The organism is Constrictibacter sp. MBR-5, assembly GCF_040549485.1.
Lineage (GTDB): Bacteria > Pseudomonadota > Alphaproteobacteria > JAJUGE01 > JAJUGE01 > Constrictibacter.
On record NZ_JBEPTK010000022.1, the window covers coordinates 1 to 51,055 of the forward strand.

At 62.6% G+C, this 51,055-nt stretch carries 34 protein-coding genes and 7 pseudogenes; 12 read left to right on the top strand and 29 right to left on the bottom strand.

The features are described 5' to 3' along the window. From ABIE65_RS25555 to ABIE65_RS27915, 22 genes and pseudogenes are all read right to left on the bottom strand, one after another. Positions 1 to 1,660, bottom strand: a 1,660-nt coding sequence (locus ABIE65_RS25555; RefSeq protein WP_354081613.1) for a DUF3363 domain-containing protein, incomplete at its 3' end; no start/stop codon positions are given. A 366-nt stretch (positions 1,661 to 2,026) separates the two neighbouring features. Then, positions 2,027 to 2,674 (bottom strand): lytic transglycosylase domain-containing protein, encoded by a 648-nt coding sequence (locus ABIE65_RS25560; protein ID WP_185926882.1) that lies wholly within the window; start codon positions 2,672 to 2,674, stop codon positions 2,027 to 2,029. After that, positions 2,662 to 3,165 carry a conjugative transfer signal peptidase TraF gene (traF, locus tag ABIE65_RS25565; RefSeq protein WP_185926881.1) on the bottom strand — a complete coding sequence of 168 codons (504 nt, stop codon included), beginning with the start codon at positions 3,163 to 3,165 and terminating at the stop codon, positions 2,662 to 2,664. Before traF ends, ABIE65_RS25560 begins: the two co-directional genes overlap by 13 nt. Continuing rightward, on the bottom strand, positions 3,162 to 3,401 hold the full coding sequence (locus ABIE65_RS25570) for a helix-turn-helix transcriptional regulator (protein WP_021225996.1): 240 nt from the start codon (positions 3,399 to 3,401) through the stop codon (positions 3,162 to 3,164). Before ABIE65_RS25570 ends, traF begins: the two co-directional genes overlap by 4 nt. 164 nt (positions 3,402 to 3,565) lie before the next feature. Beyond that, complete coding sequence (locus ABIE65_RS25575; protein WP_185926880.1) at positions 3,566 to 3,778, bottom strand: hypothetical protein; 213 nt, start codon at positions 3,776 to 3,778, stop codon at positions 3,566 to 3,568. Positions 3,779 to 4,111: 333 nt separating this feature from the next. Then, positions 4,112 to 4,273 (bottom strand): annotated as a pseudogene (locus tag ABIE65_RS25580) (DUF736 domain-containing protein); the annotation flags it as partial. 364 nt (positions 4,274 to 4,637) lie between these two features. Further along, positions 4,638 to 5,243, bottom strand: coding sequence for a hypothetical protein (locus tag ABIE65_RS25585; protein WP_354081614.1), 606 nt, complete (start codon positions 5,241 to 5,243; stop codon positions 4,638 to 4,640). 168 nt (positions 5,244 to 5,411) lie between these two features. Further along, positions 5,412 to 7,505 carry an ATP-binding protein gene (locus tag ABIE65_RS25590; RefSeq protein WP_185926879.1) on the bottom strand — a complete coding sequence of 698 codons (2,094 nt, stop codon included), beginning with the start codon at positions 7,503 to 7,505 and terminating at the stop codon, positions 5,412 to 5,414. Then, positions 7,505 to 8,926 carry an SIR2 family protein gene (locus ABIE65_RS25595; RefSeq protein WP_354081615.1) on the bottom strand — a complete coding sequence of 474 codons (1,422 nt, stop codon included), beginning with the start codon at positions 8,924 to 8,926 and terminating at the stop codon, positions 7,505 to 7,507. The genes ABIE65_RS25590 and ABIE65_RS25595 overlap by 1 nt, the downstream gene beginning before the upstream one ends. A 12-nt stretch (positions 8,927 to 8,938) precedes the next feature. Continuing rightward, entirely contained in the window at positions 8,939 to 9,148 is a 210-nt protein-coding gene (locus ABIE65_RS25600; protein ID WP_185926877.1) for a ribbon-helix-helix domain-containing protein, read from the bottom strand. A gap of 106 nt (positions 9,149 to 9,254) precedes the next feature. Then, positions 9,255 to 10,196, bottom strand: coding sequence for a DUF2493 domain-containing protein (locus ABIE65_RS25605; protein WP_185926876.1), 942 nt, complete (start codon positions 10,194 to 10,196; stop codon positions 9,255 to 9,257). A gap of 238 nt (positions 10,197 to 10,434) precedes the next feature. Further along, positions 10,435 to 11,448, bottom strand: a complete 1,014-nt coding sequence (locus ABIE65_RS25610) for a DUF7146 domain-containing protein (RefSeq protein ID WP_354081616.1) — start codon at positions 11,446 to 11,448, stop codon at positions 10,435 to 10,437. 3 nt (positions 11,449 to 11,451) lie between these two features. Beyond that, positions 11,452 to 15,708 carry a strawberry notch-like NTP hydrolase domain-containing protein gene (locus ABIE65_RS25615; RefSeq protein WP_354081617.1) on the bottom strand — a complete coding sequence of 1,419 codons (4,257 nt, stop codon included), beginning with the start codon at positions 15,706 to 15,708 and terminating at the stop codon, positions 11,452 to 11,454. Positions 15,709 to 15,796: 88 nt separating this feature from the next. Continuing rightward, positions 15,797 to 16,015, bottom strand: a complete 219-nt coding sequence (locus tag ABIE65_RS25620; RefSeq protein ID WP_185926874.1) for a DUF6117 family protein — start codon at positions 16,013 to 16,015, stop codon at positions 15,797 to 15,799. A gap of 3 nt (positions 16,016 to 16,018) precedes the next feature. Continuing rightward, entirely contained in the window at positions 16,019 to 16,372 is a 354-nt protein-coding gene (locus tag ABIE65_RS25625; protein WP_185926873.1) for a hypothetical protein, read from the bottom strand. Continuing rightward, positions 16,369 to 16,968 carry a DUF7007 domain-containing protein gene (locus tag ABIE65_RS25630; RefSeq protein ID WP_354081618.1) on the bottom strand — a complete coding sequence of 200 codons (600 nt, stop codon included), beginning with the start codon at positions 16,966 to 16,968 and terminating at the stop codon, positions 16,369 to 16,371. The genes ABIE65_RS25625 and ABIE65_RS25630 overlap by 4 nt, the downstream gene beginning before the upstream one ends. Positions 16,969 to 17,062: 94 nt before the next feature. Further along, on the bottom strand, positions 17,063 to 19,171 hold the full coding sequence (locus ABIE65_RS25635) for a ParB/RepB/Spo0J family partition protein (RefSeq protein ID WP_354081619.1): 2,109 nt from the start codon (positions 19,169 to 19,171) through the stop codon (positions 17,063 to 17,065). An 83-nt stretch (positions 19,172 to 19,254) separates the two neighbouring features. Continuing rightward, entirely contained in the window at positions 19,255 to 19,641 is a 387-nt protein-coding gene (locus ABIE65_RS25640) for a hypothetical protein (RefSeq protein WP_185926870.1), read from the bottom strand. Positions 19,642 to 19,755: 114 nt separating this feature from the next. Beyond that, positions 19,756 to 20,598, bottom strand: a complete 843-nt coding sequence (locus tag ABIE65_RS25645; RefSeq protein ID WP_354081620.1) for a hypothetical protein — start codon at positions 20,596 to 20,598, stop codon at positions 19,756 to 19,758. After that, positions 20,595 to 21,116, bottom strand: a complete 522-nt coding sequence (locus ABIE65_RS25650) for a thermonuclease family protein (protein WP_185926868.1) — start codon at positions 21,114 to 21,116, stop codon at positions 20,595 to 20,597. Before ABIE65_RS25650 ends, ABIE65_RS25645 begins: the two co-directional genes overlap by 4 nt. Before the next feature lie 64 nt (positions 21,117 to 21,180). Continuing rightward, the gene (locus tag ABIE65_RS25655) at positions 21,181 to 21,699 is read right to left on the bottom strand and encodes a DUF2285 domain-containing protein (RefSeq protein WP_354081621.1); all 519 of its coding nucleotides are present in this window, start codon (positions 21,697 to 21,699) and stop codon (positions 21,181 to 21,183) included. 193 nt (positions 21,700 to 21,892) lie between these two features. Beyond that, positions 21,893 to 22,066 (bottom strand): annotated as a pseudogene (locus tag ABIE65_RS27915) (transcriptional regulator domain-containing protein); the annotation flags it as partial. Between the two features lie 415 nt (positions 22,067 to 22,481). Between ABIE65_RS27915 and ABIE65_RS25660 the strand changes: the two are divergent. The 6 genes and pseudogenes from ABIE65_RS25660 to ABIE65_RS27920 form a co-directional block, all read left to right on the top strand. After that, positions 22,482 to 23,363 (top strand): helix-turn-helix domain-containing protein, encoded by an 882-nt coding sequence (locus ABIE65_RS25660; protein WP_185926866.1) that lies wholly within the window; start codon positions 22,482 to 22,484, stop codon positions 23,361 to 23,363. Between the two features lie 140 nt (positions 23,364 to 23,503). After that, positions 23,504 to 23,776, top strand: a complete 273-nt coding sequence (locus tag ABIE65_RS25665; protein WP_354081622.1) for a DNA -binding domain-containing protein — start codon at positions 23,504 to 23,506, stop codon at positions 23,774 to 23,776. Between the two features lie 273 nt (positions 23,777 to 24,049). Further along, positions 24,050 to 24,943: a BrxR family helix-turn-helix transcriptional regulator gene (locus tag ABIE65_RS25670; protein ID WP_185926864.1), complete on the top strand. Its 894-nt coding sequence runs from the start codon at positions 24,050 to 24,052 to the stop codon at positions 24,941 to 24,943. After that, positions 24,943 to 29,334: a DEAD/DEAH box helicase family protein gene (locus tag ABIE65_RS25675; protein ID WP_354081623.1), complete on the top strand. Its 4,392-nt coding sequence runs from the start codon at positions 24,943 to 24,945 to the stop codon at positions 29,332 to 29,334. The genes ABIE65_RS25670 and ABIE65_RS25675 overlap by 1 nt, the downstream gene beginning before the upstream one ends. Positions 29,335 to 29,337: 3 nt before the next feature. Further along, positions 29,338 to 30,555, top strand: a complete 1,218-nt coding sequence (locus ABIE65_RS25680) for a PD-(D/E)XK nuclease domain-containing protein (RefSeq protein WP_185926912.1) — start codon at positions 29,338 to 29,340, stop codon at positions 30,553 to 30,555. Positions 30,556 to 30,857: 302 nt separating this feature from the next. Next, a pseudogene (locus ABIE65_RS27920) lies at positions 30,858 to 31,025 on the top strand (hypothetical protein); the annotation flags it as partial. On the opposite strand, the gene ABIE65_RS25685 reads toward ABIE65_RS27920, so the two are convergent. Beyond that, a complete protein-coding gene (locus tag ABIE65_RS25685) occupies positions 30,971 to 31,195 on the bottom strand; it encodes a transposase (RefSeq protein ID WP_354081624.1) in 225 nt (74 codons plus the stop codon). The pseudogene ABIE65_RS27920 and the gene ABIE65_RS25685 overlap by 55 nt on opposite strands. A 328-nt stretch (positions 31,196 to 31,523) precedes the next feature. After that, positions 31,524 to 33,434, bottom strand: coding sequence for a DUF4231 domain-containing protein (locus ABIE65_RS25690; protein WP_354081625.1), 1,911 nt, complete (start codon positions 33,432 to 33,434; stop codon positions 31,524 to 31,526). Between the two features lie 213 nt (positions 33,435 to 33,647). Between ABIE65_RS25690 and ABIE65_RS25695 the strand changes: the two are divergent. Further along, a pseudogene (locus tag ABIE65_RS25695) lies at positions 33,648 to 34,768 on the top strand (IS630 family transposase); the annotation flags it as partial. Positions 34,769 to 35,125: 357 nt separating this feature from the next. Here the strand turns inward: ABIE65_RS25695 and ABIE65_RS25700 are convergent. Next, positions 35,126 to 35,809 (bottom strand): annotated as a pseudogene (locus tag ABIE65_RS25700) (IS110 family RNA-guided transposase); the annotation flags it as partial. A 315-nt stretch (positions 35,810 to 36,124) separates the two neighbouring features. Here ABIE65_RS25700 and ABIE65_RS25705 point away from each other — a divergent pair. The 3 genes from ABIE65_RS25705 (at position 36,125) to ABIE65_RS25715 (ending at position 39,802) form a co-directional block, all read left to right on the top strand. Further along, positions 36,125 to 38,308 carry a peptidoglycan-binding protein gene (locus tag ABIE65_RS25705; protein WP_354081626.1) on the top strand — a complete coding sequence of 728 codons (2,184 nt, stop codon included), beginning with the start codon at positions 36,125 to 36,127 and terminating at the stop codon, positions 38,306 to 38,308. A 79-nt stretch (positions 38,309 to 38,387) separates the two neighbouring features. Beyond that, entirely contained in the window at positions 38,388 to 39,413 is a 1,026-nt protein-coding gene (locus tag ABIE65_RS25710; protein WP_354081627.1) for an IS5 family transposase, read from the top strand. Positions 39,414 to 39,436: 23 nt separating this feature from the next. Next, positions 39,437 to 39,802: a hypothetical protein gene (locus tag ABIE65_RS25715; RefSeq protein WP_354081628.1), complete on the top strand. Its 366-nt coding sequence runs from the start codon at positions 39,437 to 39,439 to the stop codon at positions 39,800 to 39,802. Here the strand turns inward: ABIE65_RS25715 and pbpC are convergent. Then, positions 39,771 to 41,807 carry a penicillin-binding protein 1C gene (pbpC, locus tag ABIE65_RS25720; protein ID WP_354081629.1) on the bottom strand — a complete coding sequence of 679 codons (2,037 nt, stop codon included), beginning with the start codon at positions 41,805 to 41,807 and terminating at the stop codon, positions 39,771 to 39,773. The genes ABIE65_RS25715 and pbpC overlap by 32 nt on opposite strands. A gap of 3 nt (positions 41,808 to 41,810) precedes the next feature. Beyond that, entirely contained in the window at positions 41,811 to 47,249 is a 5,439-nt protein-coding gene (locus tag ABIE65_RS25725) for an MG2 domain-containing protein (RefSeq protein ID WP_354081630.1), read from the bottom strand. A 77-nt stretch (positions 47,250 to 47,326) separates the two neighbouring features. On the opposite strand from ABIE65_RS25725, the gene ABIE65_RS25730 reads away from it, so the two are divergent. Continuing rightward, positions 47,327 to 48,268 (top strand): toll/interleukin-1 receptor domain-containing protein, encoded by a 942-nt coding sequence (locus tag ABIE65_RS25730; protein ID WP_354081631.1) that lies wholly within the window; start codon positions 47,327 to 47,329, stop codon positions 48,266 to 48,268. Between the two features lie 3 nt (positions 48,269 to 48,271). Here the strand turns inward: ABIE65_RS25730 and ABIE65_RS25735 are convergent. Next, positions 48,272 to 48,514, bottom strand: a pseudogene (locus ABIE65_RS25735) (integrase core domain-containing protein); the annotation flags it as partial. A 269-nt stretch (positions 48,515 to 48,783) separates the two neighbouring features. Between ABIE65_RS25735 and ABIE65_RS25740 the strand changes: the two are divergent. Further along, positions 48,784 to 49,998, top strand: a complete 1,215-nt coding sequence (locus ABIE65_RS25740) for an IS110 family RNA-guided transposase (RefSeq protein ID WP_502918578.1) — start codon at positions 48,784 to 48,786, stop codon at positions 49,996 to 49,998. Between the two features lie 112 nt (positions 49,999 to 50,110). On the opposite strand, the pseudogene ABIE65_RS25745 reads toward ABIE65_RS25740, so the two are convergent. Continuing rightward, positions 50,111 to 50,832, bottom strand: a pseudogene (locus ABIE65_RS25745) (DDE-type integrase/transposase/recombinase); the annotation flags it as partial. Positions 50,833 to 51,055 lie beyond the last annotated feature (223 nt).

Here is a 51,055-nt window from a genome sequence, read left to right on the forward strand (position 1 = left end):
GGCCGGTGGGCAGTCTGATCAACGTCACCAGCAGGGGGTCATTTTTGAACGCCGATACCCCCGCCAAGGGGGTCAAACTTGCACGCCGAAACACAACGAGCTCGCGGTCGAGCCAGGTGGCGCCGTCGGTGCCCACCTGCCGGTCGAGCGTGAGATGGGAAAGCTTCTCGACGATGACCGGCGCTGCGCGAGCCATGCTCCGCTCGTATTCCACCACCCGGTCGAGATGGTCGGGCTCGACGATCCAGGTCCCGTCGGGCTCACGGGCAACGCCACCGGTGGCGCGGCGGATGGCCTCGAGCCGCCGCACATGGGTCTCGGCGTATTCCTCGGTGGCGCGAGGATCATGCTTGAGATGCAGGTCGATGGTGTAGCGCCCGTCGTTGGCAGCGGCGACCTCGGCGACGGTTCGATCCACTCGCCGAGGCTCGATAGTCTTCGGCGTCACACGCACGATATTGCCGTCCGGTGTCGGCTCGGTCGCCTCGCCCCTGCCGATGTCGACATAATGGGTGCGCCCATCCACCCCGTCGACGATCAGATAGTGGCGGTCCTTGAGTTCGTCGGATAGCCCACGCGCCACCACGCGCCCGATGACGGGGTTCGCGGTCGGGTCTCCGGGGTCGAGGATCGCGTAATCGCCGGGACTGCGGGCGATGTTTTTCCCGGCCATTTCGCGGTGCATGGTCTTGACGATGTCGCCGCGCTCGCCCATGCGGCGGAGCGTATCCTCCAGCCCCACCTCCAGCCGCCATTGGCCGGGGCGAAGTTCCTCGGCCAGGCCCAGCCGCCTCAGCTTGTGCAGCCGGCCCGCGCGCAGGCTCTGCTGGAAGGCGTCGCGGTCAGTCGCGGCGACGAGACCCGCCTCGTCCATATCGCGGATGAGGCGGCGGTCTACGCTCGTCAGACGCTCCTGCTCGATCTCATGACGCAGCCGGTTCTCGATCTCGAAATCCGACCGCGGCCCGAAATCCAGGCTGACGATCTCGGCAGCGCGCTCGCGCATGCCGGTGGTGATGTAGTCGCGGGCGATGATGAGGTCCTTGCCGCCCTCGTCGCGGCCACGCAGCAGGATATGCGTGTGCGGATGGCCGGTGTTGTAGTGATCGACCGCCACCCAATCGAGCTTCGTGCCGAGGTCTTCCTCCATGCGGGCCATCAGGCGGCGGGTGAGCGGCTTGAGATTGTCGTATTCCGCGCCGTCCTCGGCCGAGACGATGAAGCGGAACTGGTGGCGGTCGCCCTCCGAGCGCTCCAGGAAGGCTTTTCCGTCCGCTCGGTCCTGCTCGGCGCCGTAAAGCTCGCCGCGCTCCGCGCCCCCCTCGCGGGTCACACCGTCGCGCTGGATATACCGCAGGTGCGCCCGCGCATTTTCCATTCCCTTGGCCATCCCCTTGCCGGCCAGCTTGACGATGCGGGATTTGATGATGACGCGGCGCTGGCGGAAGGCGGCATAGCGGTCGCGATTGGCAAGCACACGTCCGACGCCCGCGCCGCGCCCGATGCGGCTGCCGGTGAAGCGGGACTTGCGTGTGCCGCCCGCCCCGCCGCGCGCGAGGTTCGATGCAGCCAATACCTGATGCAGGAATTTGCGTCCGACCTTCGAGCCGCGCGAGCGGATCTTGCCGGGCTTGAGTTTGAAATCGTCGTCGTCGAACACGGTCTGCTCCTCATAGACCCCAATAGAATGGGCACGAAACGAGCCTCTGGAAATTGGTGCCAACCGACCCCAGGAAAACCGGGGAGTTGCGGCCCACATGGCACCACGGCGGGGGTGCATAGCACCACCCACCAACAGAAAAATCGATGTGCAGACACAGGCTTACAGCCCGCGACACCGCGGATGGTGCCGGAGCTTCATCTTGCCTTACGCGGCTCCCATCAGCCTGTCTGCGACCATCCACGATCATCTGCGATCACATCGACTGATGGCGAGAAAGCCCGGCAGCGGCGAAGCCGCGCCGCCGGGCGAAGAAAGGAACGAGAAGCGCATGGGGAAGCGGACTCTGGCGCCGCATTTCTCGCCTCATTTTTCATCCGATTTTCGCGTCGAAAGCGGCACGAAAAGCTCGCCATTCGGGACGGAATTTTCGTCACTTGCGGCCTCGTTTTTCGTCGGCGAGAGCGAGAAAAAAAGCCGCTGGCCGGAGGCGATTTGATCGGGATTCGGCGTGCCGGTCGGCGGAGAAATCGCTTCGTGCCGAGCGAATCCGCCCGCGTCCGCGAGCATCTTTTCGATGCGTGCGACATAAGCACGGGTCTCGGCGGGAAGCGGCTTTCTGTCACGGAGATATGTCTCGTAGCGGCCCGGCCCGGCATTATAGGCCGCGAAGAGCGCCGGATGACCGAAGCGGTCATGCATGGCCTTGAGATAGGCGGTCCCGGCGAGAATGTTGGCGCGCGGATCGAAGGGATCGGCGCCGAGATCATGCTGATCGCGCAACTTGGCCCAGGTCTCCGGCATGAGCTGCATCAGGCCCATGGCGCCCTTGGGTGAGACGGCGCGCACATCGCCGTTGCTCTCGGCCATGATGACCGCCTCGATCCATCTGGCGGGGATGCCAAAACGCTGCGACGCTTCGACAATGTGCGCCTGAAACTGGTCGACAGCGGCGGCCTCGGCGTGCGTGACGATGACAGCCGCCGCGAAGATAAGGGGGCTCAGTCGATCCATAGCGCGGCGAGCCTCCCGATCACGCGGGCGCTCGTCACCGGCCCGAAATAGCGGCTGTCGAAGGAGTCCGGGGCCTTCGTCAGGAGGAAGAATTCGCCCGGGACAAGTTCCCGGCATCCATTCCAGCGCGGCAGGGAACGTCCTGCCCGATCCACCTTGCGCTGGCGGGCAACGATTTCGCCATTGACGATGATGGCCCCGTCGAAGGCGCAAACATCATCCCCGGCGACGGCGGCAATGCGCTTGATGAGCGGCACGCCGGCGGGCAGATAGCCGCGGATGGCGGCCAGCTTTTCGATGGATTTCGGGATGCGGACCAGGACGAAATCGCCGCGTTCCGGCGCGCCGGAAACGACGCGATAGAGACCGATCGGCGCGCTGGCGGAGGCGTTCCAGACAAGGCGCGGCTGGGGGTGCGCGATGGCGGAGAAGCCGACGAGCGCGATGCCCGCAAGCGTGGCGACGAGAGGAAGAACAGCGGGCCTTTTCATCCGCGTTCTCCCTCGTCAGATGTGGAGGAATGCCGTCGTCCTTCCGACCAGGCATCGAGGTCGGCGATGTGATAGCGGACAAAGCGGCCATGCTTGCGGAAGCGCGGGCCGTTCCCCGTCAGGCGCATCTTTTCAAGGGTGCGGAAGGAGAGGCCGAGATAGAATGCGGCCTCCCGCGTGGAGAGGAACGGCGAGCCTTTGCGGGCCTCGGCCGCCCTCGATGTGTGATCGGTCATCCTTTGGCTCCTTTCGGCGAAGATCGACGCGAATGGGCGAAGGATGTCGGCGGGGAGCGCGCTTGCTCAGGATCGAAAAACGGGGGGTGCCAAAAACGATCCCCCCTCGCGATGAATGGACGAGAGACCGGCGTCCGGCTCGAAAACGCCGCGAAAAGCGGGGCTCAACGCCCCGCTCTCGCGGTGTTCAGCAGCGCCTCGAGCGCTGCTTCCATCTCCGCGATCTGCTGCTTGGCCTCGATGCGCTCGCGCCTCGGCAGGCCGTTGCGCAGCTCCATATTGACGAGCCAGATGCTCTCGCGCAGCTCGTCCTCGGCGTAGAAATGGCCGCGATATTCAACGCGGATGTCGTGGGAGAAATTGATCTGGATGGACATGGGAACCTCCTTGATTGAGCCGTTCTCCCGTCGAGAACGGGGTCCCCGGTCATCCGGATAGAGCCTGTCAAGGACGGCAAAGCCGCCGCGAAGCGGGCGCGGGAGGAGCCAAAATGCGGAGTGGAGCGCGAGCGGAACGGAGCATTTTGGAGGGTGCCCGCGATCCTTTACAGGCTCGTCGCGCCGGATGGCAGACTGGGAAGATCGAGACGGAAAGCCCGTCGGCGCGACCAGCGCCGACACCGCTTGGATTGCGGCGGTCGGGCAGGGCGGAATGCATGAAGATAAGCCCCGCCGGATGCGCTCCGGCGGGGTCCTCGGGAGTGGGCGGGATCAGCGCTCGCGCGGCTCCCACAGGGCGAGGTGCGAGGTGCCGTCCTCCATCGGCGTCTCCAGCTTGACGAGGCGGGCGCGCACCCAGTTGGGGCCGAATTCCGGCGCGGCGATCTTGAGGTTCAGGTAGGTCTCGCCGCTCGACTTGGCGACCTGGCTCCAGCCGGCGCCGACCTCGTAGCGCTGGCCGTTGCCGGCATAGACGCGATAGTCGGGCGTTTTCGGACATCTTGTCTACGGGGACGACGACGAGGTTAGCGGTGACGTTGAGGGTTTTGAGGGTCCCGGTGAAGCTGCCGTCGTTCTGCTTGGTGAACGTGCCGAGGGTGATGGCCATGGTGATGATCCTTTCGCTGTTCGTCGCAGAGACCATCCCTGCGATGGCTCCAGCGAAAAGACCGCATAGGCGGGCCGGTTCACCCGTAGCGTGAGCGGAGGGCCGGAACGAAGTGGAGGACCCACCGGGAGGGAAAATTTGGAGCGAAGCGGGCGCGAGGAATGCCGGGAAAAGTTGACGGCTTCGCCGTCACCCGAAGGGGCGCAGCGTCAGCGGAGCACTTTTCGCGGCAGGGGAAATTTTCCCGGACGGCGGGTTGAACGGTCCGGCGCGGGATTTACGCGATGAGAGACATGCAGGGATGGTGACTGCCTCGATGAACAGTCGGCGAAGGAGCGCCATGGCCTTCCCCGTCACCGAGTTCACCGCATCGGACGACGGCTTGACCGGGGTTGCAACGACACGAAAATCGCCAACCACTCGGCCTTCGACCGCGCGCCGGGCATGTCCAAAGCTCCCGCTGCGCGCCGTTGACGGCATCGCCGCGGCGATGAAACTGGCGCCGCTGCGCCACCGTAGCCGCAGGCGGCGAGACCAATCCGACCGCCTGCGTGCCGCGCCCCTTTCGACCTCATGCGCACGCCCATCGGAGCCGGAGATGCAGGAAGGATGGCGTTCGAACCTGGCCTTGGGAGCCATGGCCCACGCCGCATTCTCCCCTCCAGGCCCCGTCACCATCGCGTCCAGCGGGGCGCGTCTTGGCCGGCGCCGTTGGACCGCCACCCGCCCGCGCAGCGGGCGTTCGCGCCAGGGATCGAAGCCGAAGGCCGAAACGCCGAAGGCGGTTCGGTTCACGAGAGCCCGGCGCGCGGGGCTTGTCCCGCGCGGGCGCCCAGCCATGCCGCGACAAGACACTGTGGCGCGGGTGAGGTATCGGAATTTGGGGGGCGACCTGCACACCATCACGAATGCCAGTAGGGGATCTGAATGTCCGTCAGCGCCTCGCCTGAAACCCGACAAATCTCAAAATGGGATTTCATCATCGAGGTCATCAGCCGAACTTGCCGCCTCAGCATGTTCAGCGGGTGATGCCGTTACGGCTTCGGGAACTTCTTTGGTCAGACCCCAGTTCTCGATGACATCCGCAAGCGGAAACGCCTCTTCCCCGCTCCAGTCTACAAAGGGTGCGGCGGTCGCGCTCCATGGCTCTTGGGTCGGCAGCTTGATTTGAACCCGTACAGGAACGTGCACGGAACTGCCAAACACAATAGCTTCCCCCGCTGCAAGCACAGTTACCTGATCAAGTAGCCGCTGGGCCTGCTTGGGGATGATGCGCCGGAAATGATCAATATCATCTGGGTTCTGAAGCCGGTGCGAGAAGAAATTGGCGCACTGGCTAATGATGGTCGGGCTTATCTCGCTGGGGCGCTGGCTGGCAACAATGAGTGACAGCCCAAATTTACGCCCCTCCTTGGCGACGCGCTCGAACGCCCTCCTAGACAGGCTTTGTCCTCGGTCCTCCACGCGACCTGGCGGTCTTGCGTAGTTGTGGGCTTCCTCCAAAACCAGCACCCAGGGGTATCGACTGCGTACGTCGGGACGCAGCATTTCCCGTGTTTCAAGGAGAAGCCTTCCAAGGAGCGCGCATGCGAAGGGCAGAACCTCCGAAGACAGCATGGAGAAGTCGAGGACGGAAACCCTTGAACCGGACTTTTGTCCGACCCCGAGCTTTTGCATCCAGTCCTCGTAGCTCTGGATACCCTGTTCCTCATAGCTGAAAAACGACTGCCAGCGTCTGTCATCGAGGCGTGTCCGAAGCCGCAGTTTCAACGTAAGGAGATACTGATCAATCCGTTTGCTGCCTTCCTGGTCGGTGGATCTATCGACCAAATTGGGATCGCGAAACTCGCGCACAGCGATGAACCGCGGCGCGTCGGCGGTCTTGGCAAAGTTCACGCCCTCATTCTGCCGCGCCGAAATCTTCTCCAGCAACGTTGATCGGATTTCACTGAGCCGATCCCTAACCGCCTTTTCGTTCGCGACCTTTCGCCACTGATTTGTCGCATCGGGCGTCCAGTTCGGAATCCCATTGAAGGTATTCCAGTCTATATCAGGCACATATTGCTGGGCGTGACTGATATACACGTCGAAGGTGCCGTTGGCCGGCTGTCGCGGGTCATCAAGCCAAGCCAATGCAGAATCAATCTTTCCTATGGCGACTTGCAAGGGATCGTAGGAAGCCGCGCCGCCTCGATTGGCTTTAGCGATCGACCACCAGTCCTTGAGAACGGGCTCCTGTGTTGCTTCGGACGCCTGAAGCCAGTCGCAAACCTCCTCCCCATTCATGAGCCACGCAGGCAGGCAGAATTCCTGCCCACTCAGGTAAATCTTATTTGGATCCCGCGCATAGGACGCCTGTGACTTATCAAGAAAGGCGCTTGCATACTCGCCGTTGATATCCAGGATGAAGACATGAGGTTCTGCCTTGGAGGCGACGGCGAACTTCTCATGCTCTATGATGCCTCGGATTAGGCTCGCGACCGTGTATGATTTTCCAGACCCGGTGTTGCCTACAACTGCGAGCGGCCGGGCGAAGAGGTCATTGAAGGACCCTTTCACCCGCGTATTTTCGTCACCCGTTTGATGGCCGATTTCCAGTGGGAAGTCGTAATCCCCCTCTGACCAATCGCGTGGTTTGTTCCGCTCGGGCGGATGGGCGAAGATACCTGACAGAACGTCGGGATTTGCTACCTCAGCCGGCGTATCAAGGGTCGGCAGGACCGTTATGCCTGGATCAAATTTCCATCCGGATTTGCCGGTCTGCTTCACCGTTCCAAGCAATTGCACTGACGCGATCCGCCGTGGCTTCGTCAGTTCCAGAGAAAGCTCTTCGTCACGGGTCGGGTCGTAGCTCTCCCGAGCTTCAAGATCGCTGAGCAGCCCGATTGCATGTGTGCCGGCTCCCAGGTCAAAGGTCAGGAAGGAGTTAATGGCAACTGCGCGCTGCACCCCATCCGGCGTGGCCCGAGACGATGACTTCGCGTCAGGGGAAAGTTCCACTTTCAGCCTGAAGCCGCTGACAGCGACCACATGCCCTATGATGCGCGGCTGTTCCATCAGGTGGCGCTCTCCGGGGCATCCGGCTTCCTGTCTTCTGTCTTCCTAATCTGCTCTTCAAAAGACCGAAGGCGCCTATAGTCATCGAGCCACTTTACATCCGGCATGATGTTCTGCGCGAAATCAGCGAACGTGGCGATCTTGTATGAGCATTTTTCGCCCGCACCGAGTCGCTCAGTCAGGACAAACGCCCTCTGACCCAGGCTCTGATAGCGGCGGACTCTTTCCACGATCGCGCTTTGTGGATTGGGCTCCACAACCAGCATGACTAGAGACGGATTCATCAAGGCCGTCTCGATGATCCGTGTCACGTGGTCGTCACCAAAACCGTATCCGACAACGAGGAAGAACGTCTGCGGTTGGTTCAGGCGCGCATGAAAGAGCCGGAACAGATGCGCATAGGGCATGTCCAACGTCTGAGTGAACTTCTGCGAGGTTGGCAGGATGCCGAAGGAGTTAACCGTGGAGAATCCTTCGGACTGTAGCTTCGCCGCCTTCTCTTCAGCAGGGAGCTTCCTGTAGTCGCTGGCAAACGAAAGGTCGCGGTGACGGGCGCGATACATCCCGTCATCGCCGACATACCAATGCAGGGAACCGTGAAGCTTGTAGTATTGCAGGAATTTGTCGAAGCGGCGCACCCGCCCCTCGGAGACGTCGCCAGGGTAATAGATATCAAGCCCATACACGGCTGGATCAAAGCGAGAGCTGGCTCTGCCAGAAAATCCGTCAAAATACTGGACGCCCAGTTCTTCCATCGCCTGCTCAAACAGCGTGTCGTAGTTGAGTGTGAAGAGATGGGTCCGCCCGAGGTTCGTGTCGCGGGCAATCAGCTTCGCGAGAAAGGGAATATGGCCCGATGACTGACCGTCGCTCGTACCCGAGAGTTCACCACGATCAATCTGGAGGGCACATTCAGCGAAGATGGCCTTCTCAACCAGTTTACGCAGTTCGGCTAAATCACCGTCGGCGAGCATCAGAGGAGGCTCCTCGCCCTCTGGCACGTCACCTTTCCAGACCACCGCGTCGACCGGCGAGCTGTCCGGGTTCGTCAGGCCCGACGCATTGAACAGGTAGCTGAGCCAGTCTTCAAACCCAAGGGGCCCACCATTCTCTTCTGTCGGCCAAGTTGCCTTCCTATGGCGCATGATGGAGGCCGCCTTCGGAGGAAGCTCGCATTTCTCGACCGCATCGAGAACAAGGCATTCGAGATTGTTTGTCCTGGGGCCAGCCATCAATCGACCACCGGCGCCGACCGAGCACCCGGCGGCCGTCAAGACAATGACGTTCTCCATCCGAAGCCAGTCAGCGAGGAGCGCCTGAATACGTCGCAGCGCGTCTTCCGAAGGCTTCCCAGCCAGCAAGTCTTCGCTTTCCCCGGCGGACACAGGGGAGAGAAGCTGGTATTTAGATTGCTCGGTCATACCTGCCTCTCCTTACACATCGCTGCCGGAAGATGGGCAGGTCTTCGCGTCCGAACCTCGAGCTGGCTTGCCCTCGGTCTCCAAATAACGGTCGAGAGCCTGGCGCAGCACCCATGCGATCGACGCGTCGTTTGCCTCAGCGATTTCCAGAATTCGCTTGTGCTGCGATTCGGTCAGGATGACCGTCGTCCGAAATGCCTTCCTGCTTAACCGCCGTGCCATGCCAGTCGTCCCATGCTCGGATAAATGATATGCAAAGTGCACCAATACTGTCACGTCATTTGGGGACCGACAGGCCATTCCAGCGCGTTCCCTTTTGGAGCGGCGCCTATGTGGCGCCGCTGTCGAAGGTCCATGTGGCGATCCCCATCTTCCGCGCCTTATCGACGAGGTTCTGGGAGATACCGGAACCAGGGAAGGCAATGACGCCGATTGGGAGCGCTTCGAGCATACGGTCATTGCGCTTGAAGGGTGCGGCGTTGCGGTGGCGGGTCCAATCGGGCTTGAAGACGATCTGCGGCACGTTGCGATTGTCGGCCCAGCAGGCGGCGATCTTCTCGGCGCCTTTCGGCGATCCGCCATGGATGAGCACCATGTCGGGGTGCTTCGCGAGGGCCTTGTCGAGGGCCTCCCAGATGCGGATGTGGTCGTTGCAGTCGACGCCGCCGGTGAACGCGATGCGCGGCCCGGCGGGCAGCAGCGGCTCGATCTCGGCCCGGCGCTTAGCGGCGATGAAATCGCGGCTGTCGATCATGGCCGCCGTCATCGTCTTGCGGTTCGTCATCGAGCCGGTATGCGGCCGCCAGGCGGAACCGGTCGCCGATTCGAACTGGATGGCGGCAAGATCGCGGAGGTTCTCGAAGGCGGCGCGGCGTTCGAGCAATGCCTCGCCACGGGCAATCAGGCGCTCGAGCTCGACGGACTTGACCTCCGAGCCGTCCTGCTCCTCCTGCAAACGGCGCTGCGCCACCTCGTTGTCGTCGAGGAGGCGGTCGAGATAGCCCAGGCGGCGGTGGAAAAGATTGGCGAAGCCCCAGAGGACGTCGTCGAGATCGTCATCGAGCGCCGTGTCGGCCATTAGGGCGATGAGGGCGGCTGCGGTGTTCTCGATCTCCTGCTCGGCCCGGTCGGCTTCGGGCACCGTCAGGCGCTCCGGATCGTCCGGGCCGGGACGGGTGCCGTGAAGCGCCATTTCGTCGAGGACATGGGCGGTTGGCGATGCCGCGTGAAGGGGTTCGAAGGCGTCGTCGGTGAAGAGATCGTGCAGCATGGGTCTGTCTCCCGGTTCCGAGGCCGCGCCCATCGCGGCCTTTCCGGGGATCGCCCGCCAGCGCCAAAGGGCGGCTTTGCACCCGCCGGGCCGCAACGAAGTGGAGGACGGCCGTCAGGCCGTTGCAAAGCCGGCCAGCGCTGGCAGATCCCTCTCTTGGAAAGGCCGTGGCGCGGCCCCTGCCGAACCGGAAGGCGGTCCCGATGCTCTCCCCTTCCCCGTCCGGCGCTGACGGATTTCACACGCATCGCCTCGGCTCATCCGCGACCAGGAAACGCTGAACATCGTCCGGGGCGAGCTGCTCGGCGAGCCATGCCCTGAGCCGGTCCGGGCCGAGGGTGAGGAGATCGGCGTTGAAATCCTCCGTCCTCGGGGCGAGGGCGCGGATGTCGATATCGTCGGCTCTGGCGCGGGCGCGCAATCGTTCCACCGCAAGGCGCCCGGCCCCGTCGTTGTCGCGCGCGACATAGAGGCGACGCAGCGCCAGCGGCAGGATCAGGGCAGCGAGGTGGGCGGCGGAGAGTGCGGCGACGACTGGCATGGCGGGCATCACGGCCTTGAGCGCCAGCGCCGTTTCGATGCCTTCCGCCGCCGTCAGGACGTCGGACGCAACGCCGAGCCGGACCGCGTTCCCGGCGAGATGGCCCATGGCGCGGCGGGGCTGATCGAGAGGCGCCTTGCCGCCCTCAGGATCAAGCCAGGTGCGATGCGCACCGGTGATGGCGCCATCGAGATCGGTGACGGCGGCGATGAGCGCCGGCCATATCTCGCGGCCTTGCGGCCCGCGATGAAAGCAGCGCGGATGAAAGCGGAGAGCGGCAACGTCCGCAGGCAGAATGATGCCGCGGCCTTGGAGATAGCGTTCCGCCAGCGTGCCCCGGATCGGCTTCGACGCGGCAAAGAGCCGCCGCGCCGCTTCGGAGGAGCCGGACGGCGCGGACGGGGCTACCTGGCGGATCGGCAGAACCGGCAGGCTGAGGAATCCCCGCCCCTCATCGAGCGCGGCGCGGAAGCCGAGGCCGCGATTGAGGGCGATGAGATCGAGAAGATCGCCATGCTCCCCGGTCGCCGTATCGCAAAACTTCCCGGCACGTTCTCCGGAAAGGCGGACATAAAGACTCCGCCCCGGAGTTCCCATGACATCGCCGCAGATCCAGTATCGGCCCTGGCGGCGGCCGTTCGGCAGGTAATAGCGGCACACCGCCTCGGCCTGTTCACCGAGACGGCGCGCCAGATCGGCGGCGCGGGACATATGTCACCCCCGATCCGCGATTTCGGTGAGCGGCCAACGGTCGGTGAGGCTCTCGAAAATCGCCTTGCCGGCCTCGCCCACCGGCACGAACAACCGCAGCTTCCACGAGATGATCTCGCCGAACAAGCCGCGCGCCTTCAGGGCATCGACCATGCCGGAAGTGAAGCCGGTGAGTTCGATGCGGTGCTCGTTCATCACCCGCGCGCGGCGCAGGACGAGGCCATCGGCGAGATGGGCCGTAACCTTGCCTTCGTTGATCAGACCCCAGGCGTCGCCAGCGGAGAGCTTCGGCGCGTCCATGCCGATATTGCGGCAGAACGCTTCCACCTCGATGGGCGTCAGCATCCGGCCGATGATGCGTTCGCCATCGTCGGTTTGCAGCCGATAAACGCGGGCGTTGCTCTCCGGAAGACGCCGCCAGATCGGCAGCAGCAGGCCGGTGACGAGATGGAACGTGCTCGTCGAGAATTCCGGGATTCCGGCGATCTCCTTTTCCCATGCGGCGATAAATTCTTCCCTCTCCGCTTCCTTCCAATGAGTGGCGGCGAAGTCATCGACGCTCATCGTGTTGCGCTGCATGGGGCGCAACAGCCGGACGCGGCGTTCCATGCTGCCGTCATCGAGCATCAGGCTCGGCGCGGAAGTTTTGACGGCGGCGCGGCCGGAGCGCTCATTGACGAGCAATCGCCCGCCTTCGATGGTGATCGCCTCTTCCGCCGTCATGGGGCGGTTGCGATCGCGCCGCTCGATCGTAAACAGCCGCGTCTCGGCGCCGCTGTCGTGCCGCCAAACCGTGCGCCGGTCGGTGACGATCAGGCTTTCGGCACGGATTGTCTCCAGCCCGACATCATGGACGCCCGCCGCAATCGCCGCCTCGATGCGGGCGTTCAAAATCTCCTCGAACGCCGCAAACAGCGTGTTCTGCATGGCGATGGGCAGTGCCAACAGCCGGTTGAGGAACGTCGTGATCGGCGGCAAATCCTCCTTCATGTTGCCACCCTCGAAGGTCAGCGTCAGGCCGGTCATCTCCTCGAACTGCGTCAACGAACAACCCTGAATGGCGCCCTGCGCCAGCCAGCAATAGAACTGCCTGAGCGCCGCGCGGGCCTGATCGCCTTCGAGATTGTCTTCGGCGCGGAACAGCCCCTGGCCACCAGTCTGGCGCTGCCCGCGCGTGATGGCGCCAAGGGTATCGAGGCGGCGGGCAATCGTCGAAAGAAAGCGCTTCTCGGCCTTCACGTCCGTGGCGATGGGGCGGAACAGCGGCGGCCGCGCCTGATTGGTGCGGTTGGAGCGGCCGAGTCCCTGGATGGCGGTGTCGGCCTTCCATCCCGCTTCGAGCAGGTAATGGACGCGCAGGCGCTGATTCTTCGCGCCCCGGTCGGCATGGTAGGAGCGGCCCGTCCCGCCGGCGTCGGAGAAGACCAGGATGCGCTTCTCGTCATCCATGAAGGCTTGCGTCTCGGCGAGATTGGCCGAGGGCGGACGGTTTTCGACACAAAGCCGATCGCCCTTGCGCACGATCCGCCGTGACCGTCCCGTCACTTCCGCTACCTTGTCTGTCCCGAAGCGTTGAATGATCTGGTCGAGCGCGCCGGGCACGGGATCGAGCGAGGCGAGACGCTCGATCATCCGGTCACGGGAGGCGACGGCCTCGCGGCACTGGATCGGGTTGCCCTCGGCATCGAACGCGGGGCGCGAGCGCAGATTGCCGTCTTCGTCGGTATAAGGCTCATAAAGCTGCGTCGGGAAGGCATGCTGCAAATAGGTGAGGATCACGTCGCGGGGCGACAAATCGACGTTCAGGTCCGCCCATTCCTCGGCTGGAATCTCGGACAGACGGCGATCGAGGATCGCCTCGCCAGTCGAAACCAGTTGTACGATTGCGGCATGGCCCGTCTCCAAGTCCGCCTCGATGGATTTGATGAGCGTGGCGGTCTTCAGCCCCGAAAGCAGCGCTGCGAAGAAACGCTGCTTGGCGCCCTCGAACACCGACAGGGCGGCGGACTTCGCCTGGCCGTTGAGGGTTTTTCGCTCCCCGGTGACGTTCGAGGCTTCGAGGGCGGCATTCAGGTTGGAGTGAATCACCTGAAACGCTTCAGCATAGGCGTCGTAAGTTTCCACCTGCGCCGGGGTGAGATTGTGGTCGACGATCTCGACCTCGACGCCCTCATAGGACAGCGACCGCGCCGTGTAGAGGCCGAGGGCCTTCATGTCGCGGCTCATCACCTCCATGGCCGCGACCCCGCCGGCCTCGACCGCCTGCACAAACTCGGCTCGATTGGCGAAAGGGAAATCCTCGCCGCCCCACAAGCCCAGCCGCTCGGCATAGGCGAGGTTGCGCACGTCGGTGGCGCCGGTTGCGGAGACATAGACGATGCGAGCGTCCGGCAAGGCGCGCTGCAGGCGCAGGCCGGCACGACCTTGCTGGGAGGGAAGTTGTTCGCCGCGCTCACCCTTGCTGCCGGCGGCGTTGGCCATGGCATGGGCTTCGTCGAAAACGATCACGCCGTCGAAGCCGTCTCCCAGCCAGTCGATGACCTGGCGCAGGCGCGGCTCGTTGCGCAGGGTGGCGTAGGTCACGAACAGCACCCCGTCCGACAGCCGGACCGGCGTGCCCTGCTTGAAGCGCGACAGGGGCTGGACGAGCAGTTGCTCCATGCCCAGCGCCGACCAGTCGCGCTGCGCGTCCTCGATCAGCTTGTCGGACTTGGAGATCCACACCGCCTTGCGGCGGCCCTTGATCCAGCTGTCGAGGATGATGCCGGCGACCTGCCGGCCCTTGCCGCAGCCGGTGCCGTCGCCCAGGAACCAGCCGCGGCGGAAGCGCACGGCATTCTCGGCGCCTTCCGGTGCGGCATGGATATTGTCGAAGGTCTCATCGACCGTCCACGATCCCGCGAGATGCCGGGAATGCGCATCGCCGGCATAGATGACGCTCTCAAGCTGCGCGTCGGACAGGATGCCACTCTTTATTATATGCACCCGAAGATGCGGCCGATAGGAAGGGTGCGGCGGCGCCACCGAGGCCATGGCCGCCGACTGCACCAGCTTCGTCGGGTGCGGCTTGGCGCCCGGGATATGGATCGATTGCAGGGCGTAGCCCTCGTAGAGCGCGTCGGTCAGGTCGGCGCCCTCGGCCGGCTTCCATTCGATGGGTTCATAGGAGAGCTCGACAGCATCGGGCGCCGCAGAAATGGCGGGCTGCGGTCTGCGTGCGATTGGCGCGACCTTGCGCGCAACAGCGGGCTTCGCCGCTGTACCGAACCCGATCTCGCCGTCCGCCTCCAAGCGAGGCGGCACATGTTCTATGAGGCGGGCGAGCAATTCGGCGGCGTTCTCCGCGCGCGGCAATACCGGCGACGAAGCCGATTCAAGCGACTTGTCGATGACGGTGAGGCGCGTGTCGAAGGTCGTGCCGTGCTTGTAATAGACGGAGCCATCCACGACGCAGGTGAAACGCACCGCGCCGTTCAGCTTATCGACGGGGAAATTGTGCCCGGTGATGGCGACCAGGCGACCGCCCTCGGGCAGCCGCGCCAGCGCCGCGCGCACGTGATGGAAGTCCGCGTCGGACACGCGCCCCTGCACGTGGAGCGCCGCCGAGAAGGGCGGGTTCATGAGAACAACCGACGGAGCGACATCGTCCGCCAGCCGATCATCGATGCTGGCCGCGTCATGCGTGCTGACCGGGCTGTCCGGGAACAGCCGCCGCAGAAGCGCGGCCCGCGTATCGGCGATCTCGTTGAGCGCCAGCCGCGCACCCATGATCTCGGCGAATACGGCAAGCATCCCCGTGCCGGCCGACGGCTCCAGCACCGCATCGTCGCCGGTGAGGCCCGCCGCGATGCTGGCCGCATAGGCAAGCGGCATGGGTGTGCTGAACTGCTGGAACTCCTCGGACTCCTGCGTGCGACGGGTGTGGGTGGGAAGAAGTCCGGCGATGCGGGAAAGCATGGCGAGCCGCGCGGCGGGCGAGCCCGCCTTCTCCCGCATGGCGCGACCATATTTGCGGAGGAACAGAACCTGCGCGGCTTCGCAAGCTTCATATGCGGCTTTCCAGGTCCAGAAACCCTCGGCGTCCGAACCGCCGAACGCCTCCTCCATCGCTTGCCGCAGGACGCGGGCCTCGATGAGAAGGCCGCGTTCGAGACCGGTGAGAATGCGCTCCGCCGCCTTGAGGATGCAGGCGGCCTCTTCTTCGGGCGCACGGATGGGTGCGGCGGCCGTCACCGCCGCCGCTGGCGTCATCAGATTCATGAGATTGCTCCGGGATTGAGGTTTCAGGAAAAGGCCGGGGCAGGCTCTCTCTTGCTTGCTCCCGGCCCGCCCTCATCCCGGTCTGCTCTCACTCTGGCGGGTGGGAAGCCACGTAGGGATTCCCCTCCGCCAGATGGCCGAAGGGCGTGAAAAAGTATTCGCCGCCATCGTCACGCTGCACGGCGGCGAGCACATAACGCGGTATGCCATTGGACGCATCCGTGCATTCCATCAAGGCAAGGTCGCCGTTTCTGGCCGCACGCAGCAGAGTCTCGAAATTGGCGCGGATGTGATCGGGAATAGCCATGTGTCAGGCTCCCGAAACCAGATGAATGAGCGCGCCGCAGTCGGGACAATCGCCCGCCGGCATAATTTCGCCCGGCAGCACACGCGACCACATATCATGAACGGGGTCGGCCTTATCGACTGACCCATGCCAATTGCAGTTCCGGCATTGGCAGCATGGTTCTTCTTCCGAGGGCGCCGGGATGATTGACAGAATCTCGCGGTCGCGTTCTTCGCCGAGAACCTTGTCACGGATGAATCGGTGCTCATGGAGCAGGCCATCATCGATGATGGCTTGCGCTTCTTCCGTACTCGTGGCTTCAATTTCCCAGCGCTCCTCGATTTCGGCCGTGGCCTGAAGGGTGACGATGAATTTCATGACGCCGCCCTCCGTGCGATGAAGCTGGATGGGCCGTCATAGAGCGCGTGGCGGGTGGGATCGATGACGAAGCCGAATTTGCCGCGCCGGTCATATTCGGCATCCGGCACGAGATAGCGCCGCTCAGTAGAATCGGGCTTGCCCCAATGCCCGCGTCGGCCGCCTATTGTGGCGATGCACTCGACCATGCCGGGATGCTGGTCCGACCTTATCGCGCTGATGACGATCCAGTCGTTGGCGTGGCGTTCAAGGAACAGCCGATCGTCTTTGACGTGGGATTCGCCGGGGGCAAGGATAACGCCTGCGACGGTCTCGTATTCGTCGGGATACCATTCCTTCAGCGTGCGGATCGCCGCTTCGCGGTCCTTCTCGGAAAAGACTTCGGGAAAGGTAAAGGCGACTTTCGCCCAGGCGCAATCCTCCTCGTAAAATCCGTCCCTCTCGCGCAGAGCAGGATGAACCTTAGCGTTTCGCTCGCGGTCGAGCTTGAAGCCGCCATGCGACGGTGTGCCGTAGAAGACGATGCCCTCGGCATAGACCTTTTCATAGTCGGCTTTGCCCCATGGGGTGTAGGTAGGGTTGGTCGATTTCAGCATTTCGATCTCCAGAAAAACGCGAAGCCCGGCCCCGCGCGGACATTCCGCCGCACGGGGACCGGGCTTAAGTGGATGGATTTGAGAGAACAGCCGCTTATTCGGCAGCGGTGAGGAATGCCGGAAGTTCGGCGGCGGCGGAAGACTCCGAGGGCGAGGCATCCGGCTCCGGGGACCCCGGTTCGCCCGTGACCACTACGGTCTCGACGCCGGGCGTGCGCAGCGGCTCGGGCAGCCAGCCGGTATCGGCCAGAAGCCGCTCGGCCTGTTCGGCCATGTCGGACTTCTTCAGCCCTTCGATGAGCTCCGCCATGCCGGCGCCTTTGGCCTCGGTGACCGCCTCGAGGATGCGGGCCTTCGGCACGCGATTGAGGTAGTTCTCCACCGTCGGCTTCCACCCGGCCGCGGTCATGTCGAGCGAAACCGCGCAGGCGAGTTGGTCAGCATGATGCCGGCGTCCCTGTGTCCGGTTCCACGGCTCATGCACCGCGTTGACGGTGAGCGAGACGCAATGGGCGAAGAGCGCCATGCGGCTGTCGTGGTCGAAATCGCAGAGAAACTCCCAGAGCAGTTCCGGCTCGTCGGGAAGCTGCTTCTCCCAATTGGCGTGCCGCTCGTCAATGACCTTCGCCGACTGGCTCTCCTTCAGCCCCGGCCCCTGAACGGTCGGCGTCGGGCTTTCGGCGCAAATCTCCAGGCAACTCGCCGTCGGATACCGCCAGAAGGTCTGGAGAACGAAGGCGTGCAGTGCGGCGAGGAAGGCGATGTCCGGGTCGTTCGCCAGCGCGTCCCGCAGGGCGAGCGTCCGGTGCGCCGTCAGTTCCATGACCAGGCGCTCGGACAGCGGCTTGAGACCGTCTTCCTCGGCTTCGGCATCGTCAGCTTGCGCCCCATTGCCGGATAGCGCGGCGGCGGGATCGACCTGACCCGTCTCGCCGTTCCGGCCGACATGGACGATCTCGACATGATCGCGGATGAAGGCATCCGTGTCCTGACCATCGCTGCCCGTTTCGGCCGGCGCCTCGTCCTCGGGCCGGAGATAGCCGCGCTCGACCTTCAGCTTGCCATCACCATCAATACTGACGAATGCGCCGGCGCGGGCGACCTCTTGCGCGTCGTAGATGACGGGCCGGTTCTCGAAGGCATCGAGTGCCGCCTCGATCTCGGCGAGACGCCGATCGACCTCCTCGGGCAGATCCTCGTCGCTTTCCTGGAAATAGCGCTGTTCGATCTCCTCGAACTCCGACCGCAGGGCTTCGCGGCGGGTGTGCTCCTCGTCGGACAGCGTCTCCGTTTCGCCCATGACGCGGCGCAGGCCGGCAGTGTGGCCATAGGGGAAGTCCGAAGCGACCTCGATCCAGTTCCAGCCCTCGGCCTTGATTGCCTCGGCCTCGGCCGCGAGCTTCTCGGTGACAAGCTTCTCCAGCAGCGCCACATCCTGGAGCCAGCCTTCGTCATTCTGCGAGAACAGGTCGCGGAGCACGATGCCGCCAGCTTCCTCATAGGCCGCGAGCCCGACGAAGCGGGCACGCTTGTCGGTGGCGCGGACGGTGTTTTCCGTCAGCAGCTTGCGGATGAAATAGGGCTCCTTGTTGTAGCCGCGCTGCACGGTCTCCCAGACCCGTTCCTGCCGGGCATGGTCGTCCGAAATCGTGAAGGCCATCAGTTGCTCCAGCGACATGCCGTCATCGGCATAGACTTCCAGCAGCTTGGGCGACACGCTGGCGAGCTTCAGCCGCTGCTTGACGATCTGCGGCGTCACGAAGAAGCGGGCGGCGATCTCCTCCTCGCCCACTCCCTGTTCCTTCAGCGACTGGAAGGCACGGAATTGATCCACCGGGTGGAGTGAAACGCGCTGGCAGTTTTCGGCCAGCGAATCCTCTTCCAGAATGCCGTCCTCCCGCACGATGCAGGGGATCGGGGCATTCTTCGCCAGCCGCTTCTGCTTGACCAGCAGCTCCAGCGCCCGGTAACGGCGGCCGCCGGCCTGCACCTCGTATCTGTCGGTGGGCTGACCGTCTTCGTCGATCACCGCCCGCACGCTCAGGGACTGCAACAGCGTGCGCCGGGCGATGTCCTCGGCCAGTTCCTCGATCGATACACCGGCCCGCACCCGCCGGACGTTGCGGCTCGAAAGCGCCAGCCTGTCGAATGGAATGTCCCGCGCCTGGGACAGCGTAATCTTCTCAATTTTCGCCTTTGTCATGTCAGGTTCTCCGTGACGAGCCGGAGAAAGCCCTCTTTCCCCAACCAGGCTCGTCACGAAGACACCCACTTCCCTCTCCCTCTTCAGGCCGCCGCCCCCGCGGCTTCCTCCAGGTCGAGGTTGTAGACCTCCGCCCCGGCTGCGGCGTAGGCGCGGGCAACTACGGCCAGCGGGGCATAGGAGAACTCGCCCCATGGCTCAGGGTCGGGAGCACCGCCAACACAGATCATCGGCCCGGAGATGGCGAGCCTGGCCACCTTGTCGAAGTCGACACAGCGGCTGTCGATCACCGGAAGTCCGGCGGCGATGGCCTGCTGTTTCACGGTGTTGCAATCGTAGCCGGACAGGCTGCTCTGGCCGCCATACTCATTCAGGTAGTGCAGACTGAACCCTCCGCGGCCGATCGTCAGATGGCCGCCCAACGTGGCGAGGGCCTTGGCGATGTCGGCACTGTAATCGCGATCGTGCATCGATGTTCTCCCGCGACGGGCGGCCCGGAACCGTTCCGCGCCTCGAAACCCGTCAGCGGGGAAGGGCCGCCCTCGAATGCGAGAGCGGCCAGACCGATGCCCAAGAGAAATGCGCTACACCCCGCACATCCCCTCGCACTCATTGGCGAAGAGGTCGAGTTGGCCCTTGTCCTCCAGCGTGTCGAGGTCAGCCTCATCGAGCGGCACGCAGGAGCGATGCAGGAACACCTCGCCGCACAAGCCGCGGAAACCCGAGCGGATCAACCCGTCGATAGCAACGGCATCGGCCCAGGCATCGGGATCCTCATCGCGCATTCGCCTCCAGGCGCCGTCACTGTGGAAAGGGCAGCCGATGCAGGCGCTTTTCGGCGGTGTGGGATAGCCGTGCTTCTCCAGCCAGCGCAGACAGTGGCGGCGGGTCATGCCCTTTTCGATCAAGGGAAAGCGATTGACCTGCCACGCTTCGAAGGACGGCTTCATCCGGATCACTTCATCGAAGCTGATCCCGATCCATTGCTCGACGATCGGGTGCTTGGGCGAGCGCTTGCCGGCAATGCCGGCCAGCTCCCGCACCTTGCGGCGGATCGGCGCGATCTTCAGCTCCTTGGTGCACTGGCGGCGGATCATGCCGACCTTGCCGGATTTCGATTTAGTGAAGGCCGGGATCGACGCCCAGCGCTCGCCCCGCGCGCCGCGGATCAGCCCCTCGCGGATATCGCCATCCGAGACGACATACACGGGGAAGGGCAGCACGTTCGGCGACCTCAGCCAGGCGAGATGTTCATAGACCGCTCGCGGCTCCCAGCAGGTGTCGGAGAAGATCGCGCAATCGGGCAGTGGCCCGACCTCGCCATGGGCCGCCATCAGGGCAAGCGTGGTCGACTGCACGCCGGCGCCGAGCGACAGCACGCGCAGCCGGATGGTGGGAATGTCGGGCGCCGGGAAGAGCGCGTTCATGGCCGGTCTCCCGCCTGCTGCCGGCGCCGCCATTCGGCGGGCGGATCGAAGGTTCCGTCCCAAATGCCACGGCGCAGAAACCGGGCCGTGCCCTCGTCGCTTGTGTAGTTGTAGAGACGATTGGCGTCGCGATCGGCGACGGCCCAGCCGTTCTTCACCACCCAGCTACTGATGTCGTCGCCACCGGCGTAGCAAACAGATACGAACCGACCATGGCCATCGCGCGTCGTTCCCTGCCAGACTTCGCAATTGACCTTTCGGCCTTCGAGAAATTTGGTGAGCGCGGCGGCGGCCTCTTTGCCGCAAGGCCATGTCGCGCTATCGCGACGGCGGCAGCGCTGGTCGATCTCCACGGCATCGACGCCGTAGAGGCGATGCTTCTCACCGCCCACTTCGATTGTGTCGGCGTCGATCACATTGGCCGGGCCGGAATGCTCTTCGTCGAGCGCGGGCCAGAAGGACAGACAGGCGAAAAATACAATGCCGATGACGGCGGACAGGCGGACGAACTGGAACATGGGAGGTTTCCTCACGGGTTGCGGGCGGGCCGGCTCTCTCTTGCCGGCTTCAGCCCTTCATCCATCAGAAGCCTCCCTTTCCCTCTGCCGCCCGCCCCAGAAGTCTCAGGTAGCCGCCGCTGATCATCTCCTCGGCCTCGCGGACGAGCCGCTGCATGCGGGAGCGGTAACCGGACTCCCAGAGCTCGTGCGCCGCCGTCTCCCCGAAGATCGCCGCCGCCACCTGCCGCCGGCTTGCGCCCGCCATTTCTCCGTCCCAGGCGCGCAGCATCATCGCCCAGCGCTTGGCCCGGCGCTCCGGCGGAAAGAGGCCGCGCGGCAGACGGCCGAGGCGGCAAAGCCCGCACAGCCGTTGCAGCGCCGGAACCTTCGCCTCCGTGTGCCGGAGACCCGACAGCAGGTAGCGGAAGCACACCGGGCCATCGAGAACACTGCCTGCCGTCACCATCAGTTGGAGATGGCGCAAGCCATCGCTGAAAAGCACGTGCTCGGATCCGCCGCAGCACAACACAGTCGCCAGTGACGCAAAGCATCGGATGTCGAAGGCGTCGGTGTGGCCGGGTGCAATGGGCTGCGCTTCCACGACGAGCACCGATGGATTGAGATCGGGCAGCCAAAAGACGTCCGTAGCCGGCAGGGCAACGCCAGTGGTGAAAGAAGACGCCCCATTGTTCGAACGGCCCCGGATTCTGGATACGGAGGATTCGGGGCTGAGCGGCCTTCAGCCGGGGCTCGGTAGCGGACGGACGGAGTGGAGGCGACACCTGTGGCAGCCCACCGGCAGCCGTGGCGAAGTCGGGATTGCGCTTGAGCCACTCCCAGGCCCAACCGGCCCGGTCCAGGTCGATGAGGGGTTTGTAACTTTCGGGATCGCGCCAGTCGGCGCGCGGACTTATGCCGGGGACGGTCTTCTCCTTGGACATGGGGCTTGTCTCCTCCCATGAGGCCATCCGGCCGTAGCGGACGCGGCGCGGCCATTTGACGATCCGTCGCACAGCACCTGGGACAAGCCGCCTCCTGCCAGGTCGATGTCACTGGCGGGAGGGCGCCGCCGACATCGATTACTATCGATAGTTGAGACACGGGTTGGCTTCCGTGTTTTCGCGGCGTCTTTCAGGAAATCGTTACAATATTCGCAACGTCAGACCTGGCTAGACCTGCAAACTACGGAATTTTATTAAAGTACAAATGAACTCGGGCAGAGAAAACGAAACCCGAGATTGCCACAGTTGCGCCGCCCTCATCACAAAGTTGTCACAGGATCATCTATTTTGAAACACACACTCTACCGGGAATGGAACTTGTTAAAGGCCGGCAACCCGCTATCGGCCGAGACATCAATTTTCAGGCGATGGAGATTGCGTCATGGCCGAAACCACTTTGGTCGATTTCACGTCGGAAATTGCGTCCCCGGTACTGTCCGTCACGCGGCGTATCGCCCGCAACGGCATTGTCGTCAGCCGATGCGATATCCCGATCAATCCCGGGACACAGATCGTCACGGCACAGTTCGCCCTCTTCATGCATGAAAGCGAACCGCTGGATCTCATCTGCCGTTTGCCTGACAGCCGTCGGACCGAGAAATATCCGGTCGCTGCGGGGCACTTTCATCTGAGCCCGGCCAATCGGGCCGCCCATGTCGGCTGGACGGCCGACAAGCAGTCCTTCGTCATTGCCATGGAAAATAGCTTCATCGAACGCACAATCGGCAACGCTTTCGACGGGCGCGTGCCCGAGATCAGAGGTAGAGCGGCGCTCCGCGACCCGGCGGTCGAGGAGCTGATAGCCTGCCTCAGGCGCAGCTTGAACGATAATAGCCGCTGCGGCGGGCTGTGCCTGGACCTCGTCGGCACGTCGCTCGCCCTGCGCTTGTTCGAGACCTATGGCGAAAACGGCAAGCCACCGCCGTCGATCCGGGGCGGTCTCGGCGCCTCGCGCCGGCGGCGGATCGTCGATTTCATCGAGGCGCATCTGGACGAAGATATCGGACTTGCCGCACTCGCCGCGGAAGCGGGACTCAGCCCGCATCATTTCGGCAAGGCCTTCAAGGCAACGTTCGGCAAGTCGCCCTGCCGCTACATCAAAGAGCGGCGGATTCAGAAGGCGAAGGAGATGCTGCTGTCGGACCGTGCGTCGATCACGGAGATCGCGCTTGCCCTTGGCTTTTCCAGCCACAGCCATTTCACGGACGTGTTCCGCAAGATGACGGGGACGACGCCTTCGCTGTTCCGCAGAGATTGCGCCTGACCGGAGACGTTAACCGACATATGCCCGCAGGCCTCCGGCGCCATTCCGTATTATGATGGGTGGAGCAGCGCCGCGCACCCGACGCCCGGAGGCGGCCCCGAACAGGTGCCATGGATGCGCACGGCATGGAGGACGGGTGCATGGCCAAACTCGATCCCGAGATCGCCGACGAGGTGCCGTGGGCGGACGAAATCACGTCCTATGACGAGGACCATTTCATCACCTATCTGCGCCTGCTGGACGCCGAGGCCGAGGGCGCCGACTGGCGCGAGGTCGCCCGCATTGTCCTGGATCGCGATCCAGACGCGGAACCCGACCGCGCCCGCCGCTGCTGGGAGGCGCATCTGAAGCGCGCCCGTTGGATGACCGAGTACGGTTACCGGCATTTGCTCGACGCGGCGCGGAGCGAATAGGTCCGAGTCGTTTGCGGCTCAGCTATATTATGCCTTTCCGGGCCGGAGAGCTGCGGTTCGCCCCTGTGATCGTCCCCTCGGAGCCGCGCCCCGGGACAGCACGCGAAGGCACCGGACCTCCCTGGCGAGATGCCATCGGAGGTCACGCGCGATGGCGGGTCGCTCCTCTATCGTTTCAATCGAAATTGAATAAACGCCTTGAGCACCATAGCGCGCATGTCTATAAACTAGTCTGGTCTAGTAGATAGACACTCAGACTGTGAGAGGCGATTGGTGGGCGAAGGCCAAAATCAACTTAAGGGAAATGATCTCAGGTGGGGCGTCGAACGCCGGCTTGAGTTCATCGAATTCCGACTGTTCTGGGAGGGTCACGTGAATCGCGGCGACCTGATGGAGATGTTCGGGATTTCGGTGCAGCAGGCCTCGACGGATCTAAACCGCTATCTCGGGCTTGCCCCCGCCAACATGGCCTACGACAAGAGCGCACGTACCTATGTGCGCGGTTCCGATTTTGCACCGTGCTTCTTGAAGCCGGACGCCAGCCGCTACCTTTCTCAACTTCGCTCGGTCGCTGATGGCATCGTCGACCGGTCCGACGCCTGGATTGGCCAGATTCCCGACTTCGACGCTGCACCGACACCGGCACGTGGTGTGAACGCCCGAACGTTGCGCGCCGTGGTGTCTGCAATTCGCCGTACCGAGTCTATCGAGATCAAATATCAGTCACTGTCTCGCCCCGCGCCCCAATGGCGGTGGATCGCCCCACACGCCATTGGCTTCGACGGCTTTCGCTGGCATGCCCGCGCCTTCTGCGAGATCGACCAGTCGTTCAAGGACTTCGTATTGTCGCGGATCATGGAGGTACGGGGCACGCGCCCGAGCACATGCGATCTGGCAACCGACGCCGACTGGTATCAACATGTAACGCTCGAAATCGGCCCTCACCCGGAACTGTCCGAAACGCAACAGAAGGTGATCGCGCTCGACTACGGAATGCGCGGCGGCAAGACGAAGATCAAGGTCCGCCGCGCCTTTTTGTACTACACGCTGAAACGGCTTGGCTTGGACACAGATCCCGCCGCCCGACGTCCGCAAGATCAGCAAATCGTGCTGCTTTCTCCGCTTCATCCGTTGTCAAACAGCGCGCCAACGGTGGGTGAAGGCTGATGCGGATCATTCAGAATGCTGGCGCCGACCGCGCGATTGATACGCTCGCTCCGTTGCTCAAGCGTGGCGCGGCGATCAGCATGGCGTCGTCGAACTTCTCCCTTTTCGCGTACTCCGAATTGCGAACAGCTTTGGAGGGCGTGGGCGATTGCCGGATCGTCCTGCCGGATCCAGCGAAGCAGGACCTTCAACTGCTTGGCTCGGCCTCAGATCGAGCCTTGAGAAATCAGCTCCAGGCGCGCTGGCTGGCTCGGTCCTGCATGCAATGGCTGGAGAGGAAAGCGCATGCTCGCTTTGCTTCGAAGGCGCTGCCTCAGTCGATGATCGTCGTGAATGGCGACGCGGGCGGAACGAATTGTGCTCTTGTCGGGGCGTGTTCGTTTTCCAGTGAAGGCCTGGGCTTCGCGCCCGGAGATGCACTTGGCCTGACGCAATATGCCGAAGAAGCAAGCACTGTCGACGCCTTGGGCAGATGGTTCGACTCGATCTGGCAGAACCTGAACGACCGGAAACACACCAACCCACTGATCGAGCAGTTGTCCGAGATAGCCGATCACAAGGCACCGTCTCTTGTATATTTCCAAACCCTCTATCAGCTCTTCAAGGATCTAGGCGATGAACTCGATGAAGAGCGTATCGTCAAATCGGCAACCGGCATCCGGGACACCGTCGTCTGGAAGAAGCTTTTCCGCTTCCAGCGGGATGGCGTGATTGGAGCTATCGACAAGCTTGAGCGCATCGGTGGGTGCATCATCGCCGATAGCGTAGGCTTGGGTAAAACCTTCGAGGCACTGGCGGTCATCAAATACTACGAACTTCGGAACGACCGTGTTCTGGTTCTATGCCCTAAGAGACTGCGGGACAACTGGACGCTCTACAAGGCAAACGATCGCCGCAACATACTGTCCGCCGACCGCTTCAACTATGATGTCCTGAACCACACCGACCTGTCGCGTGATGGCGGCATGTCGGGCGATATCGACCTCTCGCATGTGAATTGGGGCAATTACGACCTCATCGTCATCGACGAGTCCCACAACTTCCGAAACAAACCAACCCATAAGGAGCGAGACAGCCGGTACGACCGTCTGATGCAGTGGATCATCCGGGCGGGTGTCAAGACCAAGGTTCTGATGCTGTCGGCGACGCCCGTCAACAACAGGCTGGCCGACCTGAAGAACCAGATCGCCTTTGTCACCGAGGGTAGCGATCGGGCGCTGCACGGGCTCGGCATCCCGAGCATCGAGGCGACGATCCGCAAGGCACAGGCGCAGTTCAATCGCTGGCTCGATCTGCCGGAACCCGAACGGCGGACTTCCCGGCTGATGGACATGCTGGGATTCGATTACTTCAAGCTGCTCGACCTGCTGACCATCGCCCGTTCCCGAAAGCATGTGCAGCGGTATTACGGGACGGAAGAAACCGGGCAGTTTCCCGAACGTCTTCGCCCGGTCAACATCAAGGCCGATGTCGATCTTGCCGGAGAATTCCGCCCGATCCGCGAGATCAACAACGAAATACGCCGCCTGACGCTCGGCGCCTACGCCCCGCTGCGATACGTGCTGCCTCACAGGCTCGCCGCCTATGAAGAGAAATACAGCACCAAGGTGAAGGGAGGCGAAAGTATCTTCAGGCAGCTCGACCGCGAAGAAAGCCTCATCCACCTGCTGCGGGTGAACATACTCAAGCGGATGGAAAGCTCGGTCGCTGCATTCGCGCTCACAATTGAGCGCCAGCTTGCCGATGTCGACGCATTGTTGGTGAAGATTGATGCGCACGAGGACGCGATAGAGGAAACGTCCATCGACGACATAGACATAGACGATCCGGCCTTCGAGACCCTGCTCGTGGGCCGCAAGGTGAAGGTGTTGCTCCAGGACGTCGATCGGGTCCGCTGGCGGCAGGATCTCACGGAGGACCGGAAGCGGCTGGAGGCCCTGCGCGCGGCGGCGCGCCTGGTGACGGCGGATCGAGATGCGAAGCTTGCGGCGCTGAAGCAGATGATCGCCAGGAAGGTTCAAGCTCCCGTCAACTCGGGCATATGCGACTGGCAAGTGCGGCTCGTGCGTCATCCTTTTGGGAACGAAATACGAGGTGACATGTCAAAGTATTTGATAAATTTCGCTCCCATTAGCGTGCGGGGGAACACTACGGTCCTGGTCGGGCGGCAGCCCTATGACAGCGACCGGTTGGACGAGTTGCGCCACGAGTTCCGCGAAACGCATGTTTTTCGACGCGACGGAGTAGACGACGTCATAATAGATATTCCTGTCGCAGCCGGCCAGCGCCCGATCGGAAATGCCCAAGAGGAAATCGACCTTGCCAAGCACCATAAGCTACTGCCACCGCTGCTTTCAGCGGCGCTAATTAGGGCCTTTCACGGATCCCGCGACATTTTATCTGACAGACCGGTCGGCGTGCTTGGGGCTGTATCGCGTGGACTGATAAGACATCCTGATCTTCCTGAGTGGATACAGAAGCGCACTCTACTGAAGTTTGATACGCGGACTATTTATCGAGCTGGTGATAAACCGGTTCTCGGATTGGTGTGTGAGACCCGGGTGAAGAACCTCATCCTCGGATCATGCGAGGAACTTTTAGCGCTAGGCATTTCTCCACTCGGCCGATATGTCCAAGTGGAAGAGGAATATGACAGTCGGCTAATGAAGAGGCGGCGGCTGATCGGCAGGGTGGAGGCTGTCGAAGAAAATTCTCTTGTGCTTGAGGACCACGCGGAGGGCTATGCGACCGCCTCCGTCTCCGAAACCTTTGTGGAAGCACGGCGGGAGGTATTTGACGCCTGCGTCAGACAGCTTCTTGGAGGAGCTGCAGAGAATGTCATTGCAGAGGCCGAAGCAGCGGCCGCGGAGTTGCATTCAGGACCAGGACGTAAGGAACAAATCGAAAGCGTTCTGACGTATCTGCGAGAGAAGGCGACGCTGGAAGCCGTGCCCGGCGTGCAGTTCGTCCTGGGCGATATGCTAACTTCGGGTAACAAGCGGTTTCCCGCTACAGAAGCTCTCTCAAAACCCACCTTGGTTTTCGATCCAAGCGGTAGTCGTAAAGACGGGTGGAACGAACGGGGGCTGAAGGATAACGGCCCATACGACCAACGGACGTTTAGCCCAAAGCAACTAAGGATCGCAGTTGTCTGTCAGGCGCGACACGAGGGTCAAGTAGACCGGTTCGTAGCCAAATTTCTCGAAGGTATGCCGGAAGCGCTCACAGGACCCACGCAGCGCCGTTCTGCTCGATACGGTGATGGTTTTCTTAGGCGTTTCTGCCTCGAAAAGCCGAACGTCACATTCTTTACGGCGGCAAGCGAGAGTGCCGATGATTACCTTGCGGCAAGCCGCCAGGCGCTGGAGCAAGCGGCAGATGACGGTTTCAAATGGGACTTGGCGCTCGTACAGATCGAAGAAGAGTTCAAGTCTCTTAAGGGTGAAGTAAATCCATACTATGCGACCAAGTCGGTATTCCTGAAGCGTGACGTTCCGGTCCAAAGTGTTCGTTTGGAGACGATGTCGCAACCCGACAGTCAATTGGTTTTTTCAATGAATCATATGAGCCTTGCCACCTATGCAAAGCTGGGTGGCGTTCCTTGGCTTCTGGCCTCGCAGCAAACTGTAGCGCATGAACTTGTTATCGGACTCGGTTCGCATTCGGTCTCCAATAGCCGGATCGGAACTCAACGACGCTTCGTCGGCATTACGACCGTATTCTCTAGCGATGGCAGTTATTTGCTGAGCGACAAGACCGCTGTTGTTCCCTTTGAAGAATACGCGGATGCTCTTTACGAGACATTGAAACGGTCAATCACGACGGTGCGCAAGCAGGATAACTGGCGGAGCACCGATAAGGTGCGGTTAGTGTTCCATATGTTCAAGCCGCCCAAAGATACAGAAGCGGAAGCAATCAAACGGACAGTGGAAGATCTCGCTCTCGATAATGTGACATTCGCCTTTGTTCATGTCGCGCCGAGCCACCCGTTCATCATATTTGACCTTTCTCAGCAGGGAATCGGATTCCGCGCGCCCAAGAAAGGTGTCCTTGGACCGGCACGTGGGCTTCACCTTAAATTGGGTGATTACGAATCGCTGATAGTGTTTTCGGGAGCTTCAGAGTTGAAGCAGGCTAGCGACGGAATGCCAAGGCCGTGCCTGCTCAAGCTGCACCGACTTTCGACCTTTACTGACATGACATACCTTGCACGGCAAGCTTTTGAGTTTTCTGGCCATTCTTGGCGCATGCTATCTCCCGAGCCTTTTCCAATCACGGTTCGCTATTCCGATCTAATCGCCGAACGTCTGGCAGGACTAAGTGATATACCTGGATGGGACGCTGACGCAGTGCGTCTGGGGCAAATTGGACGGACGTTGTGGTTCCTGTAGCCCATGGTCAACCTGCTCGACATACGCGCGACGCTGATCGCAGAGATCGAGAAGGAGAATGATCTTCCGTGCCATGTCGCAGCTTTCTCCGCTTGGATCATGGCCGATCATCAATCACTTCGCCAATATGTGAGTAGTGCGATCGGATTTACCGGGCAAGCTCGGCATCCGGAACACGTCGCGGCACTTGGTTACGGAGCCGCAGGTGGATTGCTGACCGCGGACGAACGCGACGCGTTGTGCAGCGAACTCACCCATTTGGGCGGACGTTCATTCTTCGCAGCAGGGCGCCCGCCAAGATTCGAGGTCGACGGAGTAGCTCTGCTTGGAGTAGCGCTCGGTGTTGCGGCTCTGGCAAAGGAAATTGATAGCGGGTGGCTGGCCAATCTGTTGACACGTTCAGAGAAAGAAGTGTCCAGCGACTCGTGGCAGTTGGGGCTCGTGAGGTCGGCAAGACTGTCGATCGGCGAGACAAATTTGCGGATTGTCCCGCCTGACCTGGCCGTTGCCATGCACGCGAGAAACATCGGAGAGCTTAATGATGATGACCTTGAAGCGGCTTGGGGGACTACCGTTCGCCTAGAGCCACATAATGCAGGGTCGGCACGGGACGCGGTCCGGCTTTCCGTTTTTGACTTCGCGTTAGCGCGACGAGGCCAGATATCCCTCAAAGGTACAACCCAGGCAGACCTGATCAGTTTGCTGGAAAACGTGTCACGTTCAATGCGGCATTGGACCTTTGAAACTCAGCCCCGCACCGCAAAGTCGGCAGTCGCGAAATGGGAAATTGAAAACGAGTATCACGTCCAGAACTTGCTCTGGGCGGTGCTTGCCCCCGTATTTTCCGATCTTGAAGACGAAGAGAACCTACCTTCGGTTGGTCACAAGAACCCTCGTGCTGACCTCGGCATTCCGTCTTTGAGGACAATCGTAGAAGTGAAGTTTATGCGCAGTCCAGGGCAAGCTGCTTGCGCAAAGGTCATCGAGGAGATCGCAGCGGATGCCAGCCTCTACCTAAGTCAGAACAAGCCGACAGGCTATGACAGTATCATCGCGTTCGTTTGGGATGACTGCGCCCAAACCGAGCAACATTACGAACTCAAGACTGGGCTGGAGGCTATCAAGGGTATTACGGCGGCGATAATCCTGCCTCGGCCATCCAAAATGGCGCGCACCTTGGCAACAGAAACAGGGAAGGCCGCCCTGCGGCGGCCTAAGTAATTGTTATATCTCGCATTCTATGGAGTTATAACAAAAGTGGTTGCGGGGGCGCGCAACCACCGAAGTGCAAACTCGCTTATTGTGCCGGTATAGGAGAGCAGGTTCACCATCGACTAGACCGGAGGGCAACCACATTCATCTGAAACGCGCGTAGTGCCACAGCGCCGCTCCAGCTTCCGCGCGGGAGGTGACTTCAAGATGCAGTCTGTCAGGCCGCCTCTTCCGACTGACCATTTTCGCACGCAACGCAAGTGGCGGACGGCTAAGCTCGATCAACCGTCCGCACGCCGAAATCGACCTGCCCGTGGGCCAATAACCACTATAACGCCCGCCGGCCACACACCAGCCTCGGTGGCCTCACGCCCACGAGTTCGAAATCCGATCCACGAGGGACCACAGCGAGAACAGGGTCCAGCTATGACGAGGGCAAACAGGGAGCAACGTCAACGCGGAAGCGGGTCGCGTCGTAGCCGCGGTCTGCCACCAGATGTTTGAAGCGGGTCGCCTCCTCGACCGATTCGTCGGCGGCCCTGATGCCGGAGGTGTTGCCGGGCGTAAGCCGGAGCGCGATCGGCCTCCCGAGGACATCGCAGATCGCGTGGATAATGGTCGTCCGGCCGTCGCACGAGACGCCGATCACCCGGACCTTAGCGCCCCTTACCGCGATGGCCCAACCGACGCGCCTTAGCGTAAGTGCTGTCCAGGTAGTCAACCTTCGCCACCGGGTTCTGCTCCGCGGGCGCCGCCAGCAGTCGCCGGAACACGCCACGCCACCTCCAGCGGTTCTACCGATTGTAGACAATCGTCGTGGGACCGTAGGCCGCCGGCACGTCTTGCCAGCGCTATCAAACTTCAGCATGTGGATGATGCTCAAAGTCACTCGGCGGCCGTCGACCCGCCGTGCTCCAGGCTGGTCCTTCGGCAGATACGACCGACCGCCGCCCATGCCTCGATTGATTCTCGGGCGCCTATAGATTTGTAACTTTGGCGGTGATGCCGCTGCTGCCCGACTTTAGAGACCCGTTCGATTCCACTGCATTTTCCGCAACCGTTATGCTAGCCAATTCTGCGGTGACAATGGGCACAGGTGCGCCGGCCACCTCTCCCGCAGGCTCGGAAGCCCGATCATCAGCCCCTTCCTTCGCTTGCTGCTGCTTCCGAAGCTCTGCGAGAGCATCCGTCATCTGCTTCATCCACCCGGCGAGTTCAGTCTCGAGTACCCTTTCCGTAAGCACGACGAGCATCTCGGCGTTATTCGGAGATGCTCTCTCCGCTGGCGACAAGCCCAGCCACCAGGTGCGGATATTCTCAAGATCAGTCGCCGTTTGATTGTAGGCACCAAGTGTGAACTCGAGCTGTCTGCGGCCGAGAAAAGTGGCAATAGCACCAACCAGAGAACTAGTGAGTGCTATCCAGACTTGGAAATCAATCGCCGCAAGCACCGTTCCCACACCACCGATCAATAATATTGACCAATTCAACGCTTTTATTTTACGCTCCAGCTTCCGCGCCTTCTGTCGATAAAAGCGCCGCTGATCTACGAGTCGCACTTCGATATAACCCTCGGGCGTTAAATCCTTTAACCGATTATCCCCATCGGCATCCTTCAACACCGAAGGTAGTTCATCCAGACAGGGCGTAATCGCCGCCATGTTCGTCTCAGTGCGGATGAGGCGATGTGTGATATCCCCGATGCGTTGCGTCAGTACCTGTGCGCGTCCACTGCGGTGCCGGTATTCGCCCGTCCCAGTCCGGTACCGGAAGATCTCACGCTTGACAGCCTCGGCCGCGGCCCGGAGCAGCAGCCACCTATCGCCTTGGCGCAGTCGATTGGCGGCGGCGATGAAGATGGTGAGTAAAGTGGATACGATTACGACGACCGCGTATGCGGTCCGGTCGACAGCCAGATAAGCGGCGGAGGCATCCGCTGCCGGCTCCGGAAGCCATCGGTCCTTTGCGATCGCCACGAATGTAGCAATGACACCGAGACATAATGCGGTGAGCTGAATACGTCCAAAGCTTACTTGGTGTCGCACCGATGCGGCGTCGAGTTCGGCAAATCGGGACCACGCTTCTTTGAGTACAGGACTCGCATTAGGTTGATTTCGAACATATCGATCTGGATCGGCATCCGGGGCGATCAACTGGCGCATGGATCGCCTGAGGCCTTCCACAGAAGCATTCGAGGGGAAGAAGTGCAGGTCGCCTTCGGCAAGAATCTCGCATATGAATGAGTCGACGCTCCCGTCGAACGTCGCGTGCCGGTACCGAGCAAGCTCGTCGGCTACGCCGCCACTTCCTCCTATAATCAAAATCGGCCAACCGCGTATTGTCGCCTGTCTTATTTCCCGCAGCGTGAGTGCGCCACCCCCGGCGACGATCTGGAGGACCGGGCAACTCCCGCCTAACGTAGCGGCCACATCGTACATAAGATCAACTTCATCTCCCCAGTTTTGACCTCGAGCGAGAAGAAAATGCGAGTGATGCGGCTCTAGCGGCGCGCCGTCTGCTACACCTCCGCCGGCAAGATCAGGGTGACGAACCCTGCCGGCCGGCGCGATACCGATGAGCGGAAACTTCGATTCAGAGTCAGCGAGGGCGCGACCGAGCATGCGCATGACCCCAGCGTCCGTGCCGCCATCGATGCAGAGCGCGCGCGTCTCGCCTACCGCGGGCGCAATAGCCCGCGAGAAGAGCTCGGTGAGCCGTGGCTCTATTGAGGGGTCTAGATTACAGGCACCGCCGGCCATGATCAGCACGGCTTCATGCTTGGGTAAATCAAGCGCCTCGACAAGCGCGTGAACCCTGTCCGCCGGCTCGGCAACGAGGCAGAGAGCCTGACGTTGGCCCGAGAATGAAATTGGACCTATTGCTATCATTGCATTGCGCTAAAGTCGTCGCTAATCAGGTTACACCCAGCACGCCAATTAGGCTATCCGCCAGCGCATTGTTTCCGCCTCTGCAAAGGGAGCTGCGTGAGGCGGCAGCATACGCGACGTCAGGTGATCCTATCGAAATAGGGCCGGACCCATCTAGTGGTTAGAACCTGACGGAGCATTCCCTATAGGGTCGTACTGGGAGGGTCTCGGCGGATGCGCGAAGGTATCACCGCCGAGGTAAGCGCCGCAGACCGTGCCCGATTGGAAGCGGTCGTCACATCGGAACAGCCCGCAGAAGCATGTCCGGCGGGCAGACATCATTCTTGCGACGGCCGACGGCGCGGGAACCACCGAGATCATGCGTCGCACGGGCAAGTCCAAGCCCTGCGTCTGGCGCTGGCAGGCGCGGTTTATGGCCGAAGGCGTGGAGGGCTTGCTGCGCGACAGGACGCGACCCTCGCGCATCCCGCCACTCGGGTCGGACGTGGCGGAGCGCGTGGTCGCGCTCACCCTGGCCGATCCGCCGGCCGAGGCGACCCACTGGACCGGCGCGATGATGGCGAAGGTCGCCGGCATCAGCGTTTCCTCGGTGCAGCGCATCTGGCGCTCGCACGGCCTGCGGCCGCACCGCGTCGAGTGGTTCAAACTCTCCAACGACCCGCAGTTCGTGGAGAAACTGCGCGATGTGGTGGGGCTTGGTGTCTACCCTCGGGCTTGACCCGAGGGTAGACCCGCCGGCCCACGCGATCGTCCTCTCCGTCGACGAGAAGAGCCAGATCCAGGCCCTCGTCCGCACCTAGCCCGGCCTGCCCATGAAGAAGGGACGCGCCGGCACCATGACGCACGACTACAAGCGCCATGGCACCACGACCCTGTTCGCCGCGCTGAACGTCCTGGACGGAACCGTCGTCGCCCGGAACATGCAGCGCCACCGCCACCAGGAGTTCATCCGCTTCCTCAATGCCGTCGAGGTCGCCGTGCCAACGGACAGGAGCGTTCACGCCATCCTCGACAACTACGCCGCGCACAAGCATCCGAAGAGCCTGCCCTCGGGCTTGACCCGAGGGTCCGCGCCTGGCTCGACCGCCACCCGCGCTGGACCTTCCATTTCGTGCCGACCTCCTCCTCCTGGCTCAATGCCGTCGAGGGCTTACTCGCCAAACTCTCCAGGCGAAGGCTCCAACGCGGCGTCTTCCACTCCGTCGTCGACCTCCAGGCCGCCATCAACCGCTTCGTGCGCGAGCACAACACCTGAACCCAAGCCCTTCACCTGGACCACCGATCCCGACGCGATCATCGCCGCCGTCAGGCGCGGGCATCAAACGTTGGATTCGAACCACTCTCATGTCCGCCATTACCGGATGCAGGCGCGTGAATTCGTGGCTTGCGCGCAAGCGCTTGCTCGTGCTCTTCCGGGCAGGGCAGGAGGCGCGGTCGTCGAAACGACGGCTGATCTACTCTGATGCGCGGGTCGGAACCGCATGACCTTTGGTACGTCGCGGAGCTGCCTCGGTCTAGCAGCCTGCGTCCGATCGTTGATCCGGCAGATAGTGGATGCGAGGGTTCTCCTGACCGCGACCGCGCCCCCAGCATTGCCCGGAAAGAGCGTGTCGGATGGTTCGCTGGCGCCTCCCTTGGATGCGGCCACGCTTTGCCCGATCAGCCTGCCGGCATCGCCTGCCGAGCGATGGCCAGACGAAGCCGGTGAGTTCGCGGGCGATCGCGGTGGTGATTACATTGGCCGGCTCGCCGGTCTGCGCGAGCCTGCGATAGCGCGTGCACAACCGAACCTGCCCCTTCCAGGCGATGTCGCGGATCAGCTTGGGTTGGTTCTCCTGCCGCAGCAGCAACTCGCGGCTGAGCCGCGCCGGCAAGCGATAGCTCCAGGCCGCCTCGATCAAGAGCCGGCGGGCGGCTCCGTTGCCGGCCTTGGTGATGCCGCCGCGCCTGACGTTCGCGCCGCTCGAATGTTCGGACGGCACCAGCCCGAGATAAGCCATCAACTGGCGCGGATCGGCGAAGCGCGAGAGGTCGCCCAGTTCGGCAATCAGCGTCGCCGCATTGACCAGCGCCATGCCGCGCATCGTCTGCAGCGCCGCCACGACGGAGGCCAGGGTCCAGTCCGGAAGCATCGTCTCGATCTGTACGGTCAGCCGATCACAGTGCGTCTCGGCAGCTTCAACTGCCGCGATGTAATCTTCCAGCACGAGGTGATGCACCGCCTGCTCGAACTCGATCCCTGCCAGCCAACGACGATGCATCTTGGTCCAGGCCGGCCGACCATAGTGGCATCCCTGGCGCAGCAAAAATCCCGAGAGTTGCTGACGTGCTCGCCGCAGGCTGTGCACCGCGTCGAGCCGCGCACGGACGAGATCGCACCTCGCCCCGGTGGCCGCTCTCCGCCAACGCCACAACGATGCTCTCCTTGTGAACATCAAGCCCGACGTAGGTGATACGATCCGCCATGACCCGTCTCCCGATGCATGAGGCTGGGCACCGGCCTATCCGGCGCAGCCCTCGTTACCTGCATACTGTGAGACGGGTCGCCCGTACTCAGGCGGACATGTGGTCTAGTATGTGCCAACATGAAAAAATTAGGTGGAGGGATCCTAGTGACCTTGCATCGCCCTACCTCGCCCACTGCCCTCTTCCCCGCCTTCACCATTGCTATGTGTTTGGTGGCACCATCGTTGGCCGCAGAAGAGCTCCCGCATTTTTTTTCAAATCTGGACGGCTGCGATGGTTCGTACGCCGCGACGCCAGATGGCGCCGGCGGCTGGATTGCAGTAGGAGGGCAGGATCGCGCCGACCCTGCGCATAAAGCAGCTCTGATGCGCCGCGAGGATAGCGGCGGCTCAACTATTTTCGAGCGCCATGTCATGGCACGAGGCGCAGAACGTGCGGTCGTCTACGACGTGCTTCGTCTTCCCGACGGCGATCATGTTGCGGCCGTCTGGGCCCGCCCCCAAGGCGCAGCAGCGGACGACTGCTTTGTGTTGCGCTTCCGCGCCGACGGCAGCGAAGCATGGCAGGCGTTCCAGGGCGGCGACGACCATGAGAGGTGCTATTTCGCCCAACAACTCCCATCGGGCCGCCTAATAGTGGGTGGACGCTACGAGCGGCTTGGCTCGCCCTGTCAGGGACCGGTTCAGGCCGCTGTGCGGGAGGTCGATAAGACCAGTGGCACTGCGACCGGCGCACCACGCTATGCGCAGGCAGCGGGGGCGCTACGCAGTGCCTTCCAGAGCGCCGTCACAGTGCTGGACGGATCGACAACTTTTGTAAGCTGGGCAACCGACCAAGCTCGCGGCGACAACGACGCTCGCGCCGTGCGGATCGCCAGCGACGGGCGGCGCGCATCGGACCGACGCTGGGGCGCGACCGGAAACTACATCGCGTACCGCGTCGTCGCTCGACCATCCGGCGGCGTAATCCCGTTCGGCAGTGCAATGCTGATCGAGGACGAGCCAACCCGCGGGCTCGCCGCCGCGATTGACGGAGACCGCCGGCAGGTCTGGCTACGGACGTTCCAGGATGACGACGGGGGCGACGATCGATTCTACGGAGGCGCTATCGGCCGAGATATAGGAATTCTGGCGGTCGGCACTAGCTCGGCAAGCACGATTTCGCCCCGTCACGGCTGGCGAGTGGAGCTCGACCCGGGGGGTGATTTACGCAAAGGCCGCGTGGTGAGCCTGTTGACTTCCGGTTCGCAGTACGTCGCGCGCTGGCTGCGCGACGGGGAGTTGCGTGTGGTCGGCACCGTACGGCCGAGCGGGCGCGGCGAGGATGACGCTTGGGTGGTTCGCCTCTCTGGCAGGGTGCCAGCGGCGGTCTCAGATCACGCTTCGATACCCCTGCCTGCTAAATTCGCAACCCAGGACCGGAGCGATCTTGGACAGGATCTAGGTCGACTCAATGTCACTCGGCCGACCGTGACGGCGGGCCAACTCAACCCGTCCGAGATTCGCCTTTTCACGTTCACTCTGGCTAAGGGCGAACGGGTGGAGATAACGCTGATCCCATCAGATCGCGATGCCGACCTCGTCGTCGTGCCGTCTAAGGGTGTGCCCGTCGGTTCCTGGGGTGGCAATCAGGCGGCGGAACTAGTCGTGGTCGATTTGGCCGCCGGTCAGCATGCCATCCAGGTTGTCGGCGGCGCGAACCCGACGGGGTTCCGTCTATCGGTTCGAATCGGCTCACAGCTGCGGCCCACTCCGGAGGTGCTCGCCCTTGAGGCGAGTTGGGATGATGAAGTTCGTCGGCTGACCGAGCGTGGTCTCGAACTACTGGGCTATGACACCGGGATGGTCGACGGGATCTTCACCGCCGCAACTCGTAAGGCCATCGCAGCTTTCCAGGCTAGCCTGAACGCCGCTCCAATCGGCTGGCTGAGTGATCGCGAGCGTCTGATGCTCGCCGTCGCAGCGGCCGAGGTTGCCGCCGAATTGGCCGATGCTGCAGCAGCACGGGCGGTAGCCGCGGCTGCCGGTCCGTTCGCGGCTGTGGCGGAAGCCGACGAAGGGTTCACGAAAGGTGAGTTCGGAGGCGATATGGTGCATGCCGTTGGAAAATTATCTGACGGAGCGACTTACCAAGGCCAGTGGCGTCAAAGCAATTTCACCCTACAGCCGGACGGGTTCGGCGCCCGCCTTGAGAAAGACCGGGAATTGGCTGGCGAGTTCGCGAAGGGGGAGTTGAGCGGCTACGGTGTGCTGCGCGTGAAGGGCGCTGTAGAACTCACCGGCGAGTGGCGAGCGCAGGGCACCACGTCCGTTCCGTATGGTTACGTGCTTCAGACATTATCCTCAACCCCGACCGGAGGTTTCTGGACTGACGCTGTGACAGGCAAGCCGGAACGGGCCATTCCCTAGCAGGCTGTTGAAAAACCCGATGACCGGCGCCGGTTGGGCATGATTCACTCGGTCGTGCCGATGACCGGGAGAGGGATCGATGCGGGGTGGGGATAGCCGGTCTGGGGAGCTGTTCTCTTACGTCGACCTCGAGGCGCGGGTCCGTCGAGACCATCCGCTTCGGGCAATCCGCGAGATCGCGAATGCGGCTTTGGAGACGCTGAGCGGCGACTTTGCGGTGCTCTATTCAGGGCTGGGCCGTCCGTCGATCGCGCCGGAGCGTCTGCTGCGGGCGATGCTGCTGCAGGCCTTCTACTCGCTCCGCTCGGAGCGCCAGCTGATGGAGCGGCTGGAGTACGACCTGCTGTTCCGCTGGTTCGTCGGGCTCGGCGTGGACGATGCGGTGTGGGACCACTCCACCTTCTCCAAGAACCGCGACCGGCTGCTGGAGGGCGGCATCGCCGCGCGGTTCCTGGCGGCGGTGCTGGCACAGCCGCGGGTCAGGCGGTTGCTGTCGAGCGAGCACTTCTCGGTCGACGGCACGCTGATCGAGGCCTGGGCCTCGCTCAAGAGCTTCAAGCCGAAGGATCCCGGGGACAGTCCGCCGGAGGGTGACGGCGGTGCCGGTGGCCGCAACGCGACGGTCGACTTCAAGGGCCGGAAGCGCTCGAACGAAGCGCATGCCAGCACCAGCGACCCCGACGCCCTGCTGTATCGCAAGGGCCCCGGGATGGAAGCCAGGCTGTGCTTCGTCGGCCACGGCCTGATGGAGAACCGTTCCGGACTGATCGTCGACACCCCTGACGAAGGTCTCCGGCCATGCCGAGCGGCTGGCGGCGCTGGAGATGATCGAGGCGCGCGGCGACCGGCCGCGGGCGCTCACGCTGGGCGCCGACAAGGGATACGACACCAAGGACTTCGTGATGGAGCTGCGCGAGATGAACGTGCGCCCGCACGTCGCGCAGAACACCAGATCGAGGAGGCCTTCGGCTGGATCAAGACGGTCGCCGGCCTGCGCAAGGCCCGCTTCCGCGGTCGCGCCCGCGTCGACCTGGCCTTCACCTTCGCGGCCGCCGCCTACAACCTGGTGCGGCTGCCCAAGCTGCTGGCTGGAGCCTCGCCCTGACTGCCGCGATGGGGACCGCGCCGATGGGCTGCCGGCTCATCGGCCAGTGGCGGATCGTCGAAGCCGACCTCTGGGATGACGACTATCTCGACCTGGTCGCGCTCGCGCCGGCGACCCTGATCATCGAGCCCAACGGCCATGGCGAGATCGCCTTCGGGGCCATGCAGGCCGGTCTCGACCTCGAATACGCGCCGTCCATGGTCTTCTTCACCTGGGCCGGGTTCGACGAGATGGACGAGGTCACCGGCTCCGGAGTGGCGAACGGCTCGACCACCCCTCGATCGAAATCGATTTCACCTACCACCTCGGCGACGAGGCCGTCCTCAAAGCTGTCCAGGCGACTTCTTCAACAGTCTGCTAGCGGGATGCAGCGCCAAGCCAGATATTAATGCTGTCCGATTGGCCGGAGCCATCGACTACTTCCAAGCGGATCGCCCCACTAACCGAAGGGTGCCAAACCCGCTCGGCATCTGTGGATGCAGGCCCGAGAGGATCCCCATCGACCAACCAGCGATAGGGGGGCCGGCCGCCATGTGCCCGCAAATTGACACCACGCTGTGCTCCTGTGAGCTCGGCGCCATCAAATGGCATGTCGATGATGGGACGCTCTGGCGACGAGCTTGGCGTGAATCGAACGAGGCGCGTTGGCAGATTGCCACGGGTGGTCAGCACACTTCCCTCCAGCGGAGGGCCCGCTGGATCCGCTACCGGATAGGGAAGCAGGTCAAATATCCGGAAAAGCAGAGGCGCTGCTGTCGATCGGCCAACGTGCCCTACCATCGCCGCGGCATCCGGGCGGCCGGTCCATACTCCAACGGTATGGTCCGCGTCGAAACCAATGGCCCATGCATCCCGCAACCCCGCCGAAGTCCCGGTTTTATATGCAACCCGACGACGACCGCCAATCTGCGTCGCGGCCGGTCCATCGGGTGGGCGCATGTCTGCGAGGATGTTCGCAACGGCCCACGAGGCTTCTGGCGAAAGCAGAGGGTAAGCAGCGGCCGTTGGTTCGTCAGGCATGTAGCGTAGCGGCTGGAGAAGACCACGGTTCGGAAGCGCCGCGTACAGGGTGACGAGATCGGTTAAACTGATGCCGCAGCCGCCCACCGCGACCGCGAGGCCCGCGTCCGCATCGAGCTGCGGCAATCGCAGCGGCGTCCCTGCCGCCCGGAGACGCGCGAGTAATCGCTGCGGCCCTAACGCATCAAGAATGGCGACAGCAGTGGTATTCAGCGACCGTAGCAGTGCATCATGAACCGATACCGGTCCGCCGAAGCCCGGTTCGAAATTGCTGGGTGCGTAGCGCCCGTAGCGGACCTGACTGTCATCAACCAAGGTGTCGGGGTGAACTAGCAGTGTCTCAAAAGCGAGACCATAGATGAATGGCTTGATCGTGGAGCCGGGCGACCGGATCGCACGGCTGAAGTCAAACGCGCCGGCCCGAGCGGCATCGGCGACATCTGTGGATCCGATATGGGCAATCACCGCTCGGTCGCTATTGCGGACCACAATGGCGGCGAGATTCGCAGCCGGGTCGAGGGCACCACGGTATGCCGCAACACGCCGCTCGATCTCTCGCTGTAGCACACCATTAATCGTCGTGTGAACCGGGCCGGTGACCTTGGCCTGATGGTGGAATGCGGCTGTGAGATGCGGAGCGAGGGCCGCCATCGGACGACGGGCAACCGGCACTGGCTCACGACGAGCGGCGGCCGCGTGTTCCCTGCTCAGTATGCCCGACCGAACCATGCGATCGAGTACCCGGTCGCGCCCTGCGCGCGCAGCCTCTGGACGACGATCGGGCCGGCGCCCGGGCGCTTGCGGTAACGCAACTAGAAGCGCCGCCTCGCCGGCGGTGAGATGCTTTGGTTCCTTGCCGAAATAGGCTAGCGATGCCGCACGCACTCCCTCCAGATTACCGCCGAACGGGGCTAGCCGAAGGTATAGCTTTAGAATTCCGGACTTGCCATAGCGCCGTTCGAGAGCGATGGCCGATCTCATTTGTCGAAGCTTTTCTACCAATGATCGCTCCCCACCCTGATCGAGGAGCCGCACGGTCTGCATCGAAATCGTGGATGCGCCGGAAACAACTCGACCATGCAGCACAAACTGCCACCCGGCACGCACCAAAGCGATTGGATCAATGCCTGGATGAACATAAAACCGGCGATCCTCATAGCCGACTAGCATGTCCAAGTAGAGTGGCGAGACTTGGTCAAGATCCACCGGCAAGCGCCAGTATCCGTCCTGTGTGCCGAACGCACGCAGGAGCTCCCCGTCCGCACCTCTGACTTCACCGGAGACATCTCGCGCACGGTCGAGGTTTGGCGCAACCCCGCTACAGAACCACAGGGTGCCGACCCCGACACCGATCAAGGTCAGAATGTAGCGCACACATCAACCTCCCGGTGAAACCGTGACCCGGCTGGCTGTCGTACCGCCAGCGAAGCCAGCATCCTGCAGGCTCTCGATGGCGAGACTCGGCCAGATGAATTCCCCGGCGTAAGCGGCCCGCACCACATAGGCGAACCGGAAACCCTCCCTTGCGCGGTCCAGCTCGATCAATGCTAACAGCCGATCGTCATGGGCCTCGCGTCGCAACACGGCGGTATTATTCCCAGAGTCCAGCTGAAGCCGTGCTCGAGCATCTGGTGAGAGCGCGAAGCCTGCACGTATGTCAGCATCCTCGATATGCCAACCGGCCGGCAGAAAATCGGTGAGAACCGCTAGCCCTTTACCGCCCGCCTGAGCTACGCCTTCAATTACGACACCGAGAAGCTCATTGCGATCGAGCTTTATTGTCAGAGGGTCAATCGGTCGATCCGGGTCGACCCCATCGCGCAGACGATACAGTTGCCGGCCTATCCGGAATCCGGCGTCGGTGACCGAACCTGGTATCTTAGTTGATATGCCGCGGACCGAAAGTTCATGCACGAGTTCCTCCTGACTCCGGTTATCGATATCGATCGACCGATTCATCGATGCGAGCCGAAGTTCAGGTGAATTCCAGCCACCCTGCGCAATTCTGTGCCGCTCTCCATTAATACTAATGTCTATGGGTGCCGATTTCTCCGGCGCAAGCCGGATCTGGCTCAGCGCCAGCTTGGCCCGGGTTTCAAGGCCGATACGAGGATTCTTGTCGGTCGCCGCGCGGGTCGCCGCAAGCAATTTTTCCATAAGCGCCCCCCTGGCCTTAGTGCTAGAAAGCCCGTAGACGAGATCGACGAGCATTGACATCGGCTGCTCTCGCGCTTGGCCGATTGATGCCGCAAGGGTCTCAAGGCCACCTTTACGATCGACAGAGAGTCCGTACTCTTGCAAGGCCGCCATGGCGAGCACGCGACCTTCGAGGTTCGCGTTCATGTCGCTTTCCTCGCAAGCTTGACGGAGCCCGTCGATATCTGTGAACGTCGCGTGACCTAGACGAGCCAAGACGAATACCTGATAGGCATCGGTCGTGGTGCAATCAGAATAATCCACCGCTTGCTGCAGATAGTGGCTCACAGAAGAGATCGCGCGGGGCGGAACTGGTGCGCCCAGATCTCGCGCACTTGCCAGCACGTCCGCAATGTAGCTGGCACGAGCGTCGAAGCTCGAAAGCCGGTCACCGGGAAAACTGCGGAAGCCGCCATCCTTGCGCTGAAGAGCAAGCAATTCGCTTAGGGCACGGCTCAACTCAAGCCGCAATGGTCCTGACGCAGCAGTCCATCCGCCGCTTTGTGCGACGGGCACCAGCAAAAGGGCAACCCGGCTGGCGAATTCCTCGGCGGCCAATGCCGGGCGGCTGACCTCGTCCTGGAACAGCTGATGGTCGAGGCTGGACATGCGCCCGATCCGGTGCCGCAGTCGCACCGTCGTCGGAACCATGTCGGTCGCGACCCCCTTAATCGCATCCTTGGTGAGCATCAGGGATCGCCCCGGAGCGACGTGGGTGCGCACGGTGCGAGTCGTCGGCTGCACGGCCGGACGCACTGGGATCTCCCAAGTTCGGGCGACGTCGAACGAATTGTCACGGGCACGCAGGCGCATCTCGATCCGGGCTAAATCCAACTCAAGAGATGCGTCGATGGCAACCGCTTCCATTCGAAACTCGACGCGCTCTCGATCCCCTTCAGTGAGATGCAGCGTACGCTGCGTTTCTCCCCGAAGCCGGACAGGCCCAGTCGCTCCAATCGTCAGATGATAGTCTCCAGCAGCTGCCCGGAAATTGTGGAGGTCAATGGCGGCGTTGACTGCATCACCTGGCGCTATGAAACGCGGCAGATCGGGGCGTGCCACTACCACGTCGCGAACCAGTACGGCCGATCGCGCCACGGCCGACTGGTCGGCAGTCCAGGCGACCGCAATCAGTTCGAGCCTCCCAAGAAAATCGGGAACGTCCACGGATAGCCGAACCCGCCCTTGCGAGTCGAGCGCCTGGATCCCTGAAAACCAGACAACCGGCTTCGGCCAAGTGTAATCGAGCCCCCGCAGCGGACCGAGGCGGTCGCCGCCGGACCGGATTGCAGCTGCCGCCCCCTCATGCACGATCATGCGGTTATAGTTGTCTAACAGTTCGAGAGCGAGTCGCCGCGGCCCAAAGAAGTACCGATCGGGGCTTGGTGGTAGATAGTCCGTTAGACTGAGGATGCCGGCATCGACCGCCGCCAATGTTACAAACCCAGCCGCACCAGGGCGTAGCCCAGTTACCCTGATCGTTACAGGCATGTCGGGGCGGTTCGGCGAAGTCGTAGGAGCCGCATCGATCGAAACCGATGGTATGGCGCCCGGATCCCGAATCCCAAAGTTCGCGACGCCCACAGCCCGAGCGGGGTCCGGCCCGGGCTTCGCTGGGTCCAGACCGCGAAAGACGGTTGCGAGAAGGTAAGGTCGCGGGCCCCAGTTCGACTCAACTGGAACTCTAACCGTGAACGGCTCGGTGCCAATCTTGCGATTAATAACCTTATGCACCCGGTCGGACAGCACAGCCAGCATCAACTCGCCGGCGAACTTCGCCTCAATGCGAGCCGTGATAGTCTCACCGGGGCGGTAGTGCTCATTATCTAGAATGATCCGCACCAAATCGGGACGTCCAGGGACGTTTCTGGCACCCTCGAACCCTTGAGTGAACGATAACTCGGAGAGTGCACCCCTAGTATCGACCACCTTCAAATAGTAACGACCAAGCGGATCATCAAAATTGAGCACCGCTGCGTTGCCGGCTGCCGTCGCCGCCACCTTGCCGCGGCGGAGGAGGCGTCGCGTTAAGTAGACCCCATAATCCGACGCATAGTCGTCTCGGTGACGGAGCCACTGGAACTCCTCTTCTTCCGCGTACAATTCCCATTCAAGTCGCCTCGCGACGCGGCGGCCATCCGCATTGAGCGCCACGATCTCGATCTGAGTCGCCGGCATCATCCCGCTTGCGTCGCGAGCGCGGAGACCGATCCAATGCCGGTCGGTGTGCCGGACCTTCAGCGTGAACTCCTTACCGACGCTGCCGCCGTCGGTGTCATCAATCTGCACGCGCAGCCGGGCCTCCAATGGCACTGGCGTGTCCGGCAAGGTATCGAGCATAACCTCGGCCCGTGTCTCGCCTTGGGCTGAAGTTCGAGCGAGAGGCAGCAGTGGGCCCGCCTCGCTGAAGGATTTCTCTTCAGGGCCGAACCGGTAGTGCTGGTACTCGGAGAAGGGCAGTTCCGCGCGGCGAAGTGTGAGGCGGTAGAGCCCAGTTAGGTCCACAGCAGGAGCGCCATAGAGATAACGCGCGCGGACCGCAATCGGGAGTGGCTTGCCGGCTTCTAACGAAGCATCCGTCGGCCCGGCGAGTTCCAATTCGATCCGGTTGGGGACGAATGCTTCCACCTGCAAACCCGCCTTGCCAATAATGGTGTCGCGGCCGGCCCGGACTTCGATACGCCAATTCCCGTGCATCGCAGTGCGTGGCAGGCTGAGCGGAAGGTGTGCGGCCCCCGCCTTGAACTCGGTCACCCGCAGGTCGCTCGAAATTGTTTCGTCAGGCGCGACCAGTCGGAGCTGCAGCGGGGGCGGATCAAGCGCCTCCGCCCGCTCGTTCCGGACCATGAGCATCGTATGGACGGTCTCGCCGGGTCGGTAAATGCCGCGCTCGGTCCAGACGAACGCGTCCATAGGACCGGGTGCCTCGCGTCCGGCAACGCCGCGGTCGCTGAGGTCGAGGCCATCGCCGTCCGCGTCCAGGAAGGTGAAGTCGCCGTCTGGGCTAAACGCGAGAATTCCCCGCAGCCGGTTTCCCAACACGCCGCGGGCGAGACCCGGATCGAAGCTGGCCAGTCCGTCACCGTCGGTCAGGCCTTCCGCGAGCACGCGATTCGCTTCCGCTACGAGTTGCACGCGCACATTCGGCACCGCCGTCCCGTAAAGCAACGAGCGGGCAATGGCGTGGACGCCACTTGGACCTCTCAGGACCTGGATGCCTAGATCAGTCCGGACGATCCATTGCGTCGGCAGCGTGTACCAATCCATGTCGTAAGGAATCAGCTCATCGGCCAAGCTTTCGGATGCAACGATCTCTAGCGGGTTGCGCGTCAAGCGCCGTGGCGTCGCCACGACAGCATAGACACCCGGCCCGAGGTTCGCAGGCGAGCCATCGTCGAGGAAGCCGGGTGCAAAGGTGCCAGTTGCGCCAGGGGACCAGCTGGCGCGAGCTGCGAGAACGTCACCAATCGGCAGCGCCGTTGTCTGCTCTAGATTGCGCGCGCCGCCCAACTCGACATTCCCCCACCAGACTAGCCGACCGGCGTGACTGGCGAGCTGATCCAGCGCCGAATCCGACAAGTTCGAGTTGACATTGCCGATAGCGAGTTCGTTGATAAGTTGACGATCGGTGACGTGGAACAGAAGGAGCGTGGCTTCCTTAATGTTGACGAAGCTCAATGGCACAGAGCCGCGGCCGTTAGTTGGCAAGACCAGCGTGTCTGATTTGAAGGCTAGATCGGGTTCGCGATCTCCAACCTCGATTGTCTCAGTCGTTGCCTCGCCGAGTGTCCGGCCATCGGCCGCTGCGAGGTCCGCGGCGATGGCGATCTGGTAACTGTCACCATGCCGCAGGCCATAAACGCAGATGTTTTCTCCCGAAACGGCTATATCCACTTCCCAGGGCTTGTCGGCGCCCGGGGTTAGCCGCTTCACCTTAATCCAGCGCCGGTACTGATCGAAGCGCGCTTCGTCGAGCGGTGCACTAAACCTTATGCACCAGCGCGGATTTGGTATGAACTGCAGAGGCTCCGGGGTCCACTCGATCTCGAGCTTGTCCTGGCGGGTGCCTTTTAACTCGGCCAGCAGGCGGTCGAGGGCTGGGTCGGTGACAAACCGCCCGACCTCAGCCCAGACACGGATGGCGGCGTCGCGACGGCCAACCTGCTCAAGCTGACGAGCGAGCAGCAACAGAGCTTCTGATGCCACAGCATCGCTGCGTGAGCCGGGCCGCGTCGCATTCAAGAACGCGGCGTAAGCGGCCGCAGCCGACTCAACCGCCTTCGAGTCGTATTCACGCCATGCGCGGCCAAGACGCAGCCAGGTTTCGGCGTCTTCGGGGCGCTGCGATATGAGCGCCTCATAGGCCCGAATGGCTTGCTTCCACCGCTTCGAACTTTCTGCCTCTTTGGCCGCGCGAAGGTGCGTTGCGAGACTCTCTCCGGCGGCAGGGGTTCGACTGCTCAGCCGTTCCCCATAACGGGCCGCGTCGCCCGCCACATCGCTCAATTCGAGAGCGCTCACGGGGAAGACGGTAGCTAAAGACAGGCAGATGCCTAGCAAAAATCGGCGGAAGCCGCTGGCTGCCGCCTGCGTAACAGACCGTACCGCGGTGACCCGCATTACTTCCTCCTGTTACTCTAAACCCCTACAGTAGCGCCGATGTCCGTGCATCGATATAACCAGAATGCGGGGTTAGGATGACGAGCAAAAAACCCGCGGCATTCCTTAGCTACGTGCGCGAGGTAGACGTTCAGGGTGATGTTACGCGCCTTCGGGTTGCTCTGGAGCAGGCTGTCCGCGAACACGGTTGGGACGAATTTACGATCTTTCACGACCGGGTCGACATACAGTTGGGAGACGATTGGCGAGAGCGCGTCCTACGATCGCTCGCGGAAGTGCAGATCCTGATCCCGATCATTTCCCCTGGGCTCCTCAAGAGCGAGGCGTGCCGCTTCGAGATCAAGACGCTCTTGGAGCGCGAAAATGCGGCCGAGGGCCAATCTCCGATGATCCTTCCGATCTACTTCGTTACCACTCCGGCCTTCGAGCACGATCCGCGTACGGTGGACGACCGTGTAGACGACGAGCTCGTTGAGGTGCTGTCCGAACGCACCTACCTCGACTACCGGAAACTCCGTATCAAGCCGAGCAGTGACGAGGCTTACAGGGCCGCGATTATTGGCGTCGCGGGCCGTATCGCAAAATTACTGGAACAGCTGACAAAGGCCCAGGATCAGCAAGTGGCGCCGGTCAAGCGGGATCCGGAGCAGAAGGCGGACGTACCCAGTGGACACAAGAAACTGAAGGGTGGCCGGAAGAGGCGGTCGATGCTTGCTACCAGTGTCGTAATCTTCTGCGCCTTGGGAGCAAGCGCATTGTGGTGGTTTATGGGAGACACCCTGGTTGAACCGAGGTTGCTGCAGCATAAGGTCGAAGTTTATCCGCTGTCGGATAGTTGCGTCGTGCAGCGGTCGACGCAAGCGTATCGTGCGCCGGACCCTTCGGCAATGCTAGGCCCGTTTCTGAGCCCGGGCGAGCGAATTGACTTAGTCGGCCGCGTCGCTGACCCTCCCTGGCTCGTATCCAGCGAGGCTGACGGCCGTCAATTTTACTTTCCAGAGCACGCCTGCGCACGTTAATGCCTAGATGTTTGGTCCCGGAGTTTGATGGTGCGGATCATGGATGAACCTGGAGGGGTCGTCTGTCCAGGCTTTGCAGATCGCTTCGTAAGGCGTGAGGCCGCGTAGGGTCTTCAGGCGGCGGGCGAAGTTGTAGGCGGCGACAAAGTCTGCGAGATGCTGCCGGAGCTGGTCGTGGTTGTCGTAGTGGAAGCGCTTGACGGTCGCGTCCTTGATCGTGCGGTTCATCCGCTCGGCTTGGCCGTTATCCGGTATGTGAACTGCGGTGCCTTCACGTCCGGCTGTTCTCCTCGGGAGACGGCTCTATGGTGAGCCCATCTGGGACGCGGGGCACCGGGAGCACGAAGGTGCGGGCAGGCCGTCGATAGACCCTGGGCTGTGAGCCCGAGCTCGTTACATGGCCGCCCCTTGCGACTTTCCCGGATGCGCCGCGAGCGCGGATCAGTAGATGTCGTGTTGCCCGCCAGCTCCCGTCTTGACGAGCCAGAGAGGGAGCAGCCATGCGCATCATCGGATTGGATATCCACCGAGCTTTCGCGGAGGCGGTGGCCTGGCAGGACGGCAAACTCAAGCGGCTGGGGCGCATCGACATGCGTCGCGATCGGCTCGCCGCCTTCGCCGGTCAACTCTCGCCGGACGACATCGTGGTCGTCGAGGCGACCGGCAATGCTGCGGCGGTGGCAGCCGTCATGGCACCGCACGTGAAGCGGGTCGTGATCGCAAACCCGAAACAGGTGCGCTTGATCGCGCATGCGAAGATCAAGACCGACACGATCGACGCGGGCGTCCTGGCTCAGCTCTATGCGAGCGGGTTCCTGCCGGAAGTGTGGGTAGCCGACGAGCCGACCCAGGCACTGCGCCGGCAGGTCACGCGCCGCAACCAGATCGTCCGGCAGCGATCCAGGCTGAAGAACATCATCCAGTCGATCCTGCACGCGCATCTGGTTCCGTCCTGCCCTCACGCCGACCTCTGCGGGGCGAAGGGCCGGGTCTGGCTGGTCGAGCAGGTCGTGCCGGAGGACGAGCGGCTCGCCATCGAGCGGCATCTGCGCGAGTTCGACCGGCTCGGCGAGGATCTTAAGGTAATCGAGCGTGATCTCGCCTTCTCCGCCCTGGCGGACGAGGGTGCCAAGCGACTGATGACGGTCCCCGGCATCGACATGATCGTGGCGCTCGCCATGATGGCGGCCATCGGCGACGTGACGCGCTTCACAGCGCCCCGGAGGCTGGTCAGCTACCTCGGCCTGAACCCGAGCGTGCATCAATCGGGGCCGGGACCGGCCTACCACGGACGGATCACCAAGCAGGGCCGCGGTCATGCCCGCGGCATGTTGGTCGAAGCCGCTTGGGCGGCTGCCCGAGCGCCGGGCCCTCTGCGCGCCTTCTTCCTGCGGATCAGGGCGAGACGCGGCCAGCACGTGGCGGCCGTCGCGACCGCCCGCAAGCTCGCGATCGTGATCTGGCACCTCCTGAGCAAGGGCGAGAGCTACGTCTGGGCCCGTCCTTCGCTTCACGCAAAGAAGCTTCGCGATCTCGAGTTGAAGGCCGGCTACCCGGCGGCCCGCGGCCAGAAAGGAGCAGCCAATGCCTACAACATCAAGAACCGCCGGGAAGAGGAGCGGCGGTGGGTCGAGCAGGCCGAAACAGCCTACGCCCGCTTCGTCGCGGGCTGGACTCCGCGAGGGCCAAAGAAGGTGCGCACCGGCGCCGCAACCGAGGTGCGACGATAGAGGCTGCGCGGCAGGGCCCGCACCTCACGCCCTGCTCTTCGCCACGCGGTCGCCAGTGCGCCGATAAATAATACCGGAAAATACCAAGAGACCCCTTGTCGATCACATCAGTGGTCCAGGGATGGTAGGGCTTGGTCAAGCGGTGCTCGATGCCATTGTCGATACAGACGCGGCCGAAGATGTGGCCACCCGGCGAGCCGTGACCGTGGCTGTCGCGATGCTTGGGCAGGTCGGCGAAGGCTATCCCATTGTCGGTGAGCACGGTGTGGATCTTGTAGGGGAAGGCCTCGATCACGTTCCTGAGGAAGGCCGATCCCGCCATCTTGCCGGCCTTGTCGTGGAACTCGACGCAGGTGAATTTCGAGACCCGGTCGATGGCAAGGAACATGATCAGCTTGCCGTCGGCGTGGCGCAGCTCGCAACTGTCGATGTGGACGTAGCCGATCTCGTAGGTCTTGAACCGCTTGCGCTGCTCCTTGGTCTCCTCGACCGGCAGCCGGGAGATGCCGTGGCGCTGCAGGCAGCGGTGCAAGGCGCTGCGGCTGAGGTTGGGGAGGCGTCCCTCAGGCAGCCCAACACGTCGTCCAGCGGAAGCAGGGTCTTCTGGCGGAAGGCAACGACGATGGCTTCCTCGGCGGGCGTCAGCACCGTGCTCTTCGGCGCCCTCGGACCCATCGGCGCATCGGCTGTCGTGGTCCGCTTGCGCCACTTGCGCACGGTCTTGGGATTCAGGCTGTAGCGGGTGGCAAAGGTCCGGCTGCTCTCTTGCGACGCTTGGAGTTCGCTACGAATACGCGGCGTCGTGCGGGCGCTGCCGTGAAGAACGCTTCCCAAAATGCATCCTCCTCCTGACGCCTCAGGATCGATGATGCACCATCAGAATCCGGGACTACACACCTAGACAGTCAGACGGCGCAGGAGCGCTCGTCACGGGCAGTCTCCACGCATGGGTTCGAGGAGCCCTGTCAAACGGCGTTCAAAGCTGACCCCGTATCGGCTTGCAATATTGACCCCCTGAAGTGCTCGCTGCCGTCCTGGGTGATGCGGAGCCGTAGGC

Excerpts from the sequence above, each read along its gene's own strand:
- ABIE65_RS25730 (WP_354081631.1), top strand. The coding sequence starts at position 47,327 with ATGACGAGCAAAAAACCCGCGGCATTCCTTAGCTACGTGCGCGAGGTA.
- ABIE65_RS25675 (WP_354081623.1), top strand. The coding sequence starts at position 24,943 with ATGCGGATCATTCAGAATGCTGGCGCCGACCGCGCGATTGATACGCTC.
- ABIE65_RS25645 (WP_354081620.1), bottom strand. The coding sequence starts at position 20,598 with ATGAACGCGCTCTTCCCGGCGCCCGACATTCCCACCATCCGGCTGCGC.
- ABIE65_RS25615 (WP_354081617.1), bottom strand. The coding sequence starts at position 15,708 with ATGAATCTGATGACGCCAGCGGCGGCGGTGACGGCCGCCGCACCCATC.
- traF (WP_185926881.1), bottom strand. The coding sequence starts at position 3,165 with ATGAAAAGGCCCGCTGTTCTTCCTCTCGTCGCCACGCTTGCGGGCATC.
- ABIE65_RS25725 (WP_354081630.1), bottom strand. The coding sequence starts at position 47,249 with ATGCGGGTCACCGCGGTACGGTCTGTTACGCAGGCGGCAGCCAGCGGC.
- ABIE65_RS25605 (WP_185926876.1), bottom strand. The coding sequence starts at position 10,196 with ATGCTGCACGATCTCTTCACCGACGACGCCTTCGAACCCCTTCACGCG.
- ABIE65_RS25600 (WP_185926877.1), bottom strand. The coding sequence starts at position 9,148 with ATGGCACGGCGGTTAAGCAGGAAGGCATTTCGGACGACGGTCATCCTG.
- ABIE65_RS25650 (WP_185926868.1), bottom strand. The coding sequence starts at position 21,116 with ATGTTCCAGTTCGTCCGCCTGTCCGCCGTCATCGGCATTGTATTTTTC.
- ABIE65_RS25610 (WP_354081616.1), bottom strand. The coding sequence starts at position 11,448 with ATGTCCCGCGCCGCCGATCTGGCGCGCCGTCTCGGTGAACAGGCCGAG.
- ABIE65_RS25690 (WP_354081625.1), bottom strand. The coding sequence starts at position 33,434 with ATGATAGCAATAGGTCCAATTTCATTCTCGGGCCAACGTCAGGCTCTC.
- ABIE65_RS25625 (WP_185926873.1), bottom strand. The coding sequence starts at position 16,372 with ATGAAATTCATCGTCACCCTTCAGGCCACGGCCGAAATCGAGGAGCGC.
- ABIE65_RS25570 (WP_021225996.1), bottom strand. The coding sequence starts at position 3,401 with ATGACCGATCACACATCGAGGGCGGCCGAGGCCCGCAAAGGCTCGCCG.
- ABIE65_RS25680 (WP_185926912.1), top strand. The coding sequence starts at position 29,338 with ATGGTCAACCTGCTCGACATACGCGCGACGCTGATCGCAGAGATCGAG.
- ABIE65_RS25575 (WP_185926880.1), bottom strand. The coding sequence starts at position 3,778 with ATGTCCATCCAGATCAATTTCTCCCACGACATCCGCGTTGAATATCGC.
- ABIE65_RS25560 (WP_185926882.1), bottom strand. The coding sequence starts at position 2,674 with ATGGATCGACTGAGCCCCCTTATCTTCGCGGCGGCTGTCATCGTCACG.
- ABIE65_RS25660 (WP_185926866.1), top strand. The coding sequence starts at position 22,482 with ATGGCCGAAACCACTTTGGTCGATTTCACGTCGGAAATTGCGTCCCCG.
- ABIE65_RS25715 (WP_354081628.1), top strand. The coding sequence starts at position 39,437 with ATGGGCTGCCGGCTCATCGGCCAGTGGCGGATCGTCGAAGCCGACCTC.
- ABIE65_RS25635 (WP_354081619.1), bottom strand. The coding sequence starts at position 19,171 with ATGACAAAGGCGAAAATTGAGAAGATTACGCTGTCCCAGGCGCGGGAC.
- ABIE65_RS25630 (WP_354081618.1), bottom strand. The coding sequence starts at position 16,968 with ATGCTGAAATCGACCAACCCTACCTACACCCCATGGGGCAAAGCCGAC.
- ABIE65_RS25595 (WP_354081615.1), bottom strand. The coding sequence starts at position 8,926 with ATGACCGAGCAATCTAAATACCAGCTTCTCTCCCCTGTGTCCGCCGGG.
- ABIE65_RS25620 (WP_185926874.1), bottom strand. The coding sequence starts at position 16,015 with ATGGCTATTCCCGATCACATCCGCGCCAATTTCGAGACTCTGCTGCGT.
- ABIE65_RS25710 (WP_354081627.1), top strand. The coding sequence starts at position 38,388 with ATGCGGGGTGGGGATAGCCGGTCTGGGGAGCTGTTCTCTTACGTCGAC.
- ABIE65_RS25665 (WP_354081622.1), top strand. The coding sequence starts at position 23,504 with ATGGCCAAACTCGATCCCGAGATCGCCGACGAGGTGCCGTGGGCGGAC.
- ABIE65_RS25640 (WP_185926870.1), bottom strand. The coding sequence starts at position 19,641 with ATGCACGATCGCGATTACAGTGCCGACATCGCCAAGGCCCTCGCCACG.
- ABIE65_RS25590 (WP_185926879.1), bottom strand. The coding sequence starts at position 7,505 with ATGGAACAGCCGCGCATCATAGGGCATGTGGTCGCTGTCAGCGGCTTC.